Here is a 57,671-nt window from a genome sequence, read left to right as displayed (position 1 = left end):
CAGATTGGTTGACATCTGAGATTCAAGTACGTATCGTTAAAGATGCCGAGCACCGACTTGGAACATTAAACCGAGAGGAAGAACGTGTATGATTCAGCAACGCACTGTTCGCGCTTGGCTCGCTAGTCGCATCAAAAAATAATTTAATCATTTGATTACGTATTTTCCAAAACGATATAGCGCGTCAGCGCGCATACAAAAGAGCCGAAGCGGATTCCCGCCTCGGCTCTATCTGTTTATTTAGAAATCAACCCTTCTTCAATCAAGAAATCACGCGCGACTTTTTCAGGACGCTGTTTCTCAACATCTGCTTTGTAGTTCAATTCTTGCATCTTTTCATCCGTGATTTTATCCTTCAATGTGTTGAGGACTTTTTTCAGCTCCGGATGTTCTTTGAGAGTTTCTTGTCGAACAAGCGGTACCGCATAGTATGGTGGGAAAAACTCTTTATCATCTTTGAGTACAGTCAAATCAAATTTCTTCAAAAGACCGTCTGTTGAAAAACTATCGATGACATTCGTTCGACCATTCGTCAATGCTGTATAACGAAGTCCTCCATCGACTGGTTGTACATCTTTGAACTTCATATCCGGATACTTCTTCTTCAGACCAAGATAACCATCCTCACGGTTCGCAAATTCAATCGTTGAACCGAGAATCAAGCGATCACTGACTTTTGACATATCCGACACTGTCTTCAAGTCGTACTTCTTAATGTCTTCTTTTGTCATGGCAAGAGCATACGTATTGTTAAAACCAATCGGATCAAGAACATCGACCTGACTTTTTTCAGGAATCATCTTCCCGACTTTTGCATAGACCGCTTTCGGATCCGTTTCGACATCCTGCTTGAGAACATCGATCAATAATGTTCCTGTGTACTCGACGTAAGCATCAATTTCACCTTTTTCAAGCGCCCCGTAAGCGACTTTTGTCCCCCCGAGATTTAATTGACGTTCGACTTGAAGGTCCGTTTTGTCTTCGATCAAATCTGCTAACATATTCCCAAGAATCAACTGTTCCGTAAAGTTCTTCGATCCGATGACGATCTTATCTTCCTTGAGGAAGGAATAAGCGACCGTGCTACCGACTAATAAGAAGACGATGCTTGCAATCGCAATCTTGCGTCCCGCTGACATCGCTTTACGACGCTTCCGCGCTTTATTTTTAATTCGACCATCTGCAAGTGGAATCCCATTTGGCGCCACGGAGTATTCAATCCGACTGACGACGAAGTCGATGACAAGGGCTAAAATACCGGCTGGAATTGCTCCGGCAAGAATCTGGTTATTATCAACCGTTTGAATACCCGAGAAGACGAGATAACCAAGACCACCGGCACCGATGAATGCTGAGATCGTCATTAAACCAACAGCTGTAACAGCTGAAATTCGAATCCCTGCCATCATGATCGGCAAAGCAAGTGGAATCTGAACCTTACTGAGGATTTGTCGATCCGTTAAACCGATCCCTTTAGCTGCTTCGAGCGTGTCCCCTGGAATGCTCGACAGACCCGTGTACGTATTTTTAACGATTGGCAAGAGTGAATAAAGCACGACCATGATGATCGCTGGTGTCGATCCGATACCAATGAACGGAATCAAGAAACCGAGTAAAGCAAGACTCGGAACGGCTTGCACGACGCTCGTCAGCGCAAGGACAGGCTTCGCGAACTTTTGATAGCGCGTGATTAAAATCCCGATCGGAATCCCGAGGACAACGGCGATGACGACGGCAAAGACCGTCAGTTGTAAGTGCTCTAGCAATAAATCACCAATCTGATCGGTATTATTTTTTACATAATCAAAGAATCCGTTCATTGGACTTCCTCCTCATGAATGAATTGCTCACTCAAGACGGAAAGTAAGCTACTACGTGTAATCAACCCTCTGAGTTTTCCTGTTGCATCCGTTACTGGTAGATAACCAGTCTCTTCCTGATTCATGACTTCAAGGACATCGAGCAATGAATCATGTTCATTAACGGCGATGATTTCGCCCTCCATCACTTCTTCGATCCGTTGGCTCTTATCCGGGATCGTCTGGATGTTCTTCAACTTAATCAGCCCTTGTAAGACGCGGTCACGATCGGTGATCAACAGGCTGTCGACTTTGCGTCCACGCATGATTTCGATGCCCTGTAGCAACGTCCGTTTGCCACTGATTGAAACGGGATCCTCGATCATGATATCTTCTGCCTTGATGAATTCTGGGCTACTCCAGATTTTATTTTTCCCGATGAACGATTCAACATATTCATCTTTCGGATGACGCAGGATTTCTTCTGGAGTATCGAACTGAACAATCTCCCCATCACGCATGATACATATCCGATCCGCTAACTTGATCGCTTCATCCATATCATGAGTGACGAAAACGATCGTCTTTTTCACTTCCTCTTGTAAGTTGAACAACTCTTCCTGTAAATCATTACGAGTAACGGGGTCGAGTGCGCTGAACGGCTCATCCATCAAGATAACATCAGGATCATTCATTAAAGCTCGTGCGAAACCAACACGCTGTTGCTGTCCACCACTGAGTTCACTTGGATAACGATCGATGAATTGCTTTGGATCAAGCCCGACCATCGTCAATAATTGTTCTGTCCGTTGATCCATTTCATCGTGATCTTTCCCCTCAAGTCCAGCAATCAATTGAATATTTTCCCGGACCGTCATGTGAGGAAACAGACCTGTTTGCTGAATGACATATCCCATATGACGTCTTAATTCGATCGTATCCGTCTTCATGATGTCCTTCCCGTTGACTAAAATCGTACCTGAAGAAGGTTCGATCAATCGATTGATCATCTTTAGTGATGTCGTTTTCCCGCAACCACTCGGTCCGATGAAGACAACGAGTTCACCCTTTTGAATCTCGAGCGATAAGCCTTTCAAGACGACATTGTCCTTGAACTGCTTGCCGACATTTTTGAATTCGATCATTCCTTCTCACTCCTTTTTACTATTTCCATATATTATGGTTTCCCAAAAAGATTACGGTTTAAACAAATTTCCTGTAATTTAGTTTTATTCCTTTACAAAACGGGAATTTCTTAGTTCTTTTTTTAAAATAAAGGGAATACTTTAATAAAGAGTACATTTAAAGCATGTTTTTGATGAAGGAGGTACTAGACGATGAACATCAAGAAACCTACCATCATGATGATCGGACTGCTTCTCCTTACTCCACTCTCGTTTCCCTTACAAATCGATGCAGCGAGTTCTACGTTTGTCACGAAAGGAACGACGACACAAAAAGTCGTCGCATTGACGTTTGATGACGGTTCAGACGGAACGAACATTGCCAAAATCTTAAGTACCTTAAAAAGTAACCAAGTGAAAGCGACTTTCTTTTTGACAGGCAGTGGCGCAACCAACCATCCCCAATCGATCAAAAACATCACAACCGCTTCTCCGACACACCAAATCGGCAATCATTCGTATTCGCATCCGGATTTTACGACACTAACAGCGAGCCAGATGACGAGTGAATTATCCCGAACAGAATCTCTCATCCGGTCCTTGACCGGAAAAACGACGAAACCAATTTTTCGGGCACCGTTCGGTGCAAGTAATAGTAACGTGTTGAGTGCTGTTGGGGCGGCAGGTTACACGAAAACGATTCAATGGAATATTGATACGACGGATTGGAAAGGCATCTCTTCGACCGCCATCTTGGATCGTGTATTACCAAAAGTCGTTCCCGGCTCCATTATTCTGATGCATACCGGTGCTGGTGCGAAAGGAACACCGACCGCCTTGCCGACGATGATTTCGAAACTCAAAGCCAAAGGCTATTCGTTCGTCACGATTTCGGAACTCCTCCGCTCACCGACTTCAACCGGTACGACGTATACAGTCCAAGCGGGCGATACACTCTATTCGATTGCCCGTAAATACAACGTCTCGGTCGCTGCCCTCGCGAGTGCGAATAACATCACGAATTGGAATCTGTTGAATGTCGGTCAAGTCTTGAACATCCCGACAATAACGTATACGGTCAAAGCGGGTGATACACTTTACTCAATTGCGACACGATATGGTGTCACCGTCACAGCATTGATGCAGGCAAACAACATTACCAATCCGAACCTCCTGCTCGTTGGACAAGTCTTAAAAATCCCAAACTGAATCTGCTGATCGTAACAAAAAAACGATCCCTCTCTATTCAAGAGAAGAATCGCTTTAGATCGCATGCATAAAACCGGCGCGATAGCGTCGGTTTTTTATCCTCTAGTTTGACCCCTTACCTCTTACGACTCTGATCGGACACCGTTGATCCCAAGATCACACTGAATCAAATCCGCATACGTTTGTCGACGGACGACTTCACGGGATTCCCCGTTCCGGACGAAGACAAGTGCCGGACGTAAGAATTGGTTGTAGTTGCTTGCCATTGAGAAGTTATATGCTCCCGTCCCAAAGACAGCAAGGGTATCGCCACCGTTCGGTGTGACCAACTGTGCTTTTTCAGCGACGAGATCTCCTGATTCACAAGCTGCCCCGACGACCGTCACTTCAGTCGTTTCACCACTCATCCGGTTTGCAATGACGGTTTCATAGACGGCACCGTAAAGTGCTGGGCGAATGTTATCCGTCATTCCGCCATCGACCGAAAGATATGTGCGGACGCCTTCGATTTCTTTGATTGCGCCAACCGTATACAGTGTCGTACCTGCATTCGCGACGACCCAGCGCCCTGGCTCGATCCCGATTCGCGGACGTTCGATGCCGAGTCGCTCCGTTTCCGTCTCGATCACGTCCATGACGCGTTCGATCGTCGCTTCAAAATCAAGCGGTTGATCGTCCTGTGTATAGGCAATACCGAAGCCACCGCCAACATTAACTTCGCTGACTGTGAAGCCATGATGCGCACGAATCGTTTCGACAAAGCCCATCATCGTCCGAGCCGTCTGTTCGAACAGTGACGGATCTTGGATTTGTGAACCGACATGACAATGGATGCCGAGTAACGACAGATGTTCCGATGCTAAAATTGCTTCGATTGCGTCCAAGTAATCTGACGCATGCGTTGAGAAACCGAATTTCGTATCGACACCACCCGTTTGGATTTTCGCATGCGCTCCCCCGATAACTTGTGGAACGATCCGGATCAAGACATGAACCGTTTGACCAGCTTGCGCTGCGATCGCTTCCAGTTGTGCGATTTCGGCAAAGTGATCGATGACGATCCGTCCGACACCTTCCTCGACGGCATATTGAAGATCAGCCGTCGATTTATTCGAACCATGGAAATAGATCCGTTCTGCCGGAACGCCGGATTGGCGGGCGATGAAAAGTTCTCCCCCCGTAACGACATCGATTCCGAGACCATGACGCACGACTTGTTCGTACACGGCACTGACCGTCAGTGCTTTAGAAGCGAAGGAAGCATACGTGTTCGGATACTTATCAAGGAAGTGTTCCCGGACGGTCGCCAATCGATCCGTCAGCTCCCGCTCTGCCATCACGTACAATGGTGTTCCGTACTGTGCTGCAAGATCGGTCGCTGCGACACCATCGATGTGCAACGTGTTGTTTTCTTCTGTCAGGTATTGACTTCCATACATAATAAGTTCCTCCTTATAGATACTGATGCGTCAAACGCCACGACCGGGCGCACATCTGCTCTGAATTGTTCGCTGCTCCTGTCCGGGTAATATCGTCAATTTCAACGCCATCCCCGTATAGCACGACCTCGTCTCCAACCTCAACCGTCCCATCGACAGCGACGAACGTATGACTCATGAATAATTTATTGATGACCGGATAAGGTTTTTCTTTGATGTGAACAGGCAGCGCGGCACGCCCACGGACGACACCGTCTCCATAGCCGACGGGTAAAATAGCAATCCGCATCGGTTCTGTACTCGTAAAGTTCGTCCCGTATCCCACATGCTCACCCGGTCCAATTTCGCGAATTTCAACGATCTCCGTCGTCATCCGTAGCGAAGGAACGAGCCAGTCCATCTTCTCAATCGGTGAATAGCCGAACAAGAAAATGCCCGGGCGGACATAGTTACAAAATGCGAGACGCGGATCGTGTTTGACGATCGTCGCACTGTTTTCCGAATGGATATACATAAACGTATGGCGCTTTCGTAACACATCGGCAATGGCGACGAAACGTTCGACTTGTCCATCGTGATCCGCATCCGGTTCATCGGCAAGCGGAAAGTGTGTATATAAACCTGTTAAATCAAGCGAATCTGCTTGCGCAAGCGCAAGGACAGCTTCCGCCTCTTGAAGCGAACTGACACCAAAACGATTCATCCCGACGTTGATCTTCAAATGTAACTCGATTCCCTGCAGCTGTTTACTGTGTAGGGCGAGCCATTCTAGCGATGAGACACCGAGTGCGATTCCGAAACGTCGTGCTGTTTCAAAATCCTCCGTCGGATTCATCACCAGTACATAACTGTCTGGAAAATTCGTTTTGATTTCAATGGCTTCATACAACTCAGCGACAGCAAAGTGATGAACATCAGATGCCATCAGCGTCTCGACCATCTCGAGCATACCTAAGTTATACGCATTATTCTTGACCACGGCAAAAATACGTTTACGTGACCGAGCGAAGACCGATGCGACGTTCTGTCGCACCGCCTTCCGATCGATCGTGACGAGTGTACGCGTCGTCATTCTGCGACAGCAGGTGTCACATACGTCAACCAATCCGCATATTGCGGCAATTGACCTGTGACGGCTTGACGGTAAAGATCGAGCAACTCATCTGCGACGTTCCGTGTTCCGCCGTTGATCGAGATATGATCGATTTCACCGACACTCGTGATTTCAGCAGCTGTTCCTGTTAAGAAGATCTCATCTGCGACATACAGCTCATCGCGTCCGATGTGACGTTCAACAACAGGATAGCCTTGATCTTGTGCCAAACGAATGATGACTTGGCGTGTGATACCGTCGAGTACTGAACAATCCAGTGACGGTGTATGAATCGTTCCATTTTTAAGAAGGAAAAGGTTCGCAACACTCGCTTCACTAACATTTCCGTTCATGTCGAGTGCGATGGCTTCATCAAATCCATCACGGATCGCTTCACCTTTTAGAAGTTGAGAGTTCATATAGTTCGCAGCCGCTTTCGCTTGCATCGGCATCATCGTTGATGAGACACGGCGGTATGATGCGACTTTGGCACGGATGCCAGCGCCTTTATCGAAGTATTCTCCAAGCTCCCAGCAAGAGATACCGACATGAACCGTCGTATCTTTCGCCATCAATGCTTGCCATGGCGTACCGAGGAACACGAATGGACGGATATAACAAGATTCGAATCCGTTTTTCGCAACGAGATCAATCGTCGCTTGGACGAGTTCATCAACCGTATACGGAATCGTGACATGATAATACGCACAACTGCGGAAGAGACGTTCGATATGTTCCTTCAATTGGAAAATCGCCGGTCCGTCCGGTGTCGCGTAAGCACGGATTCCTTCAAAGAATCCACTACCATAGTGAATCGCATGTGACATGACGCTTGTGTTCGCATCTTTCGGATCATGAAAGACTCCATCTAACCAAATTGCTTCTCCATACTGTGTATCCACTGCCATGTGTTTTCCTCCTCTTCGACGTCAATCAGAGTGAACGTAAATCATCCACCAATTGCGTCTTCTCTTCTGTTTTCGCATCTTTCTGTTTGATGACACGTGCAGGTGTTCCGGCAACGACGCTTCCAGCAGGTACGTCTTCTGTGACGACACTACCAGCAGCGACGACGGCATCTTTACCGACTTTCACGCCTTCAAGGATGACTGCATTCGCACCAATCAAGACACCGTCTTCAATGATAACAGGTGTTTTTGAAGGTGGTTCGAGAACACCCGCGACCACGGCACCTGCGCCGACATGAACGTTTTTCCCGATCGTCCCACGTGCACCGACGACAGCGTTCATATCAATCATTGTACCATCTCCGATTGATGCACCGATATTGATGATCGCACCCATCATGACGACCGCGTTATCACCGATGACGACATGATCACGAATCCATGAACCTGGCTCGATGCGCGCATTCAAGTGACGTGTATCAAGCATTGGTACCGCACTGTTGCGACGGTCATACTCCACGTGAACATCCGTGATGCGATTTGAATACTTTTCTAAGAAAGTAGCCGCAAGTCCTGCATCCGCGAAGAAAATCTTTGATTCATCTGATCCGAACGCTGTTGCGCCTTCGATCGTCAAGCCCGCCAAATCGCCGTTGACGTAAAGTTTTACCGGTGTTTGTTTTTTAGCATCTTTAATGAATTTAGCAATTTCGTAAGCATCAGTGAGTAACATGTGAATCCTCCTGTGTGTAGAGCGTCTCTAATGTATAGAGTCCCGCTGTTTTTTGAATGAGTGCTTCAGCTGCTTTGATCGCACCAGAAGCAAATACTTTTTTCGATAACGCCGTATGTTTGATTTCAATCAATTCGTCGACACCTGCGAATAAGACTTCGTGTTCTCCGAAGATCGTTCCACCGCGCATCGCGTGCATCCCGATCTCGTTCGTCTCTCGCTTTTGTCGCGTCTGTGACCGGTCATATACCGGTGTGACGTCACGTGCCGTCTGAATCGTTTGCAATAACAACTCCGCCGTTCCGCTTGGCGCATCGACTTTTTGGTTGTGATGTTTCTCGAGCAATTCGATGTCATACGCTCCTGCTAGTGGTACGAGTGTCTTCAGCAGTTGCTGCACCATCGCGATGCCGTACGACATGTTGTACGACTGGAAGATTGGAATTTCTTTTGCGGCGTCCTTGATCGATGCCAGTTCCGTCTCTGAAAAACCAGTCGTCGCGATGACGAGTGGTGTTTTTGTCGCCAGCCCATATGCGAGCAGATCCGGTAACAAACTCGGATGCGAGAAGTCGATGATTGCATCGACCGTCTCTGCCATCTCTGTTAGCTCGGCATATGAAGCGATCGTATCGGATGACTTCGTCCGGTCAACGATCGCCACGACACTTTGTGGTGCGAGTTCGACGACGTATTGTCCTGTCGCCCCATAACCGTGTAACGCGAGTTTCATCGAACCACTCCTTTGTAAGCCCGCATCGTTTCGAGTAAGTGGGCATGTCCCGCTTCCGATTGACGGACGAGCGGCAAGCGCGGCGCACCGACAGCAAAGCCAAGTTCTTCAAGCGATGCTTTGACTGGAATCGGATTAACGTCACTGAACAAGGCACCGATGACCGGTAACAAGTCTGCCTGAATCCGACGAGCCGTGACGAGATCTTGCGCGAGTAACGCCTCAGCAAGTGCTTGTGTCTCTGCTGGGTACGGGTTCGAAAGAACTGAGATGACGCCTTGTGCCCCCCATGCCATGTACGGCAGGATTTGATCATCATTTCCACAGAAGACCGCGAAATCTTCCGGAATCGCCGCCATCAGTTCACCCATGAAGCTGACGTCTCCACTCGCCTCCTTAAACGCTTGGATGCGTGGATGACGTGCTAACGTCACTGCGGTTTCGACTGCGATCGCAACGCCTGTCCGCGATGGAACGTTGTACAGCATGATTGGTAATTCGGTTGCATCAGCGACCGCCGTGAAATGTGCGACGAGACCCGCTTGCGATGTTTTATTGTAGTACGGTGTGACGAGCATCGCTGCGTCCGCACCAAGGCGTTCTGCGAGTAACGTCTTCTCGATTGTTACTGCCGTGTTGTTCGAACCCGTTCCGGCAATGACGGGTACTCGTCCTGCCGTGACTTGAACGGCAGTCGTCAAGAGTTGTTCAAATTCCGTGTTTGTCAGTGTCGAACCTTCTCCTGTCGTCCCTCCGACGACAAGTGCCTGAATCCCTGCTGCGAGTTGTTGCTCGATCAAGCGTTCGAATACGTGTAGATCCAACTCGCCTGCTTCATTAAATGGTGTGACGAGCGCTGTACCTGCTCCTTTGAACATGAAGAACTCCTCCTTTTTTATGAATGAATCGACTGTTCGATCGCTTGGCGTGCGACTTGTACGGCGTTTGACGCGGCACCTTTTCGAATGTTGTCGGCTACACACCAGAGATGGAATGTGTTCGCGAGACTATCATCTTGACGAATCCGACCGACGTAGACGTCGTCCGTCCCGCTTGCGTCAAGTGGCATCGGATAACGTGTATTCGCGACATCATCGATGAGGACGACGCCCGGTGCGTTTTCCAGTGCTTCACGGATCGCTTCAACCGTCGTCGGTTGCGTAAACGTGACGTTGATTGCAACCGAGTGAGAATTCGTGACTGGAACCCGTACACATGTCGCACTGACTGGTAATGCTGGAAGATTGAAAATTTTCCGTGTTTCATCAATCATCTTCTGCTCTTCTTTCGTATAGCCGTTCTCAAGGAACACATCGATATGCGGCAAGATGTTATCGTGAATCGGATGCGGATAATTGACGGGCTCTTCTCCGCGTGCCCCGCGTGCCAGATCCTCGATTCCTTTTTGACCGGAACCGGATACGGCCTGATACGTCGTATAGTTGATCCGTTCGAATCCGAGTGACTGGAGCGGTGATAAAGCGACGACGGATTGAATCGTCGAACAGTTCGGATTTGCGATCAAGCGGTCTGTCGCTTGAATCGCTTGCGGATTGACTTCTGGCACGACGAGTGGAATCGTCTCCTGCATCCGGAAGGCACTTGAATTATCAACGACGAGTGTTCCATTTTCAGCTAGTAACGGGGCATATTGCTCACTGATCGTTCCGCCTGCTGCGAACAACGCGACATCGATCCCGTCTTCCGTGATGTTTGGCGTCAGCGCTTGGATCGTAATATCTTCTCCCTTGAACTGCACCGTGTTCCCTGCTGAACGAGCAGAAGCGTAAGCGGACAGGCGGCTGACCGGGAAGTCCAGTTCTGCAAGTACTTGTAACATTTTTTGACCGACGGCGCCGGTTGCTCCGATGACGGCTACATGATACATGCTGTTTTCCTCCTTATAACTCGAACGCGTTTGCAATCGCTGCAACCGTCCGTTCAATGTCTGCTTGTGCAATCGTGTACGAGATGCTGATTTCTGATGTCGTGACTTGATAGAACGGGATATTCTCCGCTCGGAAGATTGCGAACAATTTCGAAGCAACACCTGTTGCATCCCGCATCCCGATTCCGACGACAGATAACTTCGCATGCTGATTGTGGCGGTCGACCTTGACTGTCGTGAAGCGATCCATGATGTCTTTCAATGCTTCATCGAGGAACTCTTCCTCATCGAGTGGACAGGAGAACGATAAGAAGATGTCACTGTCGAACGTCGTTTGACTGATCATGTCGATGTTGACGTGGCGGTTCGATAAGAGTTCGAAGATATCGGCTACCGCTGCGTTCGTTTGCGGTACGTGTTTGATTGATACCGTCAAGACGTTCTTCGTCACACTGACACTCGTGACCGCTTTTTGTTCCATTGTTTCCGTCGCTTCCATGATCCATGTTCCCCTTTTCGATTCAAGTGTTTTCCCGACGAAGATGTGTACGCCGTATTTTTTTCCTAGTTCGACACTCCGCATTTCCATGACCTTCGACCCGAGGGCGCTCATCTCCATCATCTCATCATATGAGATGTGCGGAATCGGTTGAGCAGCAGCATGGATTCGTGGATCAGCCGTATAGACACCGTCGACATCCGTGTAGATTTCACACCGTTTATCAAGGACTGCCGCAAGGGCAACAGCCGTTGTATCCGATCCACCCCGTCCGAGCGTCGTGACATCACCGAGTTCGTTGACACCTTGGAATCCGGCGACGATGACGACATCGTACGTTTCGAGTTTTTGTCGTAATAGATCTCCATCAATCTGTTTGATCTTACTTTTCGTATGCAATCCCATCGTACTGATTCCCGCTTGTGCGCCTGTTTGCGATAACGCTTTGACGCCGAGTGAGTTGAGGGCGATGCTGAGTAATGAAATCGTCTGTTCTTCTCCGATGGCAAGCAGACGATCGAGTTCTCGGCGCTCGGGGCGATCCGTGATGGCTTGCGCCTGAGCAATCAAAGAATCTGTCATCTTGCCCATCGCTGAAACGACGACGACAAGTTTTTCACCTTCGGCTGCGCGACTCTTCAAATAATTCGCAATAGACTGAATCTGTTCGACAGTCGCAACCGAGCTTCCACCAAATTTAAGTACAGTTGTCACAATCCTATCTCCTTTGTCCCGATACAGAAAAAAACGACGGGCCGGTAGGAGCGTTCCTACGGCCCGTCGTTATCACGATCGGACAAACGAAGACAAAGTCATTCGTTCTTTTACGTAAGATAGCGCTCCGAAACATCGGTTTCGGCAGTACAACGGATCTTAACCGTTGTACCAGCAAATGAGAAGAAGCATCTTCTCGTTCACTTCGGCGGACTTCCCCTTTCACATCATTCAGCATGCTTGCCTTCAAGAATGATGCTACTCATGTCATCCGCGCCTCTATCTGTCGGTTGTTAGTTACAGTTATAGCAGACATCTTTTGTTAAATCCAGTCATTTGACTGATTTTTTTCAAAATCCATCAATTCGCAAGATGCTGTTTCGCGAGTTCGAGTTGCTTCGAAACGGCAGCAAACCCTGTACCGCCGTAGCTTGTCCGGCGTGCCACTGCTTGAACCGGATCGAGGAGCGGGTAGACGTCTTCCGTGATGTCTGGATGGAACGTTTGATACGTTTCGAGACTCAAGTCCTTCAGGAAACAACCGGTTTGCACACAGTAGAGGACGGCTTTCCCGACGATTTCGTGTGCTTCCCGGAATGGTATGCCTTTCGTCACAAGGTAGTCGGCGAGTTCCGTTGCATTCGAGAAGTCTTGCATTGTCGCCTTCTTGAGCGCTTCGGTCTTAAACGTCGCGGATTCAATCATTCCGGTGAAGATTTGAACGGATTGGAGAACGGTGTCGGCTGTATCAAAGACCCCTTCCTTATCCTCTTGCATGTCTTTATTGTAAGCGAGTGGTAATGCCTTCATCGTCGTCAAGAAGCCCATCAGGTTACCGTAGACGCGCCCCGTTTTTCCACGAATCAACTCAGCGAAATCAGGATTTTTCTTTTGTGGCATCATGCTCGATCCTGTCGAGAAGGCATCGGATAACTCGATGAAGCTGAATTCTTGCGACGCCCAGATGATGATTTCCTCACAAAAACGCGAGAGATGCATCATGACGGTCGAGGCGATCCCGAGGTATTCGATGACGAAATCGCGGTCCGAGACAGCATCAAGACTGTTTGGATAAACCGACTCAAAACCGAGCAACTCAGCAGACCGGAAACGGTCGATCGGGAATGTCGTCCCCGCGAGCGCCCCCGCTCCGAGTGGTGATTTTCGGATCCGTTTTTGATTATCCGTCAACCGTTCGACATCACGTTCGAACATCCAGAAATAAGCGAGCAAGTGATGCGCAAGGGAGATCGGTTGTGCCCGTTGCAAATGCGTATAACCTGGCATGACTGTCTCGATATGTTGCTCCGCTTGTTCCGTGATGACCGATTGGAGCTCGCGTAATGCTGTCGTCAACGCTTCGACATGTTGTTCCATCCATAGATGTAAATCGGTTGCGACTTGGTCGTTTCGACTTCGTGCCGTATGCAGTTTTCCTGCAACCGGACCGATCTGTTCCGTCAACAAACGCTCGAGGTTCATATGAATGTCCTCATCCGCTAACGTATAGGAATGGTCTGTTAACGTCGTTTCCAGTTGCTTCAGTCCTTGCTCGATTTGTGTCCACTCGTCTTGAGCGAGGATTCCTTGCTCAAATAGCATCTGCGCGTGTGCGAGACTGCCTTTTAAATCGACGCTCGCTAATTTTTGATCGAACGTGATCGATGCTCCGAAGGCTTCCGCTTGAGCGGAAGCACTTTCCGTAAAACGTCCACCCCAGAGTTTGGTCATTTCGTGACACCCGCCTGACGATGTACGCTCGCATGCGTCGAAACGGCAAGTCCGTGTAATTTGATGAAGCCTTTTGCTGCTTCATGATCGAACGCGTCTTCTTTCGTGTACGTCGCAAGTTTCTCATCATAGAGTGAGACTGCAGACTGACGACCTGTCACGGTTGCATTTCCTTTGAACAGTTTAACGCGAACTTCTCCTGTGACGTCCTGTTGTGTCGCCGTCAAGAATGCTTTCAAGCCTTTCGTCAATGGTGCGTGGAAGAGACCGTTATAGATTGTTTCTGCGTATTGTTTACTGAGCAGTGGTTTGAAATGTGCGACGTCCTTCGTCAATGTAATCGTCTCGAGTGCGGCGTGCGCTTTGAGTAGAACCGTTGCACCTGGGCACTCATAGACTTCCCGTGATTTGATACCGACGAGACGGTTCTCGACGTGATCAATCCGTCCGACACCATGTGCTCCAGCGATGATGTTCAGTTCCGTGATCAGTTTCGCCAGTGAATACGTCGTTCCGTTGATCGAGACCGGAACACCTGCTTCAAAGCCGATGATGACTTCTTCTGCCTGATCCGGAGCGTCTTCTGGCGCTACTGTCAACGCGTAAGCGTCTTGCGGTGGCTCTGTCCAAGGGTTTTCTAGGACGCCACATTCGTTACTCCGTCCCCAAAGGTTCATGTCGATTGAGTATGGGCTGTCGAGGTTGATCGGGATCGGCACGTTGTTTTCTTTTGCATAAGCGATTTCTTCTTCCCGTGACCATTTCCATTCCCGGACCGGTGCGATGACTTCGAGTGATGGATCAAGTGCTGCGACCGAAACTTCGAACCGGACTTGGTCATTCCCTTTTCCGGTACATCCGTGAGCGACAGCCGTCGCACCGTGCTGATGCGCGACTTCGACGAGCTTTTCTGCGATTAACGGACGCGAAAGCGCTGAAATCAACGGATAGGCATTTTCGTAGTGGGCACCATATTGAAGTGCTGGCAAGACGAAGTCTTGTGCGAATTCTTCTTTGACATCGAGGACGATCGATTCGATCGCACCGACGAGGAGTGCTTTTTCTTTAATGACGGATAAATCTTTACCTTCTCCGACATCCATGCATAAGGCAATGACGTCATAGTCCTTGCTCAACCATTTGATGGCTACTGATGTATCGAGTCCTCCAGAGTACGCTAAGATCAATTTTTGTTTCGACATGTATAATTCCCTCCTGGTTTTTAATTCATCTTTCTGTATAAAAATTCATTATGAATTATATATATACATAGAAAACAAAAAAAAGAAACCCTTTTTGCAGGATTTCTTTCAAAAAGACTTACATTTTCTTCTCCATCGTTCGGTGCGGGATGCCCGCATCGTCGAATTCATCGGAGACGATCGTATACCCGAGTCCTTGATAAAACGGAATTGCTTGGACTTGTGCACCGAGCGTCAGCAATTGCTTCCCTTCGCGACGTGCGACTCGTTCCATCGCTTGCATCAACTCGCCACCGTATCCTTTTCCTCGTGCTGTCGCTAGCGTCGCGACACGTTCCACCTTCATCCGTTGGTCGTCATATGGACGGGTGCGTCCCGTCGCGACCGGTCGGCTCTGTTCATCGAGGACAAGCAGATGAATCGCTGTTTCATCATGTGTATCGTATTCAAGATGACGCGGCACGCCTTGTTCCTCGACGAAGACACGCTCCCGGATCATCCGGACGGCTTGATGTTGTTCTGCTGTACGTACTTGAATGACTGTCATAACTGATATTCCTCCCGTAATCGATCGACATATGCCATCGCATCATCCCGATTCGTAAATTGTGCTTGTGCCTGGATCGCACTTCCACCGCCACGCCCATTGAATGCTTGGACATGCGCTTTGGCAAACTTCCCGAGATGCGGTTCACCTGGACTGCTCATCAGTAACTTGTTCACCGTCGCATTCCAGACGACACCAATGCGTCCCGCTTCTTGAATCGCTTTCGCGAGTTGTTCGGAAACCTTGATCTCTTCCTCCAGATGTTCAAACACAAGAAGCCCTTCTTGTTGTTCCAAAGCGTGAGCGAGTGTAAGAGCGGCGAGTTGCCCTTGAGCTTGTTCGACCTGTTTCGTTAAGCGCTTCTGATCGTCCTGTACCGCTTGAATTGCTTCTGGAATTTGAACTGGTTTAACTGATAAAGCTTGCGCTGCTTCCCGCAAGGCATGACGTTCTGCCTGTAGAAGTTGATGTGCTCGTTCTTTTGCGACATAAGAAAGACGAATGTTCCCACGAATTCGTTCGACTCCAGTAAAAAGAATTAACTCGAGCTGTGCCGTCGAATCGAGATGCGTTCCACCACAAGCACTGTAGTCGAGTGTGCCGATTTGAACGACACGAATCCGTCCTTCGACTTGCGGTGTTTTTCGTAATGGTAAGCGTAGCGCTTCCGCCTCGTCATATTCAGTCGCCGTGATCGGCAATCCTTGTTCAATCACCTGTCGTAATCGTCGATCCAACTGCTCTTGTTGAACAGCTGTCCATTCAGGTGTCTCGATATCAAGCGTCGAGACCTCACTCCCCGTCCGAAAACTGAGTGTCTTGATATTTGATTCATCTTGTAGGATCGCAGAGATGACGTGTTGTGCCGTATGCTGCGCCGCATGATCGATTCGGACTGCGTCATCCACGATCCCGGTGACGTCACCTGTGAGCGGCGTCGCCAGTTGGTGCCAGACAACACCATCTTCGATTTGAACATCAAGGACTGGTTGGTCGTTCAATGTTCCACAATCCGCTGGCTGTCCACCGCTCTCTGGATAGAAGTAGCTTTTCTCTAAAGCGACCCAATAACCATCTACTTGTTTTGTTGCGCGAATGGATGTCTGAAAGGTTCGGACATCGGATTCTATTTGTTCGGGGCGCATGCCTCGACCACCTTTCTCTGTCAGTTTCACTCTGTATTATGCCATATTTCATCCAGAATCGTTTGTCGGCTTGCCTTTTTCCTAGTACACTAGACGAAAGACTACCGATCGCGAAGGGACGAAATGCCGTGATTCAGCATATCAATAAAAATTCACCACTCCCCATCTACTATCAAATCGAAGCTGCCTTAAAACAACAAATCGAAAGCGGTGTTCTTCAACCTGGCGATCTGATTCCGTCCGAGCGCGAATTTGCGGAAGCGCATCAAATCAGCCGAATGACGGTCCGCCAAGCCATTTCAAACTTGGTCAACGCCGGTTACTTGATTCGTCAAAAAGGACGTGGAACATTCGTCGCGAATAAAAAAATCGTCATGCAACTGTCTGGCTTGACGAGTTTCTCGGAAGAAATGGAGCACTTAGGCTTAGAACCGACGAGTGCGCTTCTCTCCTATCAAATCATTGATGCCTCGATGACGATTGCCAACAAGCTCCGGATTCGCGAAGGGGCATCGGTATATGAAATGAAACGCTTACGTATTGCTGATGAGCAAGCGCTTGCCCTTGAGACCGTCTACATCCCGGAACAACTCCTACCCGGACTCGATCAAGACGTCGCGACCGCATCGCTCTATGCATTCGCTGAAGCGAGCGGATTGAACCTCGGACGTGCGAGTCAGACATTTGAATCACGTCTCGCGACGAAGGAGGAAGCGGGTCACCTTGGTTTGTCGACCGCTTCGCCCGTCCTATCCGTCGAGCAACTGACGTATCTTGCGACGGAACAACCGTTTGAATACGTCATCTCCGCTTACCGGGGAGACCGCTATACCTTCACCGTCGAAATGGAACGACAACGCTAAAAATCCCCTTATGTCGTCGTATAATGACGACATAAGGGGATTTTTCAACGCTTATTGTTGAGTTTCTGTATTGGTAATCGACTCTTCTGTCGTACTTTGTGCAGGAGTCGTTTCATCTTTGATCGGTTCAACTTCCTGTCCTTGCATCGCTTTGGCTAAATTACTCTTTACTTGTTCCAACTGAGCCGGATCGAGGTGATACTCCCATTTTCCACTGACGCCGATATATCCTTCTCCAGCAAGCTGATACTCTGTTGTATTACGTAATGCTGCCGTGAAATCCGCTAAACGGGTATAATCATTCGGTCCTAAATCCGTTTCGACGTTGTCTCCGACCGCATCTAAAATATCACGATATGCACCAAGCGAACGGAAACTTGCTGCTTCCTTCGCGACTGCTTGAATGACTTGCATCTGTTTTTGACCGCGACCGATATCACCGAGCGGATCATCATGACGATTCCGGACATAAGCCAGTGCTTGTTCACCAGACAAATGTTGCATCCCTTTATCAACAGTAACGGTACCCGCTTTTCGTTTGGAATCCTGTTCTTTAAATGCATAGCGCACATCGATGTCCACACCATTTAATGCATCAATCAATTGAACGAATCCTTGAAAGTTGACCTTGACGACGTGATCGATTTGAATGCCGAGCAGGTGTTGTGTGGTTTCTTTTGCTAATTTAATACCGTTATACGAATTCGATTTATCCATCGAACCGAAATAATGGGCATGCGTGATTTTATCTTGTTCAACACCCGTCTTACCGTACGGGATGTCATACTTCGAATAATCGATGTTCACGAGTGAATCACGTGGAATACTCGTCAACACTAATTGTTCCGTCTTTTTGTTCAAGATTCCAACGATCATGACATCTGAACGAGCCGGTTCATGTCGTTCCTTGCTTTTTTTCGTTTCGTCCGTCCCAAGAATCAAGAACGATTCGGACGGTACGTCATCATATTTAGAGCTGACTTTTGAGCCAGGAATCTTAATTTGTGTTCTAGCCAGTGTTTCTTGTGTCTTGATAAAAACAGCTCCGGCATAACCAGAACCAATGACTGTGACAAGCAGGATGAGTGCAGCGATGATCTTTAAGAACATCTTGCCAGCACTTGGTTGTCTCTTTCGTGCGGATCGCGTTTCCATCATGTAAACCCTCATTTTCATGTAAATTTTCCGTAAAGTTCGCTAATCTCCATTATCCGGACATTTAATGAAATGTCAATTTACGATTCGATTAAAGGAAACGTACGAAATAACTTTATAAATAATCCGTACATCCTTTATCTTGTTTCTCATCAGAACGGATGCTATCCGTATCTCTTCTTTCAATATTCCTTCCATCTACTTTACCTTAAAATATAAAATCGCATGAGACCGGGCTTCGTTCACTGCTTTTAAGAACCACCAAAAAGGTACAGAGCCCATCCATCGATTGGCTCTGTACCTTTTGATTCACTCGTGTTTCTCCGTCATACTTTCATGAAATTCAGATAGGCAGCCCTACCTGTACGTTTAGCGTCATCTGACAATAAAGAAGCCGCTTCTTCATCCAAGATCACCATGACATCAGCATGACGTTTGAGTACGGTCGCCGGACAATCCGTCGTCGCGATGCCTTCCATCATATCGCGAACGGCTTCTGCCTTTCGTTCGCTTGAAGCGACGAGCAAGATTTTTTTTGCCTCCATGATCGTACCGATTCCCATTGTGATTGCTTTCGTCGGCACTTCCTCCAATCGATCAAAGAAGCGTTGATTCGCTTCTCGTGTCGATTCCGTCAATTCCGTCACGTGTGTCTTAGCGTCGAACGGTGTACCTGGTTCATTGAAGGCGATATGTCCATTCGCTCCGATTCCGAGCAATTGGATATCGATTCCTCGATTACGGACGAGCGCTTCATATCGTTCACTTTCTTTAACCGGATTTTCCGTATTCCCGACTGGTACGAAAGACTCCTTGAAGCGTACGTCATTAAACAAGTGTTCTTGCATGAACGTATGATAACTTTGTGGATGCTCTGGGCTGAGGCCGACATATTCGTCTAGATTGACCGTCGTTACATGTCGGCAGTCGAGCGAGTCCTTTCGCCATTCTTCATAAACGCCGACTGGTGAACTGCCCGTTGCAAGTCCTACTGTCAACCCTTCCGGATGACGCTCAATTTCTTGTTTTAAAAATTGATAGGCCACCTGTGCTAATTCTTCTCCTTTTTCTACGATCATCCATTTCATGAGGTAGACTCCTTTCCGTTCGTGATCCGGTATCGCGTACCACGATGAATCGTTTCTTGAATGCGTAATCCCTCGTCGAGCAACACGATATCCGCATCCTTACCGACCGAGAGACTTCCCTTTTGTGTCAATTGAAGCTCTCTTGCCGCATTGACCGATGTCATGCGGACGGCTTCTTCGAGCGTACACCCTGTAAAGGCGATGATGTTTCGTAAAGCAGCGTCCATCGTCAGGACACTTCCGGCTAAACTGCCGTTCTTAAGACGTGCCGCACCGTCTCGAACGAATACAGCCTGCCCCCCTAATTCATATTCTCCGTCTTCTAGCCCTTTCGCGCGCATCGCATCCGTGATAACAATCAATCGATCAGCGCCCTTCATCCGGTAGGCGAAGTCGACCATTTCCGGTGCACTATGAATCCCGTCCGGAATGATCTCGGCATAGACTTCCGGCGTCAGGAGACAGTACCCGACCGTTCCCGGCTCCCGATGATGCAGCGCGCGCATTTGATTGTAAAGATGGGTACCATGCGTGACATGACCCGCTTGGTTTTGAGCATACGTCGCGTCCGTATGTCCGGCAGACGGAATCGCACCCGTTAATCGCACTGCCTCTTCGAACGCACGCGCTCCCGGGCGTTCTGGAGCATAGGTCACGAGTTTGATCGTATTGCCAGCTGCTTCTTGCCATTTTAGGAACTGTTCGACATCCGGTTCAACGATATGTTCGTGCGGTTGCGCACCCGCATAATCCGGGTTGATGAACGGCCCTTCGAGATGAACACCGACAATCGTCGTATCCTTTTCCTCAACGACTGTTCGCACCGTCTCGAGCGCTCGTGTGATGTTTGCCCAATCTTGGGTGATCGTCGTCGCTAAGAAGGATGTCACGCCTTCTTGTAACATCTGACGACTGAAGTCACGAAGACTATTCGCATCCCCATCCATGACATCGACATCATATCCTCCATGAATGTGTACATCGATCATTCCAGGGATGAGCGATTGATGATGCGCATCGATCGTCTCTTCTCCTGCGATCGTTTTAAATTCCGACATCAAACCAATCGCCTCGATCGTTCGACCGTAACGAATGAATCCATCCTCGATCGTCTGCTCTCCCGTATAAATCCGGGCATTGATGATTACTGTCATCTGTCGTCATCCTTTCTCTGTCCGTCCCATGACTTGCTTCCGTATTTAGTATAACGCTATTAATTCTAGTTGTATAGACCTTTGTACATTTCATCTTGATATATAAAAGGACGACTTCACTTGTATAAAGACAAGTGGTCGCCCTTTGTATACCCGTCGACTGTCGTCTTCATGCGTCAATCGATCATGGTAATAAAATTCGATCTTTTTTTCGAGAAATCAGACGCGTTGCTTTTAGAATCGCCATCGGTAACGATTGACGCTTCCGGTAAGCAAGGTATCGTCCTTCCCATTTTGGATCATACTTTTCTTTGTATCGTCGTAGACCGGTGAAACTATACATGTAACGAATATTATTGAAGACATCTGCTGCCACACGTTCTTGCCAGAAGGATGTCTCGTCCTCTCCGACGGACGAAAGCGGCGCCATTCCCATGTTGAATGTCCGGTAGCCTTCATCTTTCGCATACTCGAACAGTCGGATGAACATCGCATCCATGATTCCATTTGGTCCATCTGGTCGAAAACGCATCAGGTCAATCGATAGGACCCCATCTTGGTAAGCGGGCATGAATGTCATGAACCCGATCAACCGCCCTTCCGTTTCACGCATGATGCCGATTGGCGCCCGGTTTAAATAGGGCTCGTGGAAGTAACCGAGTGAGAATCCTTTTTCAGACTTACCACCTAACCATTCATCCGAGACCTCTTGCAGTTCTGCTAACAATGCATCCGAAAAAGGTGGCTCGACCACTTCAAATGTCATTCCTTCTCGTTCAAAGCGATTTTTAATCGAGCGAAGTCCAGCCCGTTTTTTTCCTGATACGGTGAAAGACGGAATATCGACGATCGCCTCTTCACCCAGTTTAAAGAAGTTGAATCCAAAATCATGATACAACGACATGTTTTGCGCTTGAATTTGATAGATGTTCGGAATGTACCCGAGATCTTCGACACGGCGCAGGAACGAAGCAATGACTTGTGAATGCTCCTTTGGATCTCCACTTGGATCACCGAGCATCATGATCCGATTACCAGTCTGACTGAATTGGATGAACGAACGACCTGTTTCGGAAAAGAAGAAACGTTTATCTCCAAGAAACGCCAAATGGCTCAAATAATTTCCACCCTGTTCACGCAATACCGTTTCGATTTTTTCAGCATCGAAGCGCTCACCGAGCACTGGTTGATTAAAGGAGTTGAATAGGCGTATGAAAACTAATCCATACACGAGCGCAAAGATGGATGAACTCGCGGCAAACATGAAAATCTCGTGTGATGGATACACTTCTGTTCCATCTGCCGATCCGAGTGCATAAAAAGCGTATCCGAAAAAGATGAACCCGCCAATGTACAACAGACCAACGAACGCGACCCGGATGAAACGCGACGTCGTAATCAGTGTTCGCTCCCGATGAAACGCGTTACGAGACATCAATAACAACGCGAGGACGACCACGACGGCAAGGAACGAAATCAAGTTAAATCCACGAAGTGCCATACCGACCAACGCGAAGAATGATGCGCCATACATCATATATAACGACCGTTTCGTTCGACGATAGAGCGCCGTCGATAGGAGGACAAATAATAATCCGCCCATCAAGAAGAAACTGTTCGCGAGCAACAACGCTTCATGAGGCAATTTCGATTCCAGATACTCATACTGCGTGGAGACAGGCGGTAAAATCGCCAGCCCCCAAATCGTGATACCTGCGACAAGCGTGATCAACGCTAAGGTGAAATGGCGAATTTTACTGAGGAATCGCAATTGCAGGCGCCAAATGACGCCTCCGACCTCCACTGACGGACCAACGATTGGTTTATCCTCAATCATCTTGACGACTGGACCGCTGAACTCTCGAGCTGAGAAGACGACACCAATCAAAAATGGAATCAAGTAGTAGACGAGACGATAAATCAATAATCCCGTCAAGACGATACCTTCCTCAACTCCGGCACGTTGCATACCGATCAAAAAGACTAAGTCGAACGAACCGAATCCGCCGGGTACCATCGAAATCAATCCGGCTGTCGCAGCGATGATGAAGACCCCGATGACTTTCGCAAAACTGACATCCGTTCCGAGTGCCGCCAAAATAAGATAAACGACGACACCGGCACTGAACCACTCCGCCAACGATACGACAGAGTATAAGGCAATCGATTTCGGATGAATACTGCTGTTACCCCGTCGAAACGAGAACAACAGATAAAGTGGGAAGAATAAGGCGACTCCGATGATGACGGGCCACAACCATTTCTTCATTTCAAGCACTTCAAACGCTGGGAAGATGTGTAAGAGAGATAACGTCGATAAGATTGACAGACCACTAATCAGTGTCGGTGCCATCCAACCGATCGCTTTCAACAGACGTCCACCTTCGACGAATGGTCGATACAGGGCGGACCGGATGGCCATCCCTGCGAGACCACCAAAACCGATGATGCCGTTAAAGGAGTTCGCAATCCAGGACGCTCGAAAAATCAGTCCGACTGGTGCTTTTGCTTCTAGCGAGCGCAACAAGAAGAAGTCGTAAAAGAACATCGTCGAGACTGCTAAAAGACCTGAAAGAATCAACAGAATGAACTGCCAAGACGGTACTTGGCGGATTGCTTGAATCGACTCCTTCAGGGACAAGCTGCGCAATTCATTTTGTCCTTGATAAAAAATGAATCCGATCAGGACGATCGGCAAGATGATCTTCGCAATCGTCATGATGCGTTGTTTTGAGAATTTCAAGATGCCAGCCTCCTTGATTTACGGATTAAGTACATTAGACGAACAAGCAATAGCGTCGCTCCGACCGCAAGACCGATGATCAATCCCCACCAGTATCCATCTGGTCCAAGCGCTGTGTAGCGTTCAAGATAAAAACCTAATGGTAGTCCGATGACCCAGTAGGCTGCGATCGTCAACAAGAAAGTGACGTTGACGTCCTTGAATCCACGTAATGCACCTTGCGTTGGTGCCGCAACGGCATCCGACAATTGGAAAAAAATCGCGAGAATCATGAAATGTGCGGCTGCTTCGATGACTTGCGGGTCTCGACTATATAACGCCGCGAGTTCTTCATTCTTTAAGTACAAGAGAATACCGGAAAACACGGAAACCGCGACACACATCGTCAATCCGATGCCGACATACTGAACCGCATCCTTGATCCGTTTGGCTCCGACCTCGAAACCGACTGTGATCGTCAATGCGGACGCAGCGGATAACGGAATCATATAGACGAAAGAAGCGAAGTTGATCGCAGCTTGATAGGCACCGATGATGACATCGCCATATGCTCCAAGCAACAAAGTGACGGCTGAAAAAATACTGACTTCTGAAAAAATCGCGAGACCGATCGGTGCACCGAGTAGAATCAATTCCTTAATCCGTTTCATGTCCGGACGGTAAAAACGACGAAGAATGCCAAGACGTTGGAACAATTCTCCTTTAAAGACGACAGCGATGATCGCTAGACAAAGAATCCAGTACGTGATCGCGGTCGCGACTCCCGCGCCGACACCACCGAGTTCCGGAAAACCGAAGTTTCCGAAGATGAATAGATAATTGAAAAGGACGTTAATGGGTAAAGAGATTAGTAGTAAGACCATCGTGATGTTCGATTTACCTAATGAATCGACGAGTGTTCGTAAGACGAAGAACACGAACATCGGTACGATTCCGAGCGCTAGCATCACGAGATAATTCCGCGCGACTTCACGCGCTTCCACCGATAACTCCATCCGTTCGAGAATCGGATTGACGGCGAGGAGTCCGATGACAACTGTCAAACCGATGATCACGACAGCGACGTACAATGCCTGCATGACGATTCGTTTGACTTCCCGCTCGCGTTTCGCTCCCATCGCTTGGGAAACAAGTGGTGCGACGGCAAGTAGAATGCCGGTCAGCCCTGTATAAACAGGCGCCCAGAGACTCGCTCCGACCCCGACTCCCGCTAAATCAGCTGACCCATAACGACCGGCCATGACCGTATCAAAAAAACTGATTAAATAAAACGCGACTTGCGTTACGAGAATGGGAAAGAAGATTTTCATGAATTGTTTCATCTTTCCTGAGAACGTAATTGTTTCTAACATATTTCCACCACATTTCAGGAGGAGTCCTCCTTAATTTTAAAACGTATCATTCTTACACTCTTACGAAATCGATCCAAGGAGGGATTCATCTCATGAACCATCGAGATACTGAAAAGTTGACCTTTGAACTGCTCGAGACATGGTCTACCTTCAATCATTATGCGAAGGAAGCGCAAACGTTCGAAAATCCGGAAGACGTCCATCAAGCCCGGATTCGCTTACGGAAACTGATTACGTTCGCTCGATTGGTCGATTTGACGGAGGAACCCGTCTACTTGATTTGGAAGCGTCTGATGCATGCCTTCGGTGAAGTGCGTGATCTCGACGTACAGCTCGAAGCGACTTCGAAAAAAACGGAAATCGATCAGTTGTTCGCGAACCATGTCGCCCTGCAACTTCAAGGGAAACGTTCGACCTTGATCGAGACGATGCATCTCTTAATCTCAAATGAGCTAGATCGATCTGTTCGTCGATTTTTAGCCAGCCCGATGACAAAACGCCTCAAGCGAATGTCAGAAAAAGAGCTGATTCATGCCGCAGAGAAACGCTATGAGAAAAAACGTGAACAATTTGATAAAGTACAACACAAGGATGGTCCGAAACGTATCGAACGGATGCATGAATTGCGGCTTGCGACGAAAGCGTACCGCTACACGGTCGAGTACCTGCGTCCCTATACGAATCAACCGAAGTCCGCTGTCGATCGTCTAAAAACAACCCAGACGCAACTCGGACGGATCAATGACACGTATCAGCGATTGGAAAGATGGCGGTCATTCGAGGTTCCGACTGCTTATCAAGAAGAGCGTTTGCGTCAGATCAAACGCTTAGAGGATGAACTGCGTACCGCTCTTGATCAAGTCGAGATTGCTCACGGGTGACGTTGAACAAGTAGTTCGAGCATCTTTGTCCCCGCGATTGAATTGCCTTTCGCATCAAGAGAAGGACCAAACACACCGATTCCAAGATCAGCCATATCGAAATCACTTCTGCCACAGGCGACGACCGCACCGGAAACACCACTTTTTCCAGGAAGTCCGACTTGGACAGAAAACTCTCCGGATGCATCGTACATGCCGCATGTCGTCATGATCGCTCGGATGATTCGTGCGTTGCGACGCGAGATGACTTGACGTCCGGATGGAGTCTTACCAGATGTACTTAAAATTTTCCCCATCATGGCAAGTCCTTTACAGTTCGTCAAAATCGCACATTGTTTCGTGTAAACGTCGATGATCTCTTCAACATTGCCTTCGATGACGCCGTGATAACGCATGAAATAGAGCAACGCTCGATTCAAATCCGTCGTTTCGAATTCTGATTCAGCGACATCTGCGTCATATTTTACCATTTCCACTTCAATATCCAATAGTTTTGCGATGAATTGACGCAATTGAAGTAATTTATCCGCAGCATCCGTTCCCGGCAACATGCTCGTCACGGCTAGCGCTCCTGCATTGATCATCGGATTGAGCGGTTTTGTCGGAATCGTCTCTTCAAGTTTCGCGATTGAATTGAACGCATCACCCGTCGGTTCCATCCCGACTTTCGAAAAGACATAATCTTCTCCGAATGTCTCGAGGACGAATGCCAGTGTGATGATTTTCGAAACACTCTGTAATGTAAACATCGTGTCCGCATCACCTGCCGAAACGAACGTCCCGTCGGCATTACAGACGGCGATACCAAGTTGTGTCGGATCAACCTTCGCAAGCTCTGGGATGTAACTGGCGACTTGTCCAAGCACCGTATACGGACGGCACTCCTCAATCAACTCCTCGAGTTGGGCTTGTGTAACATTCATGGCGTTCCCTCTTTCTCTTTTTTTCTAGCTTATCACGCATCTGGCGGATGCGGATATGGTTCTTCTGTAAACACTAAAAGGAGTCGACTCGTTTCAGCCGAGTCGACTCCTTTTTCTAGCATCTGCTTTATCCGTGTACGACAAGTTCACCATCTGCTACGTCGATCGCAATCCGAGCACCATCTTGAATTGCCCCACTGATCAAAGCTCGGGCAAGTTTCGTCTCAATCGTCCGTTGCATATAACGATTGATCGGACGCGCACCGTATTGCGGTTCGAATGCTTCTTCAAAGATTAGCGTCTTCGCAGCATCCGTGACATCAATCGTGATGCCACGTCCAGATAAACGTGAACTCATTTTCTCGACCGCTTTGTCGATGATTCGTTCAATTTCCGTCCGATGAAGTGGATGGAATAAAATCGTATCATCGATCCGGTTCAAGAACTCCGGTCGGAAGTGACGCTTCAGTTCTTGACGAACGGCTTCTTCTTCCGCCGCATCGATGACACCATCTTTCGCTGCTTCAAGTAGGATCGGTGCCCCGATGTTTGACGTCATGATGACGATCGTGTTCTTGAAGTCGACGACCCGTCCTTGCGCATCTGTCAATCGACCATCATCGAGCAACTGAAGCAAGATATTGAAGACGTCGCCGTGCGCTTTTTCGATCTCATCGAACAACAGAACTGAATACGGGCTCCGTCGGACGGCTTCCGTCAATTGACCGCCTTCTTCATAACCGACATACCCTGGAGGCGCACCGACGAGACGAGAGACGTTGTGTTTTTCCATATACTCCGACATATCAATGCGGACGATATGATCTTCACTATCAAACATCGCTGCCGCCAAGGCTTTGGCGAGTTCTGTCTTCCCAACCCCTGTCGGACCGAGGAACAAGAACGAGCCAATCGGACGGTTCGGATCCTTGATGCCTGCTCGCGCTCGAATGACAGCGTCCGCGACGAGACGGACCGCTTCGTCTTGACCGAAGACACGCTCATGGAGTGTATCCTCGAGATAGAGTAGCTTTTCCCGTTCGCCCTGCGCAAGCCGCGTCACCGGAATGCCAGTCCATTTCGAAACGATGTCGGATATCTCTTCTTCCGTCACGGCTTCTCGAACAAGTTCGTGTGAGACGTGTTCAGATGATTCCTCCGCGACTTTCAGACGTGCCTCAAGATCCGGAATTTGACCGTACTTGATTTCCGATGCCCGGTTCAAATCATAGCGCCCTTCCGCTTCTTGTAACGCCAGTTTCGCCTTCTCAAGATCCGCACGTAACTGCTGGACACTTTGTGAACTCTCTTTTTCCCGTTCCCATCGTGTCCGCAGCGCACTCTCGTCTTCTCGGACGGAGCTGAGCTCTTGCTGTAAGACGGCAAGTCGTTTTCGAGATGCTTCATCCGTTTCTTTTTTTAACGCTGCTTCTTCGATTTCGAGCTGCATGACTCGGCGGACAAGTGAATCGAGCTCAGCGGGCATCGACTCCATATCCGTCCGAATCATCGCACATGCTTCATCAACGAGATCAATCGCCTTATCCGGCATGAACCGGTCCGTAATATACCGATCGGATAACATTGCCGCCGCGACGAGCGCATTGTCATGAATCCGTACACCATGGTGAATCTCGAACCGTTCTTTTAATCCGCGCAGAATGGAGATCGTATCCTCAACATCCGGCTCCGCAACGAGGACTTGTTGGAAACGACGTTCGAGCGCCGGGTCCTTTTCGATATACTTCCGGTACTCGTCCAGCGTCGTCGCACCGATACAGTGTAATTCCCCTCGCGCAAGCATCGGCTTGAGCATGTTTCCGGCATCCATTGCGCCGTCCGTCTTCCCGGCACCAACGATCGTATGCAATTCATCGATGAACAAGAGAATCTGTCCTTCGGCTTCCTTGACTTCATTCAGGACTGCCTGCAGGCGCTCTTCGAACTCACCCCGGTATTTTGCACCAGCGACGAGCGCACTCATGTCTAAACTGAATAACTGCTTGTTCTTCAGACTCTCCGGTACATCCCCTCGCACGATTCGTTGCGCGAGTCCTTCAACGATTGCCGTTTTCCCGACACCGGGTTCTCCAATCAGGACGGGATTGTTCTTCGTCTTTCGACTCAAAATCCGGATGACACGTCGAATCTCATCGTCACGACCGATGACCGGATCTGTTTTCCCGGACCGGAAATCCGCTACGAGATCGCGTCCATATTTTTTCAGCACATCAAACGTCTCTTCAGGATTTTTTGTCGTGACCTTCCGATTACCTCGCATACTGACAATCGCTTCCCGAAGTGTCTCTTCTGTGATGCCTTGACGACGTAAATATTGAGCTGCTGGACTTGATTGTTTGATCAATGCTAACAATAAGTGTTCGACGGAGACATAGTCATCCTGCATGAGACGCGCTTCCGTCTCTGCTTCCGTCAATACGTTCAGTAACGAGCCACCAATCCGTGGCGTCGTCGCCTGGGACAAGGCAGGAAGTTTACTAATCGCCTCGTCAATTGCTCCATTCAATGTCTCAATCCGTTGATTTAGCTTTTCAAAGACGACCCGTGCAATTCCCTCTTCTTGAGCAAGTAAGGCAAGCAATAAATGCCACTCTGTGATTTCACTATGACGACGTTGTTTTGCGATCGCTTGGGCAGAGACGATTCCCTCGTGTGCCCGATCCGTTAAACGTTCAAAATCCATCCTTGATCACTCCTTCACTGCAAGCTGACGTTCCCACTCTTCATAAAAGGCGCGGTCCATCTCAGGTAACTTAACTTCGAGTTGAACGAGTAACGCCCCACGATGACCATTCGCTTGACTCAGACCCCGATTCGGAATCCGGAGTCGCGCTCCTGGTTTTGTGCCCGGTTTGACTTTCAGTTTGATGCGTTTTCCTTCGAGCGTATCCGCGACGACTTCGCCTCCGAGCACAAGCGTCGTCGGATGAACACGGACGGTTGAGATGACGTCTTGGTCGACCCGTCGGAACTGATCGTCATCCTTCAAGTGAATCGTCACGTAAACATCTCCCGCGACACCTTGTCGGTTTCGCATCGAACTTTTTCCACGCAAGCGGACTTTTTTACCGTCATAGACGTCTTTCGGAAGCGTCAGCTGAATCGAACCTGTCGCAAGACGCACCGTGACTTTTTCGTTCGTACTGAGGTGTCCGAGCGGCACCGTCAATTCAAGCTCTTCATCGGTCGACACTTCTTCCTGACTAAAGAACGAACCGAACATGTCTTCAAATCCGAACGATTGTCCAGGTCGTGTCCGTCCACCACCTCCGAACTGTCGGAACAGATCTTCGTAATCTCCAGCGCCACCAGCTCCAGCGCCTGCCATCTGGTCGAAGTTACTGCCGTATCGATCATACTGCGCTCGTTTTTCCTCATCTCCAAGCACATCGAAGGCTTCTTGGATATCCTTGAAACGCTGGTCCGCACTCGCCTCTTTATTGACGTCTGGGTGATACTGCTTCGCCAATTTGCGGTACGCGCGCTTAATATCTTGATTCGATGCATCCTTTGCGACACCGAGTGTTTGGTAGTAGTCTTTTGCCATTCGAATTCACTTCCTTTTCCTATACTTCATTACCTTAATTATAAAAGTCGTATCTTAATTGGTCAAATATAGTCAAACTTTTTTCTGACATTCTGTTCTCTTTTCACTTTACGTCCTTGCGACAAACAAGTTTCACCGACTGAACCATGTTATACTGATAGCCAAACAGGAATTGAACGATGGGAGGATCTACAGATGGACGGTAAAACACGTAAAAATATCACACCCGGTCTTAAAGTCAGCATCGTGCTGAAGCAAGATCAACGAACTGGTAAACGAACAGAGGGAATCGTTAAAGACCTTCTCACGAAATCGCCGCAACATCCGCACGGGATCAAAGTGCGTTTAGAAGACGGTCAAGTCGGTCGTGTTCAAGAAATTTTAGGTTAAGAAGACAACAATCGCTCGCCCTGATTCCATTTCGGAGTCAAGACGAGCGATTTTTTTCATGCTTCAGTCGTTTGTTCTAAGTAACGCCATGTCGCTTCGACGAGAATACGCGCTGCATCGAGCATCGCCGGCTCCTTAAAATCAAACTGTGGATGATGATGCGGTGGATACGAAGCATCTCCCGCTCCTGTAAAGAAGAACGCACCAGGTACGTGTTGCAAGTAATAAGCGAAGTCCTCGCCACCCATCGTCGGTTCAATTTCAAATACACGCGCGTCTCCTAAAACTTCTCGTGCGACAGATTCAATCAATGCGGTGGGTGCAGCATGGTTGATGACAGCCGGATAGCCTTTTTCGTATGTAAAGTGATACGTTGCTCCGACCGCCTCACAGATTCCTTTGATCGTTCGCTCCATCCGCTCGATGATCTCGTCCGCTGTCGCTTCATCAAACGTCCGGACCGTTCCTGTCAACGTCGCTTGATCTGCAATGACATTAAACGTATTCCCCGCATGTAATGTTCCGACGGTCACGACTGCCGGCTCCAGTGGATTGAGTTGACGACTGACGATTGATTGTAATTCCTTAACGATCGTTGCCCCGAGTAAGACAGCATCAATCGTCTCATGTGGTTTCGCACCGTGTCCGCCTTTTCCATATAAGGTCAGCTCGAACTTATCAGCCGCTGCCATGATCGGACCGGTCCGAACACCGACATGTCCTAAATCGATCGTTGACCAAAGATGCGTTCCGAAGATGACATCGACCCCTTCGAGACAACCGTCCGCAATCATATCGCGTGCACCACCCGGAACGACTTCTTCTGCATGTTGATGAATCAAGACGATATTTCCCGGTAACGATTCCCGCTGTTGCATGAGCGTTTCTGCGACGGCGAGTAACGTCGCCGTATGACCATCGTGACCGCATGCATGCATCACACCCGGAATCGTCGACCGATACGCGACCTCCTTAGCGTCAGCAATCGGTAAGGCATCGAAGTCGGCACGTAACGCAACGGTCTTCCCCGGTTTTCCTCCACGAATGTACCCGACGACACCACGTCCGCCGACTCCGGTCTTGACTTCGATTCCGAGCGCTTTTAAATGTTGCGCGATATAACGTGGAGTCTCAACTTCTTGAAACGACAATTCTGGGTGCTGATGTAAATAGCGACGGCGCTCGACCATTTCTGGATACAACGCGTCTAGTCCGGCAGTTCGTTCTGACATATATGTATCCCCCTTATTTCTTTTGATGCAGTGTCTTAACGCTTTCTCGCGTGTATTGAAGACGTTCAAGTGTGTCTTCATAATGTCCCGCAGCATACGATAAGAACAAGACATCGATCGCAAATAGTTGGGCGAGACGCGAACTGAGCGCTGCACTACGAAGCGGCGCTTCCGGTGCGCGTGATGTCCAAAGCGCGATATCCGCTAGTTGGCTGATCCGGTTGTCCCCGAAACGTGTCAGACTGATGACCTTTAGTCCTTGAATTTTCGCCAAACGGATCAACTCGATGACCTCTTCCGTTTCTCCGCTGTAGGAAATCGCAAAGAAGACATCTTCTTTACGTGCATTCGCTAGAATCGTTGCAAGTAGATGCTGGTCCGTTTCTTGAATTGCTAGTTTCCCAACGCGCGTCCATTTTTGAGCTGCGTCTTCGGCTACAACATGCGATGCCCCAATCCCGTAAAAATAAATTGCACGTGCCTGATCAATCACATCAATCGCATCCGCAATCCGTTCATCATTCAACTGCTTCGCAGTATCCTGTAACGCTTGAATGCTGTTGCTGAGTGTTTTTTCAATCAAGTCGACTGGACGTTCATCCTTTTCGATATCATGATATCCTTTTAAATCCGTTCGTGCCGTATCAGCCGAAATTCGCATCCGAAGTTCTGGATATCCCTTTAACCCAAGTGCGCGGCAAAAGCGAACGACCGCAGCAGCACTTGTATCCGACTCTTCTGCGAGTTGGTGAATCGTCATGCGCGCAATTTGGTTCATATGCGTCAGGACGTAGTCTGCGACTTTTCGTGAGGATGATGGTAGTTCCTCTCGGACTGCACCAATTTGTGAGTAGATACCGCCTTTCATCTAAATCTCCCCTTTATCATCTTCTTTTAAAAGAACTGACGATTCATCACGCCGTTTCCGTATATAGAACTGTTCTTCTTCCATTATGCTCTCTCCTACTGACTTTCGTAAATCTAAAAAATGGGAAAGTGAAACAAAATACCATTCTTCTTCCATACCCTTCCTTTCTTATTCATATACTTTTTTCTTCAAGCGTCCGTCATACAAAAAAGCGACATTCCGCTCATTGGGGAAATGTCGCTTCAGATAGTGGGACGAGCAGATAACGAAAATAAAGGAATCAGCGAATCTTAACGATCGGTTTTTTTGTATCTGGATCAAGAAATAACATTGCTTCCGTATCACCGTTCAGATTGGTCACGGTGATTGTCGTCGGAATATTTCTGTTATATTCCCAACGATTCTCGAGCAAGTACGTCACGTACTGTACGAACGCAACAAGCTCTGCCTTGCCGTAAAATTGAACAGGAATTTTCATCTCAAGCTTCTTGAGTTCACCTTCTTGATAGAATCCTTCTCCCATCATACCGGTATAGTTCGGGAAGTAGTCTTCTAGACGGTCCTTAAACAAATCAAACTTCGCTGCATCATCCCGTACATCATTCGTTGCGCGCGCTGATGGGTAGTAGTAATACCGCTCATCATAGTTTTTCCAGTCGTTCGCACTGATTTGATTCCCGCGACCGATGAAGGCAGACGACAGATAGTGACCGGAAACCGGTGACCCTTCTTTTTCTTGGAGATAGAGCGCGACATGAATCGGCGTCGTCTTCATCCCTTGCGTCTTACGCATCTTCTTGACTAAATCGTTCGCCATTTGCTTCCCTTTGGCAACGACCTTCTTTTCATCGAGTTTCACAGTGTAGGTCGGTCCGTAGTTCTCATCCTGAAAAACATATTCACTATTTAAGACAAGAGCGATTGATGTACCACCAAGTTCGAGCTTCTTATCTTCTTCAAGCATGTAGTCTTGCTCTAAAATGTGCGATAGAATCAAAGGAGACTTTTGATTTTTTTCTTTATACGACTTACCAGACGTGTAGGCTGGGTTTAAACCTTCAGGATCGCTGACGCCATCGCCTGCTTTCCCTTTTCGTAACAGCCATTTCGCGATTTGGTCAGCTTCGAGTAACTGCCCTTCTTGATAATAGTATTTTTCCGGATCAAAAAACTGTGTCGAGTGACGCATCAATCCTGTTTCGATTTCATCGAGTTCAAGACGCGAACTGACACGCTTTTGTGTCATCCCACGCGCGACACTCGGACGAAACGGTAAAACCGTCCGGTAATATGAATCCGTCGTATCAATCGCTGGACTGACGACCGCTTGGACTTCCTTGCCTTGTTCACTTTCGGTAATAACTTCTTTTGTATCGCTACTTGGCGAAAGGTCGAACGAACAAGCACCTAAAAATAACGTACTTGATAACGTCAACGCTACTGCTGTTTTATAGTTCATCTCTATTTGCACCCCATGTTTTCAAATCGTTCTCTTTATCATAACAGAATCGTTTTCCATCGGGGAAGGACAAGTTTTCCCCTGTTTTTCAAAAAAGATGATGCGCCTTGGCGTATCCGAAAGGACTTTTCTTATGACACGTCGTAAATTCATCGGTCTGCTTTTTTTACTGGCAGGCATCGCCCTTATTGCTTGGCCCTTCATCAGTGACTATCAGCGTGAACAAGAGGCAGCCAATTTAAAGGAACAATGGACGAAAAGTTTGAAGACCGTTGATGCGAAAGAGACCAAACAACCGCTCGCGAAATCGGGTGTCGGATTACTCTCGATTCCAAGCATCGATTTCGAACAAGTCATCTTAGAGGGATCGACGACAGCGGTCCTCGACCGAAGTATCGGTCATATTCCGAAAACTGGATCACCCGGCAAAGGGAATTACGCACTCGCCGGACACCGAAGTTTCACGGAAGGGCTTCACTTCAATCGTCTGCCTGACGTCAAGAAAGGTGATACTGTCATCGTCACGACAAAAACACATCGGTATACGTACCGCATCACCTCAAGTCGTCTTGTCACACCGACGACGTTGTCCGTCCTCGATCAATCCGTCGCTTCCCCAACCATCACATTGATCACCTGTGATCCACCGGAAACGGCAACGAATCGTCTCATCAAACAAGGTACCTTGATTCGGAGCGAGACAATCACTTCGTAACAAGTTCTCCCACACGAAAAAAGGAAGGCGGAATTCCGCCTTCCTTTTTTGTTTGATTATTCTCACGCTTCGTGTTTAGCTAGTTCTTCTAACAGACGCGCTTCATCCCAAATTTCGATGCCAAGCGATTCAGCCTTCGTCAGCTTAGAACCTGCCTTTTCCCCTGCGACGAGTACGTCTGTCTTTTTACTGACACTTCCTGTCACATCGGCACCGAGTGCTTCGAGTCGTTTACCGGCCTCTGATCGTTTTAAGCTTTCGAGCGTTCCCGTCAAGACAATCGTTTTGCCACCGAGTGGTGCATTTGTCTGATCGACCCGCTCCCCGAGGAAACGTTGATTGACGCCGAGTTGTTCCAAATCACGAATCAACGCCTGAGCTTCTGGATGTTCGAAATACTTCACGATCGAATCCGCGATTTTCCCACCGATGCCATCGATCGCGACGATCTCATCGTAGCTTGCTGCCGCAATCCCTGCTAACGAATCAAAACGTTCCGCTAAGAGATACGCCGCTTTTTGACCGACGAGTCGAATTCCGAGACCAAATAAGAGACGTTCGACTGAGTTCTGTTTCGAGGCTTCGATTGCTGCAAGTAATTTATCGACGGACGTCTCACCCATTCGGTCAAACGTCAATAACTCCTCACGATCGAGTCGATACAAATCGGCAATCGTCCGGATCGCTTCATGATCATACAATTGACGGACGACTTTTTCACCGAGACCATCGATGTTCATCGCTTGACGCGAAACGAAATGAATGATGCCTTCCATCAATTGTGCTGGGCATTCCGGACTGACACAGCGGATGTCGACTTCACCTTCGAGACGGACAAGTTCCGACTGACAAGCCGGACAATGCGTCGGGAAGACGATCGGTGTTTCTTCCCCTGTCCGTTCTGCCGTGACGACTTGTACGACTGCCGGGATGACATCGCCTGCTTTTTTGATGATGACCGAGTCCTGAAGACGGATATCTTTTTCGGCGATGAAGTCAGCATTGTGCAGTGTCGCATACGTCACCGTTGATCCTGCGACGACGACCGGTGCAAAACGAGCACGCGGTGTGACTTTCCCGGTCCGACCGACACTGAAATCAACGTCTTCGACCGTCGTCATGACTTCTTCCGCCGCAAACTTATAGGCTGTTGCGAAGCGGGGACTTTTTGCTGTGAAGCCGAGCTCTTCCTGATCATCGTATCGATCGACTTTCAAGACGATTCCGTCGATCTCATACGGTAGGCTCGCGCGTGCTTCCGTCCAGTGCGCGATATAGGCAAGTATCTCTTCCACCGTCTCACACGTCTGCATATGTTGATTGGTCGGTAACCCGAGTGAAGCGAGTTGGGCCATCGCTTCGCTATGTGAACGGGCCGTCAACGTATTGACGCCGACGCCATACACGAACAACGACAGATTGCGCGACGCTGTAATCGACGAATCCAGCTGACGCAGACTACCTGCGGCCGCGTTACGCGGATTCGCGAACAATGTCTCTTCCCGGCTTGCCCGATCTTCATTCAAGCGTTCGAACGATTGTTTCGGCATGTAAGCCTCACCGCGGACCTCGACCGTCTCTTCTGCCTGCAAACGCAGCGGTAACGCTTTGATCGTCCGTAGGTTCTGCGTGATGTTTTCACCGACTGTTCCATCGCCACGCGTTGCTCCACGAACGAATCGACCGTCTTCGTATTTCAGTGAAATCGCAAGTCCATCGAATTTTAGTTCGGCGACATACGTCGTCGAACGTCCGAGCGACCGCTCAATCCGAGCAACCCATTCGCGAATTTCTGTCTCATCAAAGACATTTCCGAGCGACAGCATCGGTAAATCATGCGTCACCTTCTCGAACGCTTCGAGCGGTGCCGCACCGACGCGTTGCGTTGGCGAATCCGGTGTGATCAGTTCTGGATGCTCTGTTTCTAACTCCGTCAGTTCACGAAGTAATTGATCGTACGTCGCATCCGGTACAGTTGGTTGATCCAGTACGTAGTATTCGTAGCTGTATCGGTTTAATGTTTGACGAATCTCATCTATACGCTGGCTTGCGTCCATCTGCGGACCTCCCGTCATACCTTTTTAATCGGTGCAAATTTCGCGAGCAGTCGTTTGATTCCGACTGCTGGGAATGCGATATCGATTTCAAGATTATCTCCTTCACCACGAGTCTGGACGACTGTACCGAGTCCCCATTTCCCGTGCTCTGCCTTATCTCCGACCGACCAACCGAGCGTTTCCGCACCTGACGTCTTCATCGCTGTCGGTTTGCTGATTGAGCGACCGATGACAGCTTTGCCTTGCGGGACAGGACGGTCTTCCCACGGGAGTGGCTTCGCTTTTTTACCGGTCCGCTCGATGACGACTTCCGGCAGCTCCGCTAGGAACCGTGATTCTTGGTTCGCGTTCGTCCGTCCGTACAGGGAGCGCATCCGAGCATGTGACAAGTAAAGGCGTTTCTCAGCACGTGTGATCCCGACGTACGCGAGGCGACGTTCTTCTTCCATCTCGTCTTCATCTTGAAGCGAACGGCTATGTGGGAACAACCCTTCCTCCATCCCAATCAAGAAGACGACCGGGAACTCGAGCCCTTTTGCCGAGTGAAGCGTCATCAACGTAACTTGTTCTTCCGGATCCGTCTCGTCGAGTGAATCGACATCAGCGACGAGTGTCAAATCAGTCAAGAAGGCGATGATCGTCCGGTCTTCTGGATCGGCTTTCGCCGTTTCCTTCTCAAAGTTTTGCGCAACGGTGATGAACTCGTTGATGTTCTCAAGACGACTTTGCGCTTCAAGCGTCTTATCTTCCTTCAGTACTTGACGGTAGCCTGTTTTCTCGAGCACTTCTTCGACCAGTTCCGACAGGCTGATGAATTCTTGCATTTGGCTGAGTCCAAGAATCATCGTCCGGAAATCCGTCAGCTTCGCTGCCGTCTTCGGTGCAATACTCGACAATTCGATATCGCGAATCGCTTCCATCAATGACACGCCTTGCAAGTCGGCGAAATCACGCAGCTTATCAATCGTCGTCGCGCCGATGCCGCGTTTTGGTTCGTTGACGATCCGCGCGAAGGACAGATCTTCATCCGGGTTCGAGATTAAACGAAGATAAGCGAGTACGTCCTTGATCTCCTTACGATCGTAGAACTTCGTGCCGCCAATCATTTTATACGGAACGTTCGACTTAAGAAGCGTTTCCTCGATCGCACGCGATTGTGCGTTCGTCCGGTATAGAATCGCGATATCACTCAGTTTCATCCCGTAGCGGAGTGAGTTCCGAATCTCTTGGACGATATAAAAGGCTTCTTCTCGCTCATTCTCCGCTGTATGAACGATCAGCTTCTCGCCTTCATCATTATCCGTCCAAAGTTTCTTATCTTTACGCGTCGAGTTGTTTTGAATGACGTGGTTGGCCGCTTCCAAGATCCGTTTCGAAGAACGGTAGTTTTGCTCGAGTAAGATGACGGCTGCATTCGGATAGTCCTCTTCGAACGAGAGGATGTTCGCGATGTCAGCACCACGCCAGCGATAGATTGACTGATCCGAGTCCCCGACGACACAGAGATTCTGATGTCCCGACGCTAACAGGTTGACGAGATCATACTGAGCTTTGTTCGTATCTTGATACTCATCGACATGGATGTAACGGAATTTCTTCTGATAGTAAGCAAGAACATCCGGACTCTTCTTGAACAATTCCGTCGTTTTTCCGATCAAATCATCAAAGTCGAGCGCATTGTTCCGGCGTAAGACCGCTTCGTATCCTTTATAGATTTCAGCAACGGTCTTCTCATACGGGCTCGTCACGATCGAGGCGTAGAATTCAGCACTGCGTAATTCATTTTTCTGTGACGAGATGATCGTCAGCATCGAACGTGGATCCCATTTTTTTGGATCCAAGTTTTGTTCCTTTAAGACGAGCTTGATCGCCGACTGCTGATCACTTGAATCAAGAATCGTGAAGTTGCGGTCGTACCCAAGCTGATCGATGTCACGACGTAACATCCGGACACACATCGAGTGGAAGGTCGAGACCCAAATATCATTCGCGACACCACCGACTAAACGACCGATCCGGTCTCGCATTTCCCGCGCCGCCTTGTTCGTGAACGTAATCGCGAGGATGTTCCACGGTGCGACTTGTTTAGCCGCCATCAAATAAGCGACCCGGTGTGTCAGGACGCGTGTCTTCCCGGAACCGGCTCCTGCCATGATCAGCAGTGGACCTTCCGTATGCTTGACCGCTCTTGCTTGCTCAGGGTTTAGTCCACTGACGAGCTGTTCACTCAAATTAAACATATCAATAGCCTCATTTCTTATATTCCGAACTTTTGTTCCTATATTTTATCGTGTCGCTGCGACGGTCGCAAGCGCTGCTTTTAAATCCTCATAAATGACGTTCCCGACGACGATCGTATCCGCATACTGTAGCATCTCACGCGCTCGCTCTTCGGAGTCGATTCCACCACCGTAAAACAGGCGTGCCTGCTTCAAGACGTCGCGAACGGCCGCGACTCGTTCCGGTTCTCCGTAAACGCCGCTGTATTCGAGATACACGACCGGTAGACGGAAGACACTATCCGCTAACTGCGCGTAAGCGACGGTCTCATCTAACGTTAACGGTTTTGCTTGCGTCACATGCGCGACCTTCGCATCAGGATTCAGGACGATATACCCTTCCCCGACAAGATCAGCGTGCGCCAGCATATGACCGACTTGTTCTAATGCTTCGACTTGTTTTTCAACGACGTACTCCAACGTTCCGGCATTCAGGACAGTTGGTGTCAAATACGTATCGAATCCCATCGTCGCGGCTTCGAGTTCTGAAATCTCGAGCGCTACTGCGACGGGATATCGTCGCAAACGCATCAAAAGATCAAGCGTCGCATCAAGTGTGATGTCATCCGTTCCACCAACAAGGATCGCATCCGTTCCGGACGTCGCAATCGCCTGCAGGCTCGCATCATCGATTGCTTTAGCTGGATCTAGTTTAAAGACATGTCGCCATTCATTAAAAGGTAATAACACGGTTCGTCCCATCCTCTCTTTCTCATTCCACATTCAGTATAAAACAAAAAACCATCTCGCGCAGGGCGAGATGGTTAGACGCGTGTCCGTCGTTTCGTCAATAACGATGCAAGTAACAACGCAAAGACCGCATATACCGGCACGAACGCCCATGGTTCTGCCAAAAAGAAGCCGAGTATCGGGACGTCCAGTAACGGTGAATCCGGTGAACAGAGTGCTCGCCCATTGACGAGCGCCAAAAACGGTAAGACAGGAACAGCAAAAATATAGGCGAAGTTGATCCAAAAGGCACGTTTCATGAAAGAGCCTCCTTATCCGATGATGACGGATTCCTTCGGATAGTTGTAGTTACGTTTCGGTTGGTTTGCTTTCAGGAGAAGAACGAACGAGATGACACCGATTCGCCCAATGAACATCAGCACAGACAATGTCCATTTTCCGATATCCGACAGTTGATCGGTGATGCCGAGCGATAGACCGGTCGTTCCGAACGCTGAACAGGCTTCAAAAAACAGCACCAGGAACGGTGCATCCTCAACAATCAATAAAACGATCAGCCCGACGATCGTCACGCCGGTCGAAACAACGATGACGACGAAGGCCTTCCAAATATCCGATTGACCGATTTCACGACCAAAGATTTTAATCCCGTATTCGCCCCGAATAAAGGCGATGACACTCAAGACGGCGACAGCGAAGGTCGTCGTTCGAATCCCTCCACCAACCGAAGACGGCGACGCCCCGATGAACATCAAGAGCGATAAGACGAAGATCGAGGCTTGTGAGAAGGACGTGATGTCGACCGTCGTTAATCCACCATTTCGGGTCGTGACAGATTGGAACAAGGCATCGACGAGCTTCTCATTGATTGGTAAGCCTTTAAAAGACTGATTCCATTCAAATAGAAGCAATGCTACCGTTCCAAACAGGACGAGAATGAAGAACGTTGACGCCGTCAATTTTGTAAATAGTGAAAAGTGGTACGGTTGACGCGTTGCTTGGCGTGTCGCCCGGTAGGAAATATAGCGCCTGACTTCGACGAGTACAGGAAACCCGATCGCACCAAGTGTCAGTAACAAGATTTGCATGAAGACGACGAACAAATCACCGCGAAACGGTAGTAACGATTCACCCGTGATATCAAAACCAGCATTCGTCGTCGCACTGACCGATCCGAACAGTCCTTGAAGCATCGCTTCTCCGAGTGTCGGAAAATATTTCGTGTAATATAGTCCGAGAATCAAAGCCCCAATCAATTCAATCGAGACGATGATCAAGATGACTTCCCGGATGTATTTGACGACACCCTGCATCGTCGTCTGGTTTTGATCTCGGACGACAAGCTGGCGTTCCCGAAAGCCGATTCGTTTTCCGAGGATGACCCACATCGCGATATGAAGCGACATCAAGCCAATTCCGCTGACTTGCACTAAAATCATGATCATGAAGTAGCCAAACGTCGTGAAGGTTTCTGAGACTGAGACCGTCGTCAAACCCGTGACACTGACACAACTAACCGCCATGAAGACGAGGTCCGTGAAGTCCCAGTTGTAATTTCCTTTCGTCGACCACGGCAGACCGAGCAGAATGATTCCGATGATGACTGCAACGAAGTAGATGATGACGAGTGACTGGATGGGCGTCAACTTTCGAATGAAATGTTGAATTCTTTGTTGTAACGCAAAATCCAATGTGACACGCCCCCCTTCATAGAAGTAGCGGATAACATTAGTTATCCGCTACTTCTTGCTCGATAAGACCTAGGCGGGCAAGCGCCAGATCATAACCGCCCGAACCGTAGTTCAAGCAACGTTTGACACGCGAGATCGTTGCTGTTGAAGCACCGGTCGCCTTTTCGATTTTGTGATACGTATTGCCTTCACGTAATTGACGCGCGACTTCCAGACGTTGGGCGAGCGCCTGGATTTCGTTGACGGTCGCTAAGTCTTCGAACAACGTATAACAATCTTCTAATGAATCCATCTTCATGATGGCTGTAAATAACTGATCTAATTCTTTTCCACGCAATTTATCGAGTTGCATCTTGTAACTCCCTTTCCCATTCAATTGCTCTTTAATAGTTTAAAGCGCGACGTTTTAAAATTCAAGCGTCATCGCAAAATCGCTGGGAAAAGGACTTTTTTTCGAAGGACTTCGTATATTCCCTGCGGTGTGATCCGCACATATGGTAAGTGAGTTGACGCTAGGAATAGCAACGTATAGACAGGATCTTCAAACGCATAACCGCGTTCGAACAACGCTTCCCGTAGAGCGGTTTCCTGAACGATCAAATCCTCAAGTGGTAAGTCGGACGTCTGCCCCATTAAGGTCAATGGAACTTCAGCGATGACTTCTCCGTCCTCGACGAGAACGATTCCGCCGCCGAACGCTTTCATGCGATCAAACGCGACTTGCATGTCTCGTTTCGATTTACCGATCATCAAGATATCACCGCTAATCGAGTACGAACTGACGAGACCCCCGACTTGTGTCGCAAAGTTTTTCAGAACGGTATTCAGTCGCCACTTCCCTTCTCGGTCGAGTAACATCAGGAAGGATTCATCACATCCTGCTGGTAGCACAGGCACACTTGTATCGTGTTCGACTTGATAGAGCTTCATGATGACGGAATTGACCATCTCAAGACCAACCGGCATGCTGAATGAAAAATCCTGTTCCGTTAACGAAACCTGGACTTCTGATCGTGGCATGAGTGCATAAGCAGCATCAAGCGCTTCTGCCGGGTAACATGGGATGTCGGTTTGACGGACCCATGTGCCGCGCGCAAGTACGGCGACAGGTGTCGGAGCGTCTTTTGCCTCAAGGAAATTAAGATGCGCAATCCGTCCTGGTGCGATACTCCCGAGTAGATGATCGAGATTAAAATGACGCGCTGCATTGTACGACGCGATCCGATACGCTTCTTCGACCGGGATGCCTGCCTCAAGCATCAATCGAATCGTCTCGTCCATCATGCCTGCCTTATAAAAGGACGGCGTTGAACCATCTGTCGTCACGAGTACCTTATCGAACTGCGTCAACCCTGCTTCGACGAGACCTTTAAAAATATCCGGTAAATCCGGACGAATCGATGAATAACGAATCGTCGTCGTGTAGCCAAGTTCAAGACGTGTCATCGCTTCTTCAACCGTCATCGCTTCGTGATCGCTCGTCACGCCGTACAGCGCCATCTTCGTCAGCGTCTTCGCTGAAGCCCCAGGGAAATGACCTTCGATCGGTTTTCCGAGTTTGATCGCATCCTGCATCCAATGGAGCAATTCATCGTCCCCTTGCGAGAGACGTGGCCATCCCGTCAACTCACCTGCTTGGATGACTTGTGGATGCTTGAGCCACGCTTGAATCCGGCGATTATCGATTGAGATACTGTCGGCATCAAGCTCGGTTTGTGCGTCGAGTCGTGCCCACCAGTACATTGAGGTCGGTAAGTCTGCTAGCGCCTCGACTTGAGCAAACGCTTGCTCCGTCGGCTCTAATAATAACAACATGTTATCGTTGACGAGCGTCGATGTTCCCCGCTCTGCTGCGAATTTTGCAAGACTCGCTGGATTGTAAAGTTGGAACGGATGGGCATGGGGTTCAATGTAACCGGGTACGATATATTGACCTGTCGCATCATGGTACGCATCGGCTTGTTCCGGCATCTCTGGACCGACATAGACGATCCGGTCGCCACTGATCCAGATGTTCGCCGTCCGCCATGCTTTGACACCATGATTCAGGTAAGTGGCATTCTGTATGACAAGTGTCGGTGCAAGCTTTCCGCTGATGACCGCTTGGTGTGTTCGTACTTCAGATTTCGTCCAAGGGGATCTTCCACAATTTTTTTTCACGAAAGCTCGACCTCCTTTGTTTTATTGAAAACGCTTTCTTATAGTTCTTATACTAAAATGTTGCTAAGTAAGTTTCAAGAAGTTTTGCCCCGTTCCGGATTCATTTGGTCAAAATAACACAAATTCGCCATGGAAGACAAATCTTTTCGTGCACTTCGCCAAGAAACAAAAAACCAGACGCGACTCCTTCGAGCACGTCTGGTTCAGATATCATGATTCATGCGAGGCACGAAAGGCTTTTTGAGCGATATCAGTTCGGTAAAAGAATGGCTGATCCGTCACGTCTGGTAAGTTTGCATAGACCTGTTCGACAGCCTGCTCGATTGTCTCAGCACGGCTGACACACACGAGGACACGTCCACCAGCTGAGACAAGTTGATCGTCTCGTTCTGCCGTGCCGGCATGAAAGACGAGAAGACCGTTCCCAATCTGATCAAGTGGAATCGCTTGTCCCGTTTTTGGCGCTTCCGGATATCCTTCTGCTGCGACGACGACACCGACAGCTGCTTGATTTGTCCAAACGACTTCTGGTGTCTGTCCGTCCATCAACGGCATGATGACATCAAGCAACGGCGTCTCTAAGCGCGGAAGAATGACCTCTGTTTCCGGATCACCGAACCGAGCATTGAACTCGATGACAAATGGTCCTTGTTTCGTCAGCATCAGACCGGCATAGAGGAAGCCGGTGAACGGAATCCCTTCGCTTGCCATCTGATCGACGAGCGGCTGAATGATGCGATCAACAGCTTCTGTCGTCAACGCTGCTTCGTCCCACTGAGGAAGCGGTGAATACGCGCCCATTCCTCCTGTGTTCGGACCTAAGTCACCGTCAAACGCTCGTTTATGATCTTGCGACAATACCATCGGGATGACGGTCTCTTCGTGCACGAATGCCATCAACGAACATTCTTCCCCGACTAGACATTCTTCGATGACGACGCGGCTTTGATGACCGTATTCTCCGGCAAACGTATCGTGAATTGCTGCAAGCGCTTGGTCGACAGTTTCTGCGACTGTGACGCCTTTTCCGGCAGCAAGTCCATCGGCTTTGATGACGATCGGTGCACCCGCTTTGCGAACATACGCTTCTGCATCTGCTGCTGAAGTAAAGACTGCGTGAGCAGCGGTCGGAATACCGGCACGCTCCATCAATTCTTTTGCAAACTGCTTACTTCCTTCGATCGCCGCCGCTTCCCGTGTTGGTCCGAAGATCTGCAGTCCCGCTGCCTGAAAGGCGTTAACGACTCCGAGAACGAGTGGTCCTTCTGGTCCGACGATCGTCCAATCAATCTGTTCGTCTTGTGCGAACGTCACGAGTTCATCGATAGCATCTTCGGCGATCGGAACACATGTGGCTTGTGTCATCCCGGCATTTCCGGGCGCCGCATACACTGTCTCGATCCGTTCATCCTGTGCCAGCTTCCAGACGAGCGCGTGTTCACGCCCTCCTTTACCAATCACCAATACCTTCATTCAAATCGCCTCCGCTTAGTGTTTGAAATGTCGAACGTTCGTAAAGACCATCGTGATGCCGTGTTTGTTACACGCATCGATCGACTCTTGGTCGCGAATCGAGCCGCCTGGTTGAATGATTGCCGTAATGCCAGCTGCTGCTGCCGCTTCGACTGTGTCCCCCATCGGGAAGAAGGCATCGGAAGCAAGGGACGCACCAACCGCTTTTTCTCCAGCTTGCGTAATCGCGATGTTCGCTGAACCAACACGGTTCATCTGACCTGCACCAACACCGACGGTCACTTCGTCCTTCGCGAGAACGATCGCATTCGACTTGACGTGTTTGACGGCGCGCCATGCGAGTTTCAAATCTTCCCATTCCGCTGCTGTCGGTTTGCGGTCCGTGACGACGCGTGCGGCTGCATCATCTAATGTCTCATCGTCACTGTCTTGAACGAGCATGCCGCCAGCGACTGCCGTATAACGGATTGCTTGGACACGTTTGACGTCAAGTTCAAGCAGACGGATGTTCTTTTTCGCTGACAACAAGGCGAATGCTTCTTCCGTGAAGGATGGGGCGATGATGATCTCAAGGAAGATGCCGCTTAATTGTTCTGCTGTCTCTAAATCGACTTCACGGTTCAAGGCGACGATGCCACCGAAGATCGACACTGGATCGGCTGCATGAGCGCGGCGGAATGCCTCTCCGATCGTTGGACCGACGGCAACACCACATGGGTTCATGTGTTTGACGACGACGGCTGCTGCTTCACGGAACTCGTCGAGAATTTCGAGTGCGGCGTTCGCATCTTGAATGTTGTTATACGACAACTCTTTACCGTGTAACTGTTTCGCTGAAGCGAGAGAAGCTCCACGGTAAATCGGTGTTTTATAAAAGGCTGCTTCTTGGTGTGGATTTTCTCCGTAACGGAGATCCTGGACTTTTTCAAGCGTGATCGTCAACTGATCCGGGAACTTCTCACCTGTTTGCGTCAAGAAATAATCCGCGATCAACGCATCGTACGCCGCTGTATGACGGAAGGCTTTCGCCGCAAGACGTTGACGTGTCTCAAACGTCGTACCGCCTTCACGAATCTCAGCAACGATCGTTTCGTAATCAGCTGGGTCGACGACGACCGTGACAGCTGCGTGATTTTTCGCTGCTGAACGCAACATGCTCGGTCCACCGATATCGATGTTCTCGATTGCATCAGCATAAGCGACGTCTTCTTGTAAGACCGTCTGCTTGAACGGATACAAATTGACGACGACGAAATCAATCGGTTGAATCTGTTGCGCAGCCATCTGCTCACGATGCGATTCGAGGTCACGACGACCGAGTAATCCACCATGAACCATTGGATGGAGCGTCTTGACACGTCCATCAAGCATTTCTGGGAATTGTGTGACTTCACTGATACCAATGACCGGAAGCCCAGCTTCCTCTAACGCTTGATGTGTTCCGCCTGTCGAGACGAGCTCGATCCCTGCTTCATGAAACGCTCGTCCTAATTCGACGATTCCTGTTTTATCCGACACACTAATTAACGCTCTCATACGTTTGCCTCCTCTTTCATCCACTCTTCGATGACTTGCGGATACAGTCTATGTTCGACACGCTGAATCGCTTGTTGCAATGTTTCACGCGTCATCTCTTCTGTAATCCGGACGGCTTCTTGAGCCATGATTGGTCCTGTGTCCATGCCTTCATCGACTATATGAATTGTAACACCTGTGATTTTAACTCCGCCACGAAATGCTTGTCCGATCGCATCTTTTCCCGGGAAGGCCGGAAGTAGCGACGGGTGGATGTTGACGATCCGCCCTGCATATCGTCCGAGCAACTCTTCGCCAATCAATCGCATGTAGCCGGCGAGAATGATCCGTTCGACACCTTTCGCTTCAAGACGGGCAATGATTTCCCGCTCAAAGCTCGGTTTATCCGGATAGTCCTTCGCCCGAAAGACGAAGACGTCACATCCGCGTCGTTTCGCCCGTTCAATGACTGCTGCGTCCGGTTGATCGCAGACGATCAGTTCAATCGAGGCATGTAACGCTCCTGCCTCGATTGCTTCAAAAAGTGCTTCGACATTACTACCGCTTCCTGATGCAAAACAGGCGATCTTCATGCGTCGACTCCTTGAATCCGAACACCTTCTTGATCGGTCACCTGACCGATCACGTACGCTGTCTCATTTTCACGAGCGAGGCGTGCTGTCACTTCCGCGACATCTTCCGGTTTGACGATCAACATGAAACCGATCCCCATGTTGAAGACATTATACATATCATGTCGTGGCAAATCACCCGCTTGCTCGAGCCAGTCGAAGACTGGTAACGTCGGCCACTTTTTCGGGTCGAACGATGCGCCAAGACCTTCCGGTAAGACTCGTGGTACGTTCTCGTAGAATCCACCACCCGTAATATGGACCATCGCTTGAATCTTTTCCGTCTCAAGGGCTGCTTTGACCGCTTCGACGTAGATACGTGTTGGCATTAGGAGCGCATTTCCGAGCGTATGACCGAGCATCATGACTTCATCTTCGTAGCGGAGACCACTGTCGGCGACGATTTTACGGACGAGTGAAAACCCGTTCGAATGGACGCCAGACGAAGCGAGACCGAGAATGACATCTCCCGCCGCGACCTGATCACCTGTGATCAATTTTTGTTTCTCGACGGCACCGACGGCGAACCCGGCGATATCGTATTCGCCGTCCGCATACATTCCTGGCATTTCTGCTGTCTCACCACCGATTAACGTACATCCCGCTTGGACGCACCCTTCCGCGACACCTGCGACGATCCGTTCGATCTTCGCCGGAATCGCCTGACCGAGCGCGATATAATCAAGGAAATAAAGTGGTTCCGCGCCTTGGACGATGATATCGTTCACACACATCGCGACACAGTCGATTCCGATCGTATCGTGTTGTTCCAGTGCGAAAGCGAGTTTCAGCTTCGTACCGACACCGTCTGTCCCACTGACGAGGACTGGTTCTTTCAACTGCAATTGGCTGAGGTCGAACATCGCACCAAAGCTACCGAGTCCCGTCAATACTTCTTTACGCATCGAACGGGCGACGTGTTTTTTCATTCGCGTGACTGACTCATATCCTGCTGTCAGACTCACACCTGCTGCTTCGTAATGTTTGCTCATGTTCTTCCCCCATCTATCAAAGTTTAGCTTCTAACTCGAGCGAACCGAGCGGTGTCGGATACTCTCCTGTGAAGCAAGCGGTACATTGTCCTTTTAACGGTCCATCGAACGGGCGATCGATGGCATCGACCATGCCCGGTACAGTTAAGAATTCAAGTGAATCCGCACCGATTTCCTGACGGATTTCTTCCGGCATCAACCGGGCAGAGATCAGCTCGTCTTTTGACGATGTATCAATCCCGTAATAACATGGATTCGTAATCGGTGGTGCCGTGATGCGGACGTGGACTTCCGTCGCACCCGCTTCCCGTAACAAACCGACGATACGACGACTCGTCGTTCCCCGGACGATTGAATCATCGACCATGATGACACGCTTTCCTTGTACGACGCCGCGTAGCGCGGACAACTTCATTTTGACCCCACGTTCCCGTAACTCTTGTGACGGCTGGATGAACGTCCGTCCGACATACCGATTCTTGATCAATCCCATTTCATATGGAATTCCACTCGCTTCCGCGTAACCGATCGCTGCCGAAATACTTGAATCCGGCACTCCGGTAACGACGTCTGCTTCAACCGGCGCTTCTTCATACATCTTTTTCCCAAGTGCTTTGCGTGCTGTATGGACGTTGACGCCATCAATGATTGAATCCGGACGTGAGAAGTAGATGTATTCCATCGAACACATCGCCCGTTCACGTGGTTCCATGTATTGACGAGACGACATGCCGTGTTCTGTGATCGTTACAAGCTCCCCTGGCTCGATATCACGAATGAACTCCGCGCCGACGATATCAAAGGCACATGTCTCTGACGCGAATACGATGCCGCCGTCCGGTGTCTTCCCGAGTGACAATGGACGCAACCCGTGTGGATCAACCGCTACGAATAACGTGTCTTCCGTTAAGAAAAGGAAGGCGAACGCTCCAACGAGACGGGCGAGACTGTCAGCAATCCGGTCTTCAAGTGTGTCGAGCTTACTGCGTTTGACGAGATGGGCGACGACTTCCGTATCACTTGTCGTCTGAAAGATGGCACCTTCTGCTTCTAACAGGTGCTTCAGTGAATCCGCGTTGACGAGGTTTCCGTTATGTGCGAGGGCGAGATCTCCCGTCCGCGATTTGAAATGAAGCGGTTGAGTGTTCTCAAGCGTGTTTCCTCCTGCTGTCGAATACCGGACATGTCCGATTGCATGATGTCCTTTCAGATTCGTCAGTGTCTCTTCCGAAAAGACTTCCGTTACGAGTCCTTGCCCACGGTGCGGGAAGAGGTCGTCACCGTCACTCGTGACGATGCCTGCCCCTTCCTGTCCCCGGTGTTGCAAGCTATGCAAGCCGTAATAGGCGAGTTGCGCTGCATTCGGTTGTCCGAAGATCCCGAAGACGCCACACTCCTCATTTAGTCCTTTGATGTCATATAACACGCGATTGCTCCTTCCCAGTCTCCCTGTAAGGTCGAACGGTCTGCTTCGATCCGTGTCTCTACCGTTTCGATGACGAGAAGTTCATCGTTCGTGACGACACCGATCGCTTGAGCACCAGTCCGTTGTTCGAATGCTGTGACGTGCGCTTGTGGCACCGTGACGACGAAGCGTGATTGCGATTCACTGAACAGGTGTAAGGTTGGTCCGTCAAACTGAACCGTCAACCCGAGATCCGTTCCAAACGTCATCTCAGCGAGAGCGATGGCTAGACCACCTTCTGACACATCATGCATCGCATTGACTTCACCTGCTTGTACTGCCTGCTGTAACAATTGTAAGCGTGCGTGTTCAACGGCTAAATCGATCTGTGGTGCGCGACCGAATGATTTACCGAATTGCATATATTGAAGCTCACTACCACCAAACTCGGCTGTTGTTTCTCCTAATAGATAGATCTGGTCACCAGCTTGTTTGACGTGTTGCGTTGTGATCCATTCCGTTTGCTCGTGTAAGCCAACCATTCCGACGACCGGTGTCGGGTGAATCGCTTGACCGGCTGACTCGTTGTAGAGTGAGACGTTTCCTCCGATGACAGGTGTCTCAAGGACACGACATGCTTCAGCCATACCGGCTGTTGCTTGCTGCAACTGCCAGAAGCCTTCTGGTTTATCCGGATTTCCGAAGTTCAGGCAATCCGTGATGGCGAGTGGTGTCGCCCCACTCGCGACGATATTACGGGCTGCTTCCGCCACCGCGATCTGTCCACCGACATATGGATCCAAGTAGACGAAGCGGCTGTTACAGTCGGTCGTCATCGCGAGCGCTTTGTTCGTGCCGCGGACACGGATGACGGCTGCATCTGATCCTGGTGCGACGACTGTTGATGTCTGGACCATATGATCGTACTGATCGTAGACCCAACGTTTTGAAGCGATCGTCGGCTGACGAAGTAATGCCCGCCATGTCTCAACGACGTCTTCAACGACTGGAAGTGTCTCTTCCATCGCTTGGAATTCTTCGTAATACGCAGGGACGCGCGATGGTTTTTCGTAGACTGGTGCTTCTTCTGCTAACGCATCAACTGGAACTTCTGCCACGATATCTCCGTGATGAATCAACCGTAAGACCTTCTCTTCAATGACTTCTCCGACGTGAACGGCATGGAGTCCCCATTTGCTGACGATCGCTTCGATCTCTGCTTCGCGACCACGTTTGACGACGAGTAACATCCGCTCCTGTGATTCCGAGAGCATCATTTCGTAAGCAGTCATCCCTGTTTCTCGTTGTGGAACGTCATCGAGGTGCATCTCGATGCCCATACCGGCTTTTGAAGCCATCTCCGCTGAAGACGATGTCAGTCCGGCAGCACCCATGTCCTGCATCCCGACGAGTGCCGGATGCCCGACGATTTCAAGACACGCTTCAATCAATAGCTTCTCCATGAATGGATCACCGACTTGAACAGCCGGACGTTTTGCTTCCGTATCCTCTCCGAGATCCTCCGAGGCAAACGTCGCACCATGGATCCCGTCGCGTCCAGTAGCTGCACCGACGTACATGACTGAGTTGCCGACACCTTTTGCCTGACCCTTTTGAATATCGGCATGGTTGATCAAACCGATACACATCGCGTTGACGAGTGGATTGCCTTCATACGAGCGATCAAATCCGATTTCGCCACCGATCGTTGGGATACCGACACAGTTGCCATAACCCGCGATCCCAGCGACGACTTGTTCGAACAGTTGATTGACACGTGGTGTACCGAGATGCCCGAAGCGGAGCGAGTTCATGAGTGCGACCGGTCGTGCGCCCATCGAGAAGATGTCACGAATGATTCCGCCGACGCCTGTCGCAGCCCCTTGGTACGGTTCAACAGCGGATGGATGGTTGTGGCTTTCGATCTTAAAGACGACTGCCTGCTCATCGCCGATATCAACGACACCTGCACCTTCCCCTGGTCCTTGTAAGACACGTGGTCCAGTCGTTGGGAATTGACGGAGGACGGGTTTAGATGTCTTGTATGAACAATGCTCGGACCACATGACCGAGAACAATCCTGTTTCCGTATAGTTCGGTTGGCGTCCGAGTAAATCGACGACCATCTGGTATTCCGTATCACTTAAGCCCATCGTGGCATAGACGCGTTGCTCTTGAATCAATTCTGGTGTTGGTTCAGACTGTTGTTTTAGCATGGTGTGCCCCCTGTTTGACGAGTGAAGTAAAGAGTTTTAGTCCATCTGTTCCGCCAGTCAATAACTCGACCGCTCGTTCCGGGTGTGGCATCATCCCGAGAACGTTGCCGGCTTTGTTCGTGATCCCGGCGATATCACCGCGTGAGCCGTTCGGATTGTCGACATACGTGAAGGCGATTTGTCCGTTCGTTTGGAGCATCGCGTAAGTCGCATCGTCACAGTAGTAGTTTCCTTCACCGTGCGCGATTGGAATCGAAATCGTCTCGCCTGGCAGATAATCCGATGTAAATCGTGTCTTCGTGTTTTCAACCTTTAGTTCAACCGTCCGGCACATGAACTTCAAGCCGTTGTTGCGGTGCAAGACACCTGGCAAGAGTCCCGCTTCGACAAGGATCTGGAATCCGTTACATACCCCGAGGACCGTTTTCCCTTCTGCCGCAAAGCGTTTGACTTCTTCCATGATTGGTGAAAAACGTGCGATCGCACCGCAACGAAGGTAATCTCCGTAGGAGAATCCGCCCGGCAGTAGGACGCCGTCGTAGCCTTCAAGTGATGTTTCGGTATGGAAGACATATTCAACTTCTTCTCCGAGCGCATCCTTGACTGCATGGTACATATCTAAATCACAGTTCGATCCCGGAAAGACGATGACCGCGAACTTCATGCTGGCGTCACCTCTTCGATCGTAATCTGGTAATCTTCCATCACCGTGTTGACGAGTAATTTTTGACACATCTCATGAATCATCGCTTCTGTCGTTTCCGTTTCAACGAGCAGTTCAATCTGTTTTCCGATTCGAACACTTTCGACACCCGTAAAACCAAGCTGTTGCAATCCGCCTTTTACAGCAACTCCTTGTGGATCTAAAATGCTTTCCCGTAATGCGATCGATACGATGACTTTTTTCATTGTGTGTTTCCCCCTAGGCGATTGAATAGTGTTTGGTAAGTCTCTGTCAGTGAACCGATATTGCGGCGGAAGACATCTTTATCGAGATGTTCTCCTGTCGCCTGATCCCACAGGCGGCATGTATCGGGTGAAATCTCATCTGCTAGTAGAATCGTTCCGTCTGCCGTCTTGCCGTACTCCAATTTAAAATCAATCAACGTGATTCCGTTTTGACGGAAGTAAGGTTGCAATACTTCGTTTACGCGAAGCGCTTTGTCCGACAACTCTTTTAACTCTTCAGAAGTCGCAATCTTCAGTAAATTAATGTGTGATGAGGTGACGAGTGGATCGCCTAACGTATCATCTTTATAGTAGAACTCAACGATTGGTGTTTCGAGCACCGTACCTTCTTCGATACCGAGCCGTTTACTCAAGCTCCCCGCGACGACGTTTCGGACGACGACTTCGAGTGGGATGATGGTGACACGACGTACGAGCTGTTCGCGCTCCGAGACACGTTCAATGAAATGTGTCGGAATGCCCGCTTGTTCGAGGATTTCAAAGAAATGACTCGTCAATCGGTTGTTTAATTCGCCTTTTCCAGCAAAGACTTCTTTTTTCTCGCCGTTGAATGCCGTGGCCTCGTCTTTATAGACGATCCGGAGCACATCCTGCTCCTGCGTCGTGTACAATCGTTTTGCTTTTCCTTCATAAAGTGGTTGCATCGCTTTCGTCCCCCATGATCCTAAGATGTAGACGGGGCACGTGCCCCGTCTCAGGTTGATTAGTTCAAGCCACACCGTTCAAAAATTTCATCGACGCGACTCGTATGGTACGTCGGATCGAAACACGCATCGAGCTCTTCTTCTGTGAAAAGCTGTTGAATCTTTTCTTCTTGCCACAACAAGTCACGGAACATGATTTGTTCTTCCCACGCCTGCATCGCACGCGGTTGAACGAAATCATACGCTGCTTCACGCGACCAGCCTTTTTCGATTAAAGCGAGTAAGACATGTCCCGAGAAGATGACGCCGAACGTCCGGTCCATGTTCCGCTTCATGTTGTCCGGGAAGACCGTCAAGTTCTTCACGATGTTTCCGAAACGGTTCAACATATAGTTGAGCAGTCCTGTCGCATCCGGAAGAATGATGCGTTCTGCCGAAGAATGGGAGATATCCCGTTCGTGCCAGAGTGAAACGTTCTCGTACGCCGTCACCATGTGTCCACGGATGACTCGGGCAAGACCTGTCATGTTCTCTGAACCGATTGGATTCCGCTTGTGCGGCATCGCCGATGATCCTTTTTGACCTTTAGCGAAGAATTCTTCGACTTCACGTGTCTCCGTCTTTTGCAGACCACGAATTTCTGTTGCCATCTTTTCGATTGATGTTGCAATCAGAGCAAGTGTCGACATGTAGTGTGCATGACGATCACGTTGTAACGTTTGCGTTGAGACCGGAGCCGGTTTTGTTCCTAACTTTTCGCAGACATACTTTTCAATAAATGGGTCGATGTTTGCGAATGTTCCGACGGCACCTGACATCTTGCCGTATTCGACCGTCTCACGTGCTGCTTCAAAACGGACTTTGTTTCGTTTCATCTCTTCATACCAAAGCGCTAGTTTCAGACCGAACGTCGTCGGTTCTGCATGTACGCCATGTGTGCGTCCCATCATGACCGTATATTTATGTTCGTTCGCTTTGACCTTTAAGATGTCGATGAATCGATCGAGATCCGCAGCAAGGATGTCGTTTGCTTGCTTCAATAGATACGAGAGTGCTGTATCGACGACGTCCGTTGACGTGAGTCCGTAATGGACCCACTTGCGTTCTTCTCCGAGTGTCTCAGAGACGGCACGCGTGAAGGCGATGACATCATGACGTGTCTCTTGCTCGATTTCAAGGATGCGGTTGACATCAAAAGAGGCATTGTCCCAAAGCAACTGGACGTCCTCTTTCGGGATGACTCCTAGTTCGCTCCATGCTTCACACGCAAGGATCTCGACTTTTAACCAAGCCTCGAATTTGTTTTGTTCGGTCCAGATCGCTTTCATCTCAGGACGTGTATACCGTTCGATCATTGAACTGTCTCCTTCCATATCGACAGGCGTTCGACTTCTGCCAAAGCATCGTCGACGGTGTCCGCAAGAATGTTCAAATGGCCCATTTTGCGTCCTGTCTTGGCTTCTGCTTTTCCATATAAGTGAACTTTCGTCCGAGCGCTTAGTCTCGGTAGTTCCTCGTATAATGCTGTGACATGCTGACCCAGGATGTTCGCCATGACGACCGGTGTCGTCAGACGGGTATCACCGAGTGGGAGACCACTGATGGCACGGATATGTTGCTCGAATTGGGATGTTTCGCAAGCATCGATTGAATAGTGTCCCGAATTGTGTGGTCGGGGTGCTAGTTCATTGACGATTAGTCGAGAACCAACGACGAACAACTCGATAGCCAGTGTACCGATCAGCCCGACGGCATCCGCGATCGATTCAGCGAGCGCAATCGCTTCTTGTTCGAGTGATTCAGAAATCCGTGCCGGTACGATCGATAGATGCAAAATGTTCTCTTGATGAATGTTCTCACTGACCGGGAATACACGTGTTTCTGTTGCGCTGCGAGTAACGATGACGGAAATTTCCTGATCAAACGGTAACCACTGCTCCGCAACATACTCTGTTGGTTCGAATTGTTTGATTGCCGCTTGGAACTGTTCTTCCGTCCGAATGACGGTCTGTCCTTTTCCGTCGTATCCGAATCGTGCTGTCTTTAAGACGAACGGTAACCCGAGTCGTTGTTTTGCTTCCTCTAAGTCAGACGGATGCGTCACCGGATAGTACGGAGCGACAGAGTGTCCAATGCGTTCAATCATCTCTTTTTCCCGTACCCGATGTTGCGTTTGAAAGAGGAGATCCGTTCCATGAATCAGTTTCGTCCCGATCGCTTCAGCGACTTCCGTTGAGATATTCTCAAATTCGTAGGTGACGACATCTGATTCAGCTGCGAGCTGTTTCGCTGCCTCGACATCCGTGAAAGCAGCTTGAATATGTTGATCCGCCACTTGCGCACATGGTGCGTTGTCCGTTGGATCGAGTGTCAGAATCTCAAAGCCCATCTCACGCGCCGACAGAGCCATCATTCGACCAAGTTGACCGCCGCCTAGTATCCCGATTCGTTTCATAGCAGGTTCCCTCCAGATGCAATGACGTCTCCTTCTAGTTCGACTCGCATATGATCGAGCTTGCGGGCAAGTCGTTCATCTTGAATCGAGAGAATTTGAGCAGCTAGCAATCCGGCGTTTTTTGCGCCTGCTTCTCCGATGGCGACCGTTGCGACCGGTACTCCACCTGGCATTTGAACAATCGAGAGCAAGGAATCAATTCCTTGGAGCGCTCTACTTTTCACAGGAACACCGATAACGGGTAATGTCGTTTTAGCAGCGACCATGCCCGGGAGATGAGCAGCACCGCCTGCACCGGCAATGATGACCTTCAGTCCTCGTTCACGTGCTGATTCAGCATAACGAAACATTAGATCCGGTGTCCGGTGTGCGGAAACGACTTTCTTTTCGTATGGAATCTCAAGTTGCTCCAACACATCACATGTATGTTTCATCGTTTTCCAATCCGATTGACTTCCCATGATGACGCCGACTTCTACATTTCCCATCGCTGTTTCCTCCTTTATGCATAAAAAAAGCCCAAACCACGGCTAAAAGGGTGGCTTAGGGTATAAAAAGGTACGCCAAAGAAATATCGACGAACATCCATATACCCCATAGTCCAACGATTTAGGGTCGTTGGGTAGAAACTTGCAAGCCATATCCCTGCTATTATACGAGGTGTTTATATTCAATCATCCTGTCACGACTTCATCTTAACAAGTCCATCCCAAGGCGTCAACCAAAGGCGAACAATTTAATTTTCTGAAAATTTATCGTTCGGTTTTAAAAGGTATTTTTCTGATTTTGTTTAGTGTCCATTCGGAGTTTATTTCTTGGGAGGTATCACATCGAATCGAGCACTAAAAAAAGCACCCTCCACATGAATCGGAGTATGCTTTAGGCAGTTATTCGTTCTCTTTCACTTTGCAATCGAAGACGATTTGCTGACGAATTGGATACGGTTCGCCATTCGCGTCTAATCCAAAGATCGGCTCTTCTCGTCGGACCGTCGGGCGGTATCCCATGGCATCGATACGATCCAAACAGGCACCAATCGTCTCGTTCTCTTCGACGGCTACGCGTAGTTTCGTTTTTTTCGCCATATCCCTGTTCAGTCCCTTCATTAAAATGGATGCATGCCTTTCTACAAAAAGACACAAAAAAGCGGCGGCCCTTGAGCGTATGCTCCAGAACCACCGTTTGCCTGGCAACGTCCTATCCTCACAGGGGGAAGCCCCCAACTACTTTCGGCGTTCAAGTGCTTAACTTCCGTGTTCGGCATGGGAACGGGTGTGACCACTTGGCTATCGTCACCAGACGACGGGCTCGCGCCCTCAAAACTGAAGTCATCAACAA

The 57,671-nt window shown here is 49.2% G+C and carries 51 protein-coding genes, 1 rRNA gene and 2 riboswitches (1 of these 54 running past the window's edge); of the genes, 6 read left to right on the top strand and 46 right to left on the bottom strand.

Translation table 11 applies throughout. The annotated features are described in order from the left end of the window. Positions 1–92, top strand: partial view of a hypothetical protein gene (locus ACHWTJ_RS00495; protein ID WP_394678934.1) — the end only. Its footprint begins 94 nt before the window's first position; 92 of the gene's 186 nt are visible here — the last part of the coding sequence; its start codon lies off the left edge, out of view; its stop codon occupies positions 90–92. Between the two features lie 144 nt (positions 93–236). Here ACHWTJ_RS00495 and ACHWTJ_RS00490 read toward each other — a convergent pair whose 3' ends face one another. Together ACHWTJ_RS00490 and ACHWTJ_RS00485 are read right to left on the bottom strand one after the other, a co-directional pair. Continuing rightward, complete coding sequence (locus tag ACHWTJ_RS00490) at positions 237–1,820, bottom strand: glycine betaine ABC transporter substrate-binding protein (protein WP_394678933.1); 1,584 nt, start codon at positions 1,818–1,820, stop codon at positions 237–239. Continuing rightward, on the bottom strand, positions 1,817–2,944 hold the full coding sequence (locus ACHWTJ_RS00485) for an ABC transporter ATP-binding protein (protein WP_053452313.1): 1,128 nt from the start codon (positions 2,942–2,944) through the stop codon (positions 1,817–1,819). Before ACHWTJ_RS00485 ends, ACHWTJ_RS00490 begins: the two co-directional genes overlap by 4 nt. A gap of 192 nt (positions 2,945–3,136) precedes the next feature. Between ACHWTJ_RS00485 and ACHWTJ_RS00480 the strand changes: the two genes are divergently transcribed. Continuing rightward, a complete protein-coding gene (locus ACHWTJ_RS00480; protein WP_394678932.1) occupies positions 3,137–4,132 on the top strand; it encodes a LysM peptidoglycan-binding domain-containing protein in 996 nt (331 codons plus the stop codon). A gap of 122 nt (positions 4,133–4,254) precedes the next feature. Here the strand turns inward: ACHWTJ_RS00480 and lysA are convergent, their stop codons facing one another. The 12 genes from lysA to ACHWTJ_RS00420 form a co-directional block, all read right to left on the bottom strand. Next, positions 4,255–5,571, bottom strand: coding sequence for a diaminopimelate decarboxylase (gene lysA / locus ACHWTJ_RS00475; protein WP_394678931.1), 1,317 nt, complete (start codon positions 5,569–5,571; stop codon positions 4,255–4,257). A gap of 13 nt (positions 5,572–5,584) precedes the next feature. Then, positions 5,585–6,643 (bottom strand): alanine racemase, encoded by a 1,059-nt coding sequence (gene alr, locus ACHWTJ_RS00470; protein WP_294747964.1) that lies wholly within the window; start codon positions 6,641–6,643, stop codon positions 5,585–5,587. Then, positions 6,640–7,572 carry a branched-chain amino acid transaminase gene (locus ACHWTJ_RS00465; RefSeq protein WP_023467124.1) on the bottom strand — a complete coding sequence of 311 codons (933 nt, stop codon included), beginning with the start codon at positions 7,570–7,572 and terminating at the stop codon, positions 6,640–6,642. The genes alr and ACHWTJ_RS00465 overlap by 4 nt, the downstream gene beginning before the upstream one ends. A gap of 25 nt (positions 7,573–7,597) precedes the next feature. Next, positions 7,598–8,305: a 2,3,4,5-tetrahydropyridine-2,6-dicarboxylate N-acetyltransferase gene (gene dapD / locus ACHWTJ_RS00460; RefSeq protein ID WP_214729138.1), complete on the bottom strand. Its 708-nt coding sequence runs from the start codon at positions 8,303–8,305 to the stop codon at positions 7,598–7,600. Next, positions 8,292–9,038, bottom strand: coding sequence for a 4-hydroxy-tetrahydrodipicolinate reductase (dapB, locus tag ACHWTJ_RS00455; RefSeq protein ID WP_394678930.1), 747 nt, complete (start codon positions 9,036–9,038; stop codon positions 8,292–8,294). Before dapB ends, dapD begins: the two co-directional genes overlap by 14 nt. Then, the gene (gene dapA / locus ACHWTJ_RS00450) at positions 9,035–9,916 is read right to left on the bottom strand and encodes a 4-hydroxy-tetrahydrodipicolinate synthase (RefSeq protein WP_195865855.1); all 882 of its coding nucleotides are present in this window, start codon (positions 9,914–9,916) and stop codon (positions 9,035–9,037) included. Before dapA ends, dapB begins: the two co-directional genes overlap by 4 nt. Positions 9,917–9,933: 17 nt before the next feature. Further along, entirely contained in the window at positions 9,934–10,926 is a 993-nt protein-coding gene (locus tag ACHWTJ_RS00445; RefSeq protein ID WP_394678929.1) for an aspartate-semialdehyde dehydrogenase, read from the bottom strand. Between the two features lie 13 nt (positions 10,927–10,939). Further along, the gene (locus ACHWTJ_RS00440) at positions 10,940–12,139 is read right to left on the bottom strand and encodes an aspartate kinase (RefSeq protein ID WP_087682092.1); all 1,200 of its coding nucleotides are present in this window, start codon (positions 12,137–12,139) and stop codon (positions 10,940–10,942) included. Positions 12,140–12,251: 112 nt separating this feature from the next. After that, positions 12,252–12,429: riboswitch (Lysine riboswitch) on the bottom strand. Positions 12,430–12,499: 70 nt separating this feature from the next. After that, positions 12,500–13,870 carry an argininosuccinate lyase gene (gene argH / locus ACHWTJ_RS00435; RefSeq protein ID WP_294749454.1) on the bottom strand — a complete coding sequence of 457 codons (1,371 nt, stop codon included), beginning with the start codon at positions 13,868–13,870 and terminating at the stop codon, positions 12,500–12,502. Then, entirely contained in the window at positions 13,867–15,072 is a 1,206-nt protein-coding gene (locus ACHWTJ_RS00430) for an argininosuccinate synthase (protein WP_294747952.1), read from the bottom strand. The genes argH and ACHWTJ_RS00430 overlap by 4 nt, the downstream gene beginning before the upstream one ends. 118 nt (positions 15,073–15,190) lie before the next feature. Further along, complete coding sequence (locus tag ACHWTJ_RS00425) at positions 15,191–15,619, bottom strand: GNAT family N-acetyltransferase (protein ID WP_023467111.1); 429 nt, start codon at positions 15,617–15,619, stop codon at positions 15,191–15,193. Continuing rightward, positions 15,616–16,764 carry an alanyl-tRNA editing protein gene (locus ACHWTJ_RS00420; protein WP_394678928.1) on the bottom strand — a complete coding sequence of 383 codons (1,149 nt, stop codon included), beginning with the start codon at positions 16,762–16,764 and terminating at the stop codon, positions 15,616–15,618. Before ACHWTJ_RS00420 ends, ACHWTJ_RS00425 begins: the two co-directional genes overlap by 4 nt. A gap of 128 nt (positions 16,765–16,892) precedes the next feature. Here ACHWTJ_RS00420 and phnF point away from each other — a divergent pair, with 128 nt between their 5' ends. Beyond that, positions 16,893–17,627, top strand: coding sequence for a phosphonate metabolism transcriptional regulator PhnF (gene phnF / locus ACHWTJ_RS00415; protein ID WP_294743470.1), 735 nt, complete (start codon positions 16,893–16,895; stop codon positions 17,625–17,627). Between the two features lie 51 nt (positions 17,628–17,678). Here the strand turns inward: phnF and ACHWTJ_RS00410 are convergent, their stop codons facing one another. From ACHWTJ_RS00410 to ACHWTJ_RS00390, 5 genes are all read right to left on the bottom strand, one after another. Then, entirely contained in the window at positions 17,679–18,785 is a 1,107-nt protein-coding gene (locus ACHWTJ_RS00410; protein WP_394678927.1) for an LCP family protein, read from the bottom strand. Positions 18,786–19,108: 323 nt separating this feature from the next. Continuing rightward, a complete protein-coding gene (gene nagB / locus ACHWTJ_RS00405) occupies positions 19,109–19,870 on the bottom strand; it encodes a glucosamine-6-phosphate deaminase (RefSeq protein ID WP_294743466.1) in 762 nt (253 codons plus the stop codon). Next, the gene (nagA, locus tag ACHWTJ_RS00400) at positions 19,867–21,024 is read right to left on the bottom strand and encodes an N-acetylglucosamine-6-phosphate deacetylase (RefSeq protein WP_294743464.1); all 1,158 of its coding nucleotides are present in this window, start codon (positions 21,022–21,024) and stop codon (positions 19,867–19,869) included. The genes nagB and nagA overlap by 4 nt, the downstream gene beginning before the upstream one ends. A gap of 184 nt (positions 21,025–21,208) precedes the next feature. Further along, positions 21,209–23,767: a bifunctional lysylphosphatidylglycerol flippase/synthetase MprF gene (gene mprF / locus ACHWTJ_RS00395; RefSeq protein WP_394678926.1), complete on the bottom strand. Its 2,559-nt coding sequence runs from the start codon at positions 23,765–23,767 to the stop codon at positions 21,209–21,211. Beyond that, positions 23,764–25,119, bottom strand: a complete 1,356-nt coding sequence (locus tag ACHWTJ_RS00390; RefSeq protein ID WP_394678925.1) for an MATE family efflux transporter — start codon at positions 25,117–25,119, stop codon at positions 23,764–23,766. The genes mprF and ACHWTJ_RS00390 overlap by 4 nt, the downstream gene beginning before the upstream one ends. A 92-nt stretch (positions 25,120–25,211) precedes the next feature. On the opposite strand from ACHWTJ_RS00390, the gene ACHWTJ_RS00385 reads away from it, so the two are divergent. Further along, positions 25,212–26,000: a CHAD domain-containing protein gene (locus ACHWTJ_RS00385; protein ID WP_294743458.1), complete on the top strand. Its 789-nt coding sequence runs from the start codon at positions 25,212–25,214 to the stop codon at positions 25,998–26,000. On the opposite strand, the gene glsA is transcribed toward ACHWTJ_RS00385, so the two are convergent. From glsA to ACHWTJ_RS00370, 3 genes are all read right to left on the bottom strand, one after another. Then, positions 25,991–26,923, bottom strand: a complete 933-nt coding sequence (glsA, locus tag ACHWTJ_RS00380; protein ID WP_023467099.1) for a glutaminase A — start codon at positions 26,921–26,923, stop codon at positions 25,991–25,993. The two genes, ACHWTJ_RS00385 and glsA, sit on opposite strands and share 10 nt — an antisense overlap. A gap of 127 nt (positions 26,924–27,050) precedes the next feature. Further along, positions 27,051–29,627 carry an ATP-dependent chaperone ClpB gene (gene clpB, locus ACHWTJ_RS00375; protein WP_294743456.1) on the bottom strand — a complete coding sequence of 859 codons (2,577 nt, stop codon included), beginning with the start codon at positions 29,625–29,627 and terminating at the stop codon, positions 27,051–27,053. Positions 29,628–29,633: 6 nt separating this feature from the next. After that, a complete protein-coding gene (locus ACHWTJ_RS00370; protein ID WP_195865847.1) occupies positions 29,634–30,491 on the bottom strand; it encodes a DnaJ C-terminal domain-containing protein in 858 nt (285 codons plus the stop codon). A 195-nt stretch (positions 30,492–30,686) separates the two neighbouring features. On the opposite strand from ACHWTJ_RS00370, the gene ACHWTJ_RS00365 reads away from it, so the two are divergent. Further along, complete coding sequence (locus ACHWTJ_RS00365) at positions 30,687–30,881, top strand: YwbE family protein (protein ID WP_023467094.1); 195 nt, start codon at positions 30,687–30,689, stop codon at positions 30,879–30,881. 56 nt (positions 30,882–30,937) lie between these two features. On the opposite strand, the gene ACHWTJ_RS00360 is transcribed toward ACHWTJ_RS00365, so the two are convergent. The 3 genes from ACHWTJ_RS00360 to ACHWTJ_RS00350 form a co-directional block, all read right to left on the bottom strand. Continuing rightward, positions 30,938–32,113, bottom strand: coding sequence for a M20 family metallopeptidase (locus tag ACHWTJ_RS00360; protein WP_294747939.1), 1,176 nt, complete (start codon positions 32,111–32,113; stop codon positions 30,938–30,940). Between the two features lie 13 nt (positions 32,114–32,126). Further along, complete coding sequence (locus tag ACHWTJ_RS00355) at positions 32,127–32,981, bottom strand: MurR/RpiR family transcriptional regulator (RefSeq protein ID WP_294743450.1); 855 nt, start codon at positions 32,979–32,981, stop codon at positions 32,127–32,129. A gap of 280 nt (positions 32,982–33,261) precedes the next feature. Then, entirely contained in the window at positions 33,262–34,440 is a 1,179-nt protein-coding gene (locus ACHWTJ_RS00350; protein ID WP_294743448.1) for a CamS family sex pheromone protein, read from the bottom strand. A 133-nt stretch (positions 34,441–34,573) separates the two neighbouring features. Between ACHWTJ_RS00350 and ACHWTJ_RS00345 the strand changes: the two genes are divergently transcribed. Then, positions 34,574–35,155, top strand: coding sequence for a class D sortase (locus ACHWTJ_RS00345; protein WP_294747937.1), 582 nt, complete (start codon positions 34,574–34,576; stop codon positions 35,153–35,155). A 62-nt stretch (positions 35,156–35,217) separates the two neighbouring features. Here the strand turns inward: ACHWTJ_RS00345 and ligA are convergent, their stop codons facing one another. The 21 genes from ligA to rrf all read right to left on the bottom strand — a co-directional run bounded on the left by ligA (position 35,218) and on the right by rrf (position 57,633). Next, the gene (gene ligA / locus ACHWTJ_RS00340; RefSeq protein ID WP_047394971.1) at positions 35,218–37,212 is read right to left on the bottom strand and encodes an NAD-dependent DNA ligase LigA; all 1,995 of its coding nucleotides are present in this window, start codon (positions 37,210–37,212) and stop codon (positions 35,218–35,220) included. A 14-nt stretch (positions 37,213–37,226) separates the two neighbouring features. Then, on the bottom strand, positions 37,227–39,452 hold the full coding sequence (gene pcrA, locus ACHWTJ_RS00335) for a DNA helicase PcrA (RefSeq protein WP_294743442.1): 2,226 nt from the start codon (positions 39,450–39,452) through the stop codon (positions 37,227–37,229). A gap of 45 nt (positions 39,453–39,497) precedes the next feature. Beyond that, positions 39,498–40,181, bottom strand: a complete 684-nt coding sequence (locus tag ACHWTJ_RS00330; protein WP_294747932.1) for a heptaprenylglyceryl phosphate synthase — start codon at positions 40,179–40,181, stop codon at positions 39,498–39,500. Positions 40,182–40,255: 74 nt separating this feature from the next. Next, entirely contained in the window at positions 40,256–40,480 is a 225-nt protein-coding gene (locus ACHWTJ_RS00325; RefSeq protein ID WP_294743438.1) for a hypothetical protein, read from the bottom strand. Between the two features lie 12 nt (positions 40,481–40,492). Then, positions 40,493–41,872, bottom strand: a complete 1,380-nt coding sequence (locus ACHWTJ_RS00320; protein WP_394678924.1) for a TrkH family potassium uptake protein — start codon at positions 41,870–41,872, stop codon at positions 40,493–40,495. Between the two features lie 37 nt (positions 41,873–41,909). Beyond that, complete coding sequence (locus ACHWTJ_RS00315; RefSeq protein ID WP_023467078.1) at positions 41,910–42,224, bottom strand: YerC/YecD family TrpR-related protein; 315 nt, start codon at positions 42,222–42,224, stop codon at positions 41,910–41,912. 68 nt (positions 42,225–42,292) lie between these two features. Then, positions 42,293–44,032 carry an adenine deaminase C-terminal domain-containing protein gene (locus ACHWTJ_RS00310; RefSeq protein WP_394678923.1) on the bottom strand — a complete coding sequence of 580 codons (1,740 nt, stop codon included), beginning with the start codon at positions 44,030–44,032 and terminating at the stop codon, positions 42,293–42,295. A gap of 210 nt (positions 44,033–44,242) precedes the next feature. Beyond that, a complete protein-coding gene (purD, locus tag ACHWTJ_RS00305) occupies positions 44,243–45,505 on the bottom strand; it encodes a phosphoribosylamine--glycine ligase (RefSeq protein WP_394678922.1) in 1,263 nt (420 codons plus the stop codon). Between the two features lie 15 nt (positions 45,506–45,520). Next, positions 45,521–47,041 carry a bifunctional phosphoribosylaminoimidazolecarboxamide formyltransferase/IMP cyclohydrolase gene (purH, locus tag ACHWTJ_RS00300; RefSeq protein ID WP_394678921.1) on the bottom strand — a complete coding sequence of 507 codons (1,521 nt, stop codon included), beginning with the start codon at positions 47,039–47,041 and terminating at the stop codon, positions 45,521–45,523. Beyond that, positions 47,038–47,613, bottom strand: a complete 576-nt coding sequence (purN, locus tag ACHWTJ_RS00295; protein ID WP_290780203.1) for a phosphoribosylglycinamide formyltransferase — start codon at positions 47,611–47,613, stop codon at positions 47,038–47,040. The genes purH and purN overlap by 4 nt, the downstream gene beginning before the upstream one ends. Further along, positions 47,610–48,644 (bottom strand): phosphoribosylformylglycinamidine cyclo-ligase, encoded by a 1,035-nt coding sequence (purM, locus tag ACHWTJ_RS00290; RefSeq protein ID WP_294747923.1) that lies wholly within the window; start codon positions 48,642–48,644, stop codon positions 47,610–47,612. Before purM ends, purN begins: the two co-directional genes overlap by 4 nt. Positions 48,645–48,660: 16 nt before the next feature. Next, positions 48,661–50,070 carry an amidophosphoribosyltransferase gene (gene purF, locus ACHWTJ_RS00285; protein WP_133208497.1) on the bottom strand — a complete coding sequence of 470 codons (1,410 nt, stop codon included), beginning with the start codon at positions 50,068–50,070 and terminating at the stop codon, positions 48,661–48,663. After that, on the bottom strand, positions 50,046–52,265 hold the full coding sequence (purL, locus tag ACHWTJ_RS00280; protein ID WP_394678920.1) for a phosphoribosylformylglycinamidine synthase subunit PurL: 2,220 nt from the start codon (positions 52,263–52,265) through the stop codon (positions 50,046–50,048). The genes purF and purL overlap by 25 nt, the downstream gene beginning before the upstream one ends. Further along, positions 52,246–52,929 carry a phosphoribosylformylglycinamidine synthase subunit PurQ gene (gene purQ / locus ACHWTJ_RS00275; RefSeq protein WP_394678919.1) on the bottom strand — a complete coding sequence of 228 codons (684 nt, stop codon included), beginning with the start codon at positions 52,927–52,929 and terminating at the stop codon, positions 52,246–52,248. The genes purL and purQ overlap by 20 nt, the downstream gene beginning before the upstream one ends. Continuing rightward, complete coding sequence (purS, locus tag ACHWTJ_RS00270) at positions 52,926–53,174, bottom strand: phosphoribosylformylglycinamidine synthase subunit PurS (RefSeq protein WP_023467069.1); 249 nt, start codon at positions 53,172–53,174, stop codon at positions 52,926–52,928. Before purS ends, purQ begins: the two co-directional genes overlap by 4 nt. Continuing rightward, a complete protein-coding gene (purC, locus tag ACHWTJ_RS00265) occupies positions 53,171–53,878 on the bottom strand; it encodes a phosphoribosylaminoimidazolesuccinocarboxamide synthase (RefSeq protein ID WP_223041307.1) in 708 nt (235 codons plus the stop codon). The genes purS and purC overlap by 4 nt, the downstream gene beginning before the upstream one ends. A 59-nt stretch (positions 53,879–53,937) precedes the next feature. After that, a complete protein-coding gene (gene purB / locus ACHWTJ_RS00260; RefSeq protein ID WP_394678918.1) occupies positions 53,938–55,233 on the bottom strand; it encodes an adenylosuccinate lyase in 1,296 nt (431 codons plus the stop codon). After that, positions 55,230–56,333: a 5-(carboxyamino)imidazole ribonucleotide synthase gene (gene purK / locus ACHWTJ_RS00255; protein WP_394678917.1), complete on the bottom strand. Its 1,104-nt coding sequence runs from the start codon at positions 56,331–56,333 to the stop codon at positions 55,230–55,232. The genes purB and purK overlap by 4 nt, the downstream gene beginning before the upstream one ends. Beyond that, positions 56,330–56,821, bottom strand: a complete 492-nt coding sequence (gene purE / locus ACHWTJ_RS00250) for a 5-(carboxyamino)imidazole ribonucleotide mutase (protein WP_294750139.1) — start codon at positions 56,819–56,821, stop codon at positions 56,330–56,332. The genes purK and purE overlap by 4 nt, the downstream gene beginning before the upstream one ends. Positions 56,822–56,910: 89 nt before the next feature. Next, positions 56,911–57,012: riboswitch (purine riboswitch) on the bottom strand. A gap of 208 nt (positions 57,013–57,220) precedes the next feature. Continuing rightward, a complete protein-coding gene (locus tag ACHWTJ_RS00245) occupies positions 57,221–57,418 on the bottom strand; it encodes an NETI motif-containing protein (protein WP_023467064.1) in 198 nt (65 codons plus the stop codon). Between the two features lie 99 nt (positions 57,419–57,517). Then, positions 57,518–57,633, bottom strand: a 5S ribosomal RNA gene (rrf, locus tag ACHWTJ_RS00240). Positions 57,634–57,671: the final 38 nt, after the last annotated feature.

The organism is uncultured Exiguobacterium sp. (assembly GCF_964277885.1).
GTDB lineage: Bacteria > Bacillota > Bacilli > Exiguobacteriales > Exiguobacteriaceae > Exiguobacterium_A.
Note: the sequence above shows the minus strand (reverse complement) of the source record. Positions and strands in the feature narration are given on the sequence as shown.

Coding starts and splice junctions, on each gene's coding strand:
- argH (WP_294749454.1), bottom strand. CDS start 13,870: ATGACCAAACTCTGGGGTGGACGTTTTACGGAAAGTGCTTCCGCTCAA.
- nagA (WP_294743464.1), bottom strand. CDS start 21,024: ATGACAGTAATCATCAATGCCCGGATTTATACGGGAGAGCAGACGATC.
- ACHWTJ_RS00480 (WP_394678932.1), top strand. CDS start 3,137: ATGAACATCAAGAAACCTACCATCATGATGATCGGACTGCTTCTCCTT.
- purK (WP_394678917.1), bottom strand. CDS start 56,333: ATGAAACGAATCGGGATACTAGGCGGCGGTCAACTTGGTCGAATGATG.
- ACHWTJ_RS00445 (WP_394678929.1), bottom strand. CDS start 10,926: ATGTATCATGTAGCCGTCATCGGAGCAACCGGCGCCGTCGGTCAAAAA.
- ACHWTJ_RS00365 (WP_023467094.1), top strand. CDS start 30,687: ATGGACGGTAAAACACGTAAAAATATCACACCCGGTCTTAAAGTCAGC.
- glsA (WP_023467099.1), bottom strand. CDS start 26,923: ATGAATGTTACACAAGCCCAACTCGAGGAGTTGATTGAGGAGTGCCGT.
- ACHWTJ_RS00370 (WP_195865847.1), bottom strand. CDS start 30,491: ATGGCAAAAGACTACTACCAAACACTCGGTGTCGCAAAGGATGCATCG.
- purD (WP_394678922.1), bottom strand. CDS start 45,505: ATGAAGGTATTGGTGATTGGTAAAGGAGGGCGTGAACACGCGCTCGTC.
- dapB (WP_394678930.1), bottom strand. CDS start 9,038: ATGAAACTCGCGTTACACGGTTATGGGGCGACAGGACAATACGTCGTC.
- lysA (WP_394678931.1), bottom strand. CDS start 5,571: ATGTATGGAAGTCAATACCTGACAGAAGAAAACAACACGTTGCACATC.
- ACHWTJ_RS00485 (WP_053452313.1), bottom strand. CDS start 2,944: ATGATCGAATTCAAAAATGTCGGCAAGCAGTTCAAGGACAATGTCGTC.
- ACHWTJ_RS00360 (WP_294747939.1), bottom strand. CDS start 32,113: ATGTCAGAACGAACTGCCGGACTAGACGCGTTGTATCCAGAAATGGTC.
- ACHWTJ_RS00410 (WP_394678927.1), bottom strand. CDS start 18,785: ATGATGGAAACGCGATCCGCACGAAAGAGACAACCAAGTGCTGGCAAG.
- pcrA (WP_294743442.1), bottom strand. CDS start 39,452: ATGTTTAATTTGAGTGAACAGCTCGTCAGTGGACTAAACCCTGAGCAA.
- purL (WP_394678920.1), bottom strand. CDS start 52,265: ATGCTAAAACAACAGTCTGAACCAACACCAGAATTGATTCAAGAGCAA.
- dapA (WP_195865855.1), bottom strand. CDS start 9,916: ATGTTCAAAGGAGCAGGTACAGCGCTCGTCACACCATTTAATGAAGCA.
- ACHWTJ_RS00350 (WP_294743448.1), bottom strand. CDS start 34,440: ATGAACTATAAAACAGCAGTAGCGTTGACGTTATCAAGTACGTTATTT.
- ACHWTJ_RS00390 (WP_394678925.1), bottom strand. CDS start 25,119: ATGTTAGAAACAATTACGTTCTCAGGAAAGATGAAACAATTCATGAAA.
- purQ (WP_394678919.1), bottom strand. CDS start 52,929: ATGAAGTTCGCGGTCATCGTCTTTCCGGGATCGAACTGTGATTTAGAT.
- purC (WP_223041307.1), bottom strand. CDS start 53,878: ATGCAACCACTTTATGAAGGAAAAGCAAAACGATTGTACACGACGCAG.
- purM (WP_294747923.1), bottom strand. CDS start 48,644: ATGAGCAAACATTACGAAGCAGCAGGTGTGAGTCTGACAGCAGGATAT.
- ACHWTJ_RS00345 (WP_294747937.1), top strand. CDS start 34,574: ATGACACGTCGTAAATTCATCGGTCTGCTTTTTTTACTGGCAGGCATC.
- ACHWTJ_RS00325 (WP_294743438.1), bottom strand. CDS start 40,480: ATGAAACGTGCCTTTTGGATCAACTTCGCCTATATTTTTGCTGTTCCT.
- ACHWTJ_RS00315 (WP_023467078.1), bottom strand. CDS start 42,224: ATGCAACTCGATAAATTGCGTGGAAAAGAATTAGATCAGTTATTTACA.
- purS (WP_023467069.1), bottom strand. CDS start 53,174: ATGAAAAAAGTCATCGTATCGATCGCATTACGGGAAAGCATTTTAGAT.
- ligA (WP_047394971.1), bottom strand. CDS start 37,212: ATGGACGCAAGCCAGCGTATAGATGAGATTCGTCAAACATTAAACCGA.
- ACHWTJ_RS00420 (WP_394678928.1), bottom strand. CDS start 16,764: ATGCGCCCCGAACAAATAGAATCCGATGTCCGAACCTTTCAGACATCC.
- ACHWTJ_RS00425 (WP_023467111.1), bottom strand. CDS start 15,619: ATGACAGTCATTCAAGTACGTACAGCAGAACAACATCAAGCCGTCCGG.
- ACHWTJ_RS00490 (WP_394678933.1), bottom strand. CDS start 1,820: ATGAACGGATTCTTTGATTATGTAAAAAATAATACCGATCAGATTGGT.
- ACHWTJ_RS00355 (WP_294743450.1), bottom strand. CDS start 32,981: ATGAAAGGCGGTATCTACTCACAAATTGGTGCAGTCCGAGAGGAACTA.
- nagB (WP_294743466.1), bottom strand. CDS start 19,870: ATGAAATGGATGATCGTAGAAAAAGGAGAAGAATTAGCACAGGTGGCC.
- purN (WP_290780203.1), bottom strand. CDS start 47,613: ATGAAGATCGCCTGTTTTGCATCAGGAAGCGGTAGTAATGTCGAAGCA.
- purH (WP_394678921.1), bottom strand. CDS start 47,041: ATGAGAGCGTTAATTAGTGTGTCGGATAAAACAGGAATCGTCGAATTA.
- ACHWTJ_RS00465 (WP_023467124.1), bottom strand. CDS start 7,572: ATGGCAGTGGATACACAGTATGGAGAAGCAATTTGGTTAGATGGAGTC.
- dapD (WP_214729138.1), bottom strand. CDS start 8,305: ATGTTACTCACTGATGCTTACGAAATTGCTAAATTCATTAAAGATGCT.
- clpB (WP_294743456.1), bottom strand. CDS start 29,627: ATGGATTTTGAACGTTTAACGGATCGGGCACACGAGGGAATCGTCTCT.
- alr (WP_294747964.1), bottom strand. CDS start 6,643: ATGACGACGCGTACACTCGTCACGATCGATCGGAAGGCGGTGCGACAG.
- purE (WP_294750139.1), bottom strand. CDS start 56,821: ATGGGAAATGTAGAAGTCGGCGTCATCATGGGAAGTCAATCGGATTGG.
- purB (WP_394678918.1), bottom strand. CDS start 55,233: ATGATCGAACGGTATACACGTCCTGAGATGAAAGCGATCTGGACCGAA.
- ACHWTJ_RS00385 (WP_294743458.1), top strand. CDS start 25,212: ATGAACCATCGAGATACTGAAAAGTTGACCTTTGAACTGCTCGAGACA.
- ACHWTJ_RS00430 (WP_294747952.1), bottom strand. CDS start 15,072: ATGTCGAAACAAAAATTGATCTTAGCGTACTCTGGAGGACTCGATACA.
- ACHWTJ_RS00245 (WP_023467064.1), bottom strand. CDS start 57,418: ATGGCGAAAAAAACGAAACTACGCGTAGCCGTCGAAGAGAACGAGACG.